The 57,671-nt window shown below is 40.7% G+C and carries 42 protein-coding genes (1 of these 42 running past the window's edge); 20 read left to right on the top strand and 22 right to left on the bottom strand.

All coding sequences use genetic code 11. The features are described from left to right. A protein-coding gene (locus C7Y70_RS16865) for a hypothetical protein (RefSeq protein WP_135476019.1) crosses the window boundary here: on the top strand, positions 1-928 show its final stretch. The gene continues 1,178 nt to the left of window position 1, outside the view; 928 of the gene's 2,106 nt are visible here — the last part of the coding sequence; the start codon falls outside the window, past its left edge; its stop codon occupies positions 926-928. A 405-nt stretch (positions 929-1,333) separates the two neighbouring features. Here the strand turns inward: C7Y70_RS16865 and C7Y70_RS16860 are convergent, their stop codons facing one another. Further along, positions 1,334-1,945: a flavin reductase family protein gene (locus C7Y70_RS16860; protein ID WP_135476017.1), complete on the bottom strand. Its 612-nt coding sequence runs from the start codon at positions 1,943-1,945 to the stop codon at positions 1,334-1,336. A gap of 117 nt (positions 1,946-2,062) precedes the next feature. Between C7Y70_RS16860 and C7Y70_RS16855 the strand changes: the two genes are divergently transcribed. The 6 genes from C7Y70_RS16855 (at position 2,063) to C7Y70_RS16830 (ending at position 6,821) form a co-directional block, all read left to right on the top strand. Next, positions 2,063-3,376 carry a DASH family cryptochrome gene (locus tag C7Y70_RS16855; protein ID WP_135476015.1) on the top strand — a complete coding sequence of 438 codons (1,314 nt, stop codon included), beginning with the start codon at positions 2,063-2,065 and terminating at the stop codon, positions 3,374-3,376. Positions 3,377-3,378: 2 nt separating this feature from the next. Continuing rightward, a complete protein-coding gene (locus tag C7Y70_RS16850; RefSeq protein ID WP_135476013.1) occupies positions 3,379-4,893 on the top strand; it encodes a deoxyribodipyrimidine photo-lyase in 1,515 nt (504 codons plus the stop codon). Next, positions 4,883-5,032: a DUF2256 domain-containing protein gene (locus C7Y70_RS16845; RefSeq protein WP_135476012.1), complete on the top strand. Its 150-nt coding sequence runs from the start codon at positions 4,883-4,885 to the stop codon at positions 5,030-5,032. The genes C7Y70_RS16850 and C7Y70_RS16845 overlap by 11 nt, the downstream gene beginning before the upstream one ends. A 187-nt stretch (positions 5,033-5,219) precedes the next feature. Then, entirely contained in the window at positions 5,220-5,774 is a 555-nt protein-coding gene (locus C7Y70_RS16840) for a zf-TFIIB domain-containing protein (RefSeq protein WP_099296913.1), read from the top strand. A gap of 117 nt (positions 5,775-5,891) precedes the next feature. After that, complete coding sequence (locus C7Y70_RS16835) at positions 5,892-6,029, top strand: DUF2256 domain-containing protein (RefSeq protein WP_099296914.1); 138 nt, start codon at positions 5,892-5,894, stop codon at positions 6,027-6,029. Between the two features lie 120 nt (positions 6,030-6,149). Further along, positions 6,150-6,821: a hypothetical protein gene (locus tag C7Y70_RS16830; RefSeq protein ID WP_099296915.1), complete on the top strand. Its 672-nt coding sequence runs from the start codon at positions 6,150-6,152 to the stop codon at positions 6,819-6,821. A gap of 220 nt (positions 6,822-7,041) precedes the next feature. Here C7Y70_RS16830 and C7Y70_RS16825 read toward each other — a convergent pair whose 3' ends face one another. Beyond that, positions 7,042-7,587, bottom strand: a complete 546-nt coding sequence (locus tag C7Y70_RS16825) for a HAMP domain-containing sensor histidine kinase (protein WP_135476010.1) — start codon at positions 7,585-7,587, stop codon at positions 7,042-7,044. A gap of 259 nt (positions 7,588-7,846) precedes the next feature. Between C7Y70_RS16825 and C7Y70_RS16815 the strand changes: the two genes are divergently transcribed. Then, complete coding sequence (locus C7Y70_RS16815) at positions 7,847-8,275, top strand: OsmC family protein (protein ID WP_135476008.1); 429 nt, start codon at positions 7,847-7,849, stop codon at positions 8,273-8,275. 298 nt (positions 8,276-8,573) lie between these two features. Here C7Y70_RS16815 and C7Y70_RS16810 read toward each other — a convergent pair whose 3' ends face one another. The 7 genes from C7Y70_RS16810 to C7Y70_RS16780 all read right to left on the bottom strand — a co-directional run bounded on the left by C7Y70_RS16810 (position 8,574) and on the right by C7Y70_RS16780 (position 19,745). Then, positions 8,574-9,095, bottom strand: a complete 522-nt coding sequence (locus tag C7Y70_RS16810; protein ID WP_135476006.1) for a hypothetical protein — start codon at positions 9,093-9,095, stop codon at positions 8,574-8,576. A 192-nt stretch (positions 9,096-9,287) separates the two neighbouring features. Beyond that, on the bottom strand, positions 9,288-9,692 hold the full coding sequence (locus tag C7Y70_RS16805; RefSeq protein ID WP_135476004.1) for a hypothetical protein: 405 nt from the start codon (positions 9,690-9,692) through the stop codon (positions 9,288-9,290). Between the two features lie 338 nt (positions 9,693-10,030). Further along, positions 10,031-10,414, bottom strand: coding sequence for a hypothetical protein (locus C7Y70_RS16800; RefSeq protein ID WP_135476002.1), 384 nt, complete (start codon positions 10,412-10,414; stop codon positions 10,031-10,033). Positions 10,415-10,555: 141 nt separating this feature from the next. Next, on the bottom strand, positions 10,556-10,909 hold the full coding sequence (locus C7Y70_RS16795) for a biotin/lipoyl-containing protein (protein ID WP_135476001.1): 354 nt from the start codon (positions 10,907-10,909) through the stop codon (positions 10,556-10,558). 39 nt (positions 10,910-10,948) lie between these two features. Further along, positions 10,949-16,891, bottom strand: a complete 5,943-nt coding sequence (locus C7Y70_RS16790; RefSeq protein WP_245321582.1) for a DNA repair ATPase — start codon at positions 16,889-16,891, stop codon at positions 10,949-10,951. 71 nt (positions 16,892-16,962) lie between these two features. Beyond that, entirely contained in the window at positions 16,963-19,065 is a 2,103-nt protein-coding gene (locus C7Y70_RS16785; RefSeq protein ID WP_099296924.1) for an SPFH domain-containing protein, read from the bottom strand. Between the two features lie 59 nt (positions 19,066-19,124). After that, the gene (locus C7Y70_RS16780) at positions 19,125-19,745 is read right to left on the bottom strand and encodes an OB-fold-containig protein (RefSeq protein ID WP_099296925.1); all 621 of its coding nucleotides are present in this window, start codon (positions 19,743-19,745) and stop codon (positions 19,125-19,127) included. A 291-nt stretch (positions 19,746-20,036) separates the two neighbouring features. On the opposite strand from C7Y70_RS16780, the gene C7Y70_RS16775 reads away from it, so the two are divergent. Beyond that, positions 20,037-20,843 carry a hypothetical protein gene (locus C7Y70_RS16775; protein WP_167850841.1) on the top strand — a complete coding sequence of 269 codons (807 nt, stop codon included), beginning with the start codon at positions 20,037-20,039 and terminating at the stop codon, positions 20,841-20,843. A 97-nt stretch (positions 20,844-20,940) separates the two neighbouring features. Here the strand turns inward: C7Y70_RS16775 and C7Y70_RS16770 are convergent, their stop codons facing one another. Continuing rightward, complete coding sequence (locus C7Y70_RS16770) at positions 20,941-22,431, bottom strand: dipeptidase (RefSeq protein WP_135475997.1); 1,491 nt, start codon at positions 22,429-22,431, stop codon at positions 20,941-20,943. 184 nt (positions 22,432-22,615) lie between these two features. Between C7Y70_RS16770 and C7Y70_RS16765 the strand changes: the two genes are divergently transcribed. The 3 genes from C7Y70_RS16765 (at position 22,616) to C7Y70_RS16755 (ending at position 26,280) form a co-directional block, all read left to right on the top strand. Further along, complete coding sequence (locus C7Y70_RS16765) at positions 22,616-22,765, top strand: DUF2986 domain-containing protein (protein ID WP_135475995.1); 150 nt, start codon at positions 22,616-22,618, stop codon at positions 22,763-22,765. Positions 22,766-22,855: 90 nt separating this feature from the next. Further along, positions 22,856-23,407 carry a hypothetical protein gene (locus C7Y70_RS16760; RefSeq protein WP_135475994.1) on the top strand — a complete coding sequence of 184 codons (552 nt, stop codon included), beginning with the start codon at positions 22,856-22,858 and terminating at the stop codon, positions 23,405-23,407. Continuing rightward, on the top strand, positions 23,407-26,280 hold the full coding sequence (locus tag C7Y70_RS16755) for a prolyl oligopeptidase family serine peptidase (RefSeq protein WP_135475992.1): 2,874 nt from the start codon (positions 23,407-23,409) through the stop codon (positions 26,278-26,280). The genes C7Y70_RS16760 and C7Y70_RS16755 overlap by 1 nt, the downstream gene beginning before the upstream one ends. 186 nt (positions 26,281-26,466) lie before the next feature. Here the strand turns inward: C7Y70_RS16755 and C7Y70_RS16750 are convergent, their stop codons facing one another. Then, positions 26,467-27,258, bottom strand: a complete 792-nt coding sequence (locus C7Y70_RS16750; protein WP_167850840.1) for a DUF1444 family protein — start codon at positions 27,256-27,258, stop codon at positions 26,467-26,469. A 530-nt stretch (positions 27,259-27,788) separates the two neighbouring features. Between C7Y70_RS16750 and C7Y70_RS16745 the strand changes: the two genes are divergently transcribed. Then, the gene (locus tag C7Y70_RS16745; RefSeq protein WP_135475989.1) at positions 27,789-29,183 is read left to right on the top strand and encodes a pre-peptidase C-terminal domain-containing protein; all 1,395 of its coding nucleotides are present in this window, start codon (positions 27,789-27,791) and stop codon (positions 29,181-29,183) included. A 306-nt stretch (positions 29,184-29,489) separates the two neighbouring features. On the opposite strand, the gene C7Y70_RS16740 is transcribed toward C7Y70_RS16745, so the two are convergent. From C7Y70_RS16740 to C7Y70_RS16725, 4 genes are all read right to left on the bottom strand, one after another. Beyond that, positions 29,490-31,664: a TonB-dependent receptor gene (locus tag C7Y70_RS16740; RefSeq protein ID WP_135475987.1), complete on the bottom strand. Its 2,175-nt coding sequence runs from the start codon at positions 31,662-31,664 to the stop codon at positions 29,490-29,492. Positions 31,665-31,800: 136 nt separating this feature from the next. After that, the gene (locus C7Y70_RS16735; RefSeq protein ID WP_135475985.1) at positions 31,801-32,517 is read right to left on the bottom strand and encodes a DUF1499 domain-containing protein; all 717 of its coding nucleotides are present in this window, start codon (positions 32,515-32,517) and stop codon (positions 31,801-31,803) included. An 82-nt stretch (positions 32,518-32,599) separates the two neighbouring features. Continuing rightward, positions 32,600-32,794 (bottom strand): helix-turn-helix transcriptional regulator, encoded by a 195-nt coding sequence (locus tag C7Y70_RS16730; protein ID WP_099296932.1) that lies wholly within the window; start codon positions 32,792-32,794, stop codon positions 32,600-32,602. Continuing rightward, complete coding sequence (locus tag C7Y70_RS16725; protein ID WP_058560003.1) at positions 32,791-33,219, bottom strand: hypothetical protein; 429 nt, start codon at positions 33,217-33,219, stop codon at positions 32,791-32,793. Before C7Y70_RS16725 ends, C7Y70_RS16730 begins: the two co-directional genes overlap by 4 nt. A gap of 228 nt (positions 33,220-33,447) precedes the next feature. On the opposite strand from C7Y70_RS16725, the gene C7Y70_RS16720 reads away from it, so the two are divergent. The 3 genes from C7Y70_RS16720 to C7Y70_RS16710 all read left to right on the top strand — a co-directional run bounded on the left by C7Y70_RS16720 (position 33,448) and on the right by C7Y70_RS16710 (position 38,632). Then, the gene (locus C7Y70_RS16720) at positions 33,448-36,696 is read left to right on the top strand and encodes a winged helix-turn-helix domain-containing protein (RefSeq protein WP_135475983.1); all 3,249 of its coding nucleotides are present in this window, start codon (positions 33,448-33,450) and stop codon (positions 36,694-36,696) included. 23 nt (positions 36,697-36,719) lie between these two features. Next, complete coding sequence (locus tag C7Y70_RS16715; protein ID WP_135475981.1) at positions 36,720-37,097, top strand: DP-EP family protein; 378 nt, start codon at positions 36,720-36,722, stop codon at positions 37,095-37,097. Positions 37,098-37,666: 569 nt separating this feature from the next. Continuing rightward, positions 37,667-38,632, top strand: a complete 966-nt coding sequence (locus tag C7Y70_RS16710) for a diguanylate cyclase (protein ID WP_343256253.1) — start codon at positions 37,667-37,669, stop codon at positions 38,630-38,632. Positions 38,633-39,089: 457 nt separating this feature from the next. On the opposite strand, the gene C7Y70_RS16700 is transcribed toward C7Y70_RS16710, so the two are convergent. The 4 genes from C7Y70_RS16700 to C7Y70_RS16685 form a co-directional block, all read right to left on the bottom strand. After that, a complete protein-coding gene (locus tag C7Y70_RS16700) occupies positions 39,090-40,001 on the bottom strand; it encodes a hypothetical protein (RefSeq protein WP_135475979.1) in 912 nt (303 codons plus the stop codon). A gap of 182 nt (positions 40,002-40,183) precedes the next feature. Continuing rightward, positions 40,184-41,536 carry a magnesium transporter gene (locus C7Y70_RS16695; protein ID WP_135475977.1) on the bottom strand — a complete coding sequence of 451 codons (1,353 nt, stop codon included), beginning with the start codon at positions 41,534-41,536 and terminating at the stop codon, positions 40,184-40,186. Between the two features lie 62 nt (positions 41,537-41,598). Further along, positions 41,599-42,597 (bottom strand): AraC family transcriptional regulator ligand-binding domain-containing protein, encoded by a 999-nt coding sequence (locus C7Y70_RS16690; protein WP_135475976.1) that lies wholly within the window; start codon positions 42,595-42,597, stop codon positions 41,599-41,601. Then, positions 42,581-43,489 carry a GGDEF domain-containing protein gene (locus C7Y70_RS16685; RefSeq protein ID WP_135475974.1) on the bottom strand — a complete coding sequence of 303 codons (909 nt, stop codon included), beginning with the start codon at positions 43,487-43,489 and terminating at the stop codon, positions 42,581-42,583. Before C7Y70_RS16685 ends, C7Y70_RS16690 begins: the two co-directional genes overlap by 17 nt. Before the next feature lie 533 nt (positions 43,490-44,022). Between C7Y70_RS16685 and C7Y70_RS16680 the strand changes: the two genes are divergently transcribed. The 4 genes from C7Y70_RS16680 to C7Y70_RS16665 all read left to right on the top strand — a co-directional run bounded on the left by C7Y70_RS16680 (position 44,023) and on the right by C7Y70_RS16665 (position 51,597). After that, positions 44,023-46,329, top strand: coding sequence for a TonB-dependent receptor (locus C7Y70_RS16680; protein ID WP_135475972.1), 2,307 nt, complete (start codon positions 44,023-44,025; stop codon positions 46,327-46,329). A gap of 64 nt (positions 46,330-46,393) precedes the next feature. After that, on the top strand, positions 46,394-47,368 hold the full coding sequence (locus C7Y70_RS16675) for a metallophosphoesterase (protein ID WP_135475970.1): 975 nt from the start codon (positions 46,394-46,396) through the stop codon (positions 47,366-47,368). Positions 47,369-47,379: 11 nt separating this feature from the next. Further along, positions 47,380-49,332 (top strand): phytase, encoded by a 1,953-nt coding sequence (locus C7Y70_RS16670; RefSeq protein ID WP_135475968.1) that lies wholly within the window; start codon positions 47,380-47,382, stop codon positions 49,330-49,332. 225 nt (positions 49,333-49,557) lie between these two features. Further along, a complete protein-coding gene (locus C7Y70_RS16665; RefSeq protein ID WP_135475966.1) occupies positions 49,558-51,597 on the top strand; it encodes a S9 family peptidase in 2,040 nt (679 codons plus the stop codon). Positions 51,598-51,695: 98 nt separating this feature from the next. Here C7Y70_RS16665 and C7Y70_RS16660 read toward each other — a convergent pair whose 3' ends face one another. Genes C7Y70_RS16660 through C7Y70_RS16650 form a run of 3 tightly spaced genes read right to left on the bottom strand, consistent with a single transcriptional unit; the run spans position 51,696 to position 57,381 of the window. Beyond that, positions 51,696-54,779: an efflux RND transporter permease subunit gene (locus tag C7Y70_RS16660; RefSeq protein ID WP_135475964.1), complete on the bottom strand. Its 3,084-nt coding sequence runs from the start codon at positions 54,777-54,779 to the stop codon at positions 51,696-51,698. Then, complete coding sequence (locus tag C7Y70_RS16655; RefSeq protein ID WP_135475962.1) at positions 54,776-55,975, bottom strand: efflux RND transporter periplasmic adaptor subunit; 1,200 nt, start codon at positions 55,973-55,975, stop codon at positions 54,776-54,778. Before C7Y70_RS16655 ends, C7Y70_RS16660 begins: the two co-directional genes overlap by 4 nt. Then, a complete protein-coding gene (locus C7Y70_RS16650; protein WP_135475960.1) occupies positions 55,972-57,381 on the bottom strand; it encodes a TolC family protein in 1,410 nt (469 codons plus the stop codon). The genes C7Y70_RS16655 and C7Y70_RS16650 overlap by 4 nt, the downstream gene beginning before the upstream one ends. Positions 57,382-57,671: the final 290 nt, after the last annotated feature.

Below are 57,671 nucleotides of genomic sequence, written 5' to 3'. Positions count from 1 at the left end.
AATAGACTTCTTAGATGCGGCACTGGGACACTTAGAGAAGGACGATAGAGGGGTAGTTGATTTAGTCCATTTTCATTTTGGTCTCATATATCAAGAGCAAGGATTAACAACTGACGCAGAAGCAAGCTACCTGAAGTCTCTTGATGCCAATCCATATAACTACCCAGCAGCAAACAACCTAGCAGGACTTTATATGGAAAGTGAACAATGGGAGAAAGCCTGTAAGCTTTTTAGTTCAAGAATCAAGTTGTTGGGTGAATTACCAAATATGTGTTTTGGGTACGGTAAGGCTCTTTACGAACAGCATAAGTATCACGAAGCTTTAGAATACTTTAATAAAGCAAACCCAGATACAGAAGGTCTACAGCAATTAAAGGAAGAGTGCTTTATCAAGATGCCCAAAGGCATGATTGCTACTAGTTTCAAACCTGAAGTTGTCGTTCAAATTACCAGTGATGGTATGCTTGCTGCTCTAAACGAGTTCTCAGCTACAGTATCTTCTCAAAATAGGATGCACTTTTGGCAATCTGATAAGAAAGGAGGTCATAAGTGGAACAAGAACCCAGAAGAAATTGGGAAACAGCTTCTTATTACATTTTTATCAGCAAAGTTTGGACAAAGTAACATACAAATAATACAGGAGCACCGTGCTGGAGCTGGCTTCGTTGACTTATACCTTTTACTTGCTGGCGGCCTAAAGGTAGTTGTGGAGCTTAAAATGTGTGGCCCTTCATACTCAAGTTCTTACGCAATATCAGGAGAAGATCAGATAATTCACTATCAAAATAATACGGGTTCTAATTTAGGGTATTTGGTTGTTTTTGACGGCAGGAAAAGAGATTATGCCAAAGGGCTTAAAAAGCTTCAAGTTATTGAAAATAAAACCATTTACTCTATCGCTATTGATGTTCGAAACACCGTCAAGTAAAGCTCTTATCTGAGCGAAACACGGCTTAATTCGCGACTAGCTTAATTATAAAATGCTACAACTTAAAGTCTCCATTACGATGGTATTGATACCAGTGGACATGCATAACAATGCAGGCAGATTTTTTACTCAGGAAGCCTATTTTTGAAAGGAGTTGGGAGATTCCGTGCATCGATGTTGCGCGGTGTGCCATTAGTAAAAGTAGGGCTATTTTCTGGCGGGATTTACCACCGTTTTGTTGCGCAAACTTGAAAAGGGGCAAAAGTGAGTTAGAGCCGAATGTCCGGAAATGCCACATTTCCGACTGCCAGGTCGCGTCTGTTAATTCAATCTGCCTTTCAACGTTAACACTTCTTCGCTTAACACTTTAAAAAAGCATTACCTCTATTACGTTTAATGGCAGCGCTATAAGCTTGGCCGCTTCAAACTAAAAATATCCGTTGTTTTAGCAAACTCATCTCCGCCCAATTTACCTACGCTCTTTAAAGCAACGGGGTCGATATAACCATCAACCAGTGCTTCATCGTCAATATAAACCCCCGCAACATCAAGTAACATCATTTGCCCACCAGCTGATTGTTCACTAATGGTAATCACCTCGCGAAGGGTGCACTCATAACGAACTTTTGATGACGCGACACTTAAAGGTTTTACTGTTTGGCTTGCTGTGGACTCGATATTTGCAGCGATAAATTCGCTGACTTCAGGTGAGTAGTTTGCACAGCTTTGGTTCATTTGCTCCACTTGCTGTTCACTGACAATATTAACCACACACTCTTTGCTCGCCAACAGATTGTTTAGCGTGTCTTTATTGCGCTTTTCACCGGGGTTAACCTGGGTAACACTCAATACAGGCGGGTTCACACTTGCTACAGTAAAAAATGAATAAGGCGCAATATTTGCCACGCCATCAGCACTAAGCGTACTTACCCACGCAATTGGGCGAGGAGTAATACCGCCTACTAACTGACTATAGATAGTTGGTTTTTCAAGGGGGTGAGTTAAATCTATAAACACGTATCGCTCGCTTTAATGTTAATAAAAATAAAAAAGTCATACGTATTAAACGCGTTCAGTGTTTGTCACGTATTGAAATAAAATGGATTAATAAAACCCTAATGGCAAGTTTATTATATGACACACTCTGTATATTGGTTCACTCACGACCTACGGTTATCAGACAACGCGCTTTTACGGCGTGCATGTGAACAAAGCTCTTCAATCAGCTTTATCTATTGCATTGATCCTGAGTGGTTTAAAAGCAATCGGTTTAATTGCCAAGCTTTGGGAGGGCAACGATGGGCGTTTTTAGTCAAATCACTGCACCAATTAAACAGCCAGCTGAACGCGCGTGGTCAACATTTAGTTGTTTATTTTAAGTCGCCGCTGGAAGTGATTGATCATTATTACTCTCATCATAATACCCGAGTAATTTACTGTAGCGACCAAGTTGGCTTATACGAACGGCAATCACTCAGTGCAATCACTGATAAATACAGCGAGATTACACTTAAACAAAGCAATACATTTACCTTATATGACATACATCAATTACCTTTTGATTTAAGTGAGTTGCCGTCAACATTCAGTAAATTTCGTAAAAAGGTAGAATCATCAAACCTCTCGATAAAATCACCGGTTGAAAGACCTAGCCATTTCCCCCCACCGTTAATTGCGCCGGTACCTTGGCCTAAATCTTTGCCTCAGATTGAACAGGTAAACTGTGAGTTTGATGCGGGTGAAATAGCAGCTAAAAACCATCTTAACCAGTACTTTTCAAGTTCAGCTCCGAGCGAATATAAACTGACTCGTAATGCCCTCGATGGCATGGCAAATTCAACTAAATTTTCGCCTTGGCTTGCCAATGGTAATGTGTCGGTGCGACAAATCATGCACGCACTGCAAGAATATGAGCAACAACACGGCGCGAATGATTCAACTTACTGGATTTACTTTGAGCTACTTTGGCGTGAATATTTTCAGCTTTATAGTGCGCGCTATGACCAGCAATTATTTGCATTTAGCGGCATAAGTTCAAACAAACCACTCACAAGTTTTTATCCTGGACGCTTTAAACAATGGTGCATGGGCACTACCCCCTACCCCATTGTCAACGCCTGTATGAAACAACTTAATAAAACGGGCTACATGTCTAATCGTGGACGACAACTGGTTGCCAGCTGTTTAGTCAACGAGCTCAAATTGGATTGGCGTTTTGGTGCGGCTTACTTTGAACAACAACTCATTGATTACGATGTGGCAGCAAACTGGGGCAACTGGCAATACCTTGCTGGGGTGGGCGCTGATCCTCGCTCTGGCAGGCATTTTAACTTAGTTAAACAAACTCACACTTATGATCCCGAAAATACCTTTATTAAGCGCTGGCGAGGTGATGAGGTTTATAGCATAGACTCTGCTGATGCTGCAGATTGGCCATTAAGCAGTTAATAATGCGCGAAAAGGTTAATTTAGTCTGGTTTAAACGAGATTTACGTTTATCTGATCATCAGCCACTTAAGTACGCGTTTGACAGCCCACTGCCGACCCTGCTTATTTATAATTTTGAGCCGCTGCTGCTTGATGATGCTCACTATAACGAGCGTCATTGGCGTTTTGTTTACCAATCGTTAGTTGAAATGAATAAACAGCTCGCGCGCTTTAATGCCCGCGTTTATCTGTTTAACAGCTCTATGGATGAGCTACTCGATTCATTAAACAACCAGTTTGAAATTGTTAGCTTATTGAGCCATCAAGAAATTGGCTTAAATAACACGTTTGAGCGCGACAAAGCGGTTAAAAAATGGTGTAAACATTATGCAATAAACTGGCTTGAGTTTCCTACCGGTGGGGTTATACGCGGGGCTAAAAGCCGTAAAGGCTGGAACGAACACTGGCATCAAAACATGCATAGCCCTATTGCTATTCCAAACTGGAAAAACGTCAATGCGGTGGCATTAAATGATTACCAAATGCCCACGTTACCCGATAGCTACACAGAGCAACATCCACACTTTCAAATTGGCGGTGCGTTGGCAGCACAGCAAGTTATGCAAAGCTTTTTTGAAAGTAGAGGCAAAGGCTATCAAAAAGGTATTTCAAGCCCCAGTTTAAGCCAAACCCATTGCTCTAGGCTCTCGCCTTACTTAGCGTGGGGCAACATTAGCCTTAGGCAAGTGTACCAAAAGGCAATCGATGCATATGACTCAAAACACCCTGACAAACGAGGCTGGAAGCGCCCACTAGCGGCGTTTGTCTCGCGCTTACATTGGCATTGCCATTTTATGCAAAAGTTTGAAAGTGAATGTTCAATGGAATTTAAAGCGCTTAATCCGGGGTATCATCAATTTCCCTACCGCGATGACGATAAGGTCGCTGAGGATATACAGCGTTGGGCTCAAGGGCAAACAGGCGTGCCGATTATTGACGCCTGCATGCGCTGCTTAAAACACACCGGCTACATTAATTTTAGAATGCGCGCCATGTTGGTCAGCTTTGTGACCCACCACTTAAACATAAGCTGGCAGCAAGCGAGTTTCCCCTTAGCTAATTACTTTTTAGACTTTGAACCGGGCATTCACTATCCGCAAATACAAATGCAAGCCTCAGTGACCGGTATTAACACCATTCGCCACTACAACCCAATTAAGCAGTCTGAAGATCAAGACCCACATGGCGAGTTTATAAAAAAGTGGTGCCCAGAACTTGAAAAGCTGCCCATAGAATACTTACATGAACCATGGCAGCAAACGCCAATGGAAGCGTTATTTAACGACTTTAAAATAGGCGAAGACTACCCCGAACCCATGGTAGATTTAACAAAAGCCTCAAAAGAAGCGCGCGATAGGCTGTGGCAATACCGTGAACGGCGCGATGTACAACGGGCTATCCCAGCGATACTCAAAGCCCATGTAAGCATTACACCGCGACCAAAAAACACTAAAAAGAAGCGTAACAATGGCGCATAAAAAATTACATTTACCGCAAAAAAACTGCCCCGTTTGCAAGCGTGACTTTACTTGGCGCAAAAAATGGCAACGGGACTGGGACAACGTTATTTATTGCTCGCAGCGGTGCAAAAACAAGCAGTTTTTTAAATTCAACTAGTTGACTAAACATAACAAAGCTTTGTTATCACCTCTTAAAATACGGTAACATAAAACTTCTTAGTGCGGCCGTTGTCGCAATCAAACTTGAACGCAAATAAAAACTAAATTATGAGATGCTCTTTAGCGGCTTATAATAATTTTAAGCATATAAGCTCTTCAAGTAACAATATAAATTAAGGGACACTATGAATTGTACAAGTTGTGGTAAAGGGTTACTTAAACCTAGTTTTATTGAAGGTCAATTTCGTTCGCATACATGCACGCACTGTAATGGCCACTGGATACTAATCGAAGACTTTGCAGCTTGGAAAGAGCGTAATCCAAACTTTGCGTTTGCTGAGAACATCTCATTCGAAGCCGACGCTACAGACACTAAAAAAGCATTAATTTGCCCGGTATCAGGTGTCATTATGCGGAAATTTCGTATTTCATCATCAACTGACCACCGTATAGATTACAGCGCACCAGTAGGTGGTATCTGGTTAGATGCGGGTGAGTGGGAATTACTAAAAGAAGAAGGCTTAGCTGGTACACTGAACGCAGTAGTAACACAACAATGGCAAAACCAAATTCGCGAGCAAAGTACCAAGCAAAACTTTAGTGACATATATGCTGATAAATTTAGCAATGACACTTATGCAAAAGTAAAAGAACTTAGGGAATGGTTGAATGCACAGCCGCAAAAAGCCGATTTAAGAGCCTATCTTTTGGCTGAAGATCCATACTCTGCAGAGAAGTAGTATCTTAATTTAGCAAAATTATACTGCCATTATTAAGATAATAATGGCAGTAAAGTTACCTCAAAGCCCATGTAAGCGCTACACCGCGACCAAAAAACATTAAAAAGAAGCGTAACAATGGCGCATAAAAAATTACATTTACCGCAAAAAACCTGCCCCGTTTGCAAGCGTGATTTTACCCGGCGCAAAAAATGGCAACGGGACTGGGACAACGTAATTTATTGCTCAGAGCGGTGTCGGCGTAATTCAAAGTAAAGTGAACAAAAAATCAACCTTGCTTTATTACGCCAAGATGTTACATTTTAGGTACAACCAGTTGAAGCTATATTTCAAAGCAAAAACATGGAGTAACATAATTCTTAACAAGGAGTGATTATGAAGTTACTAAGTCTATTTTTAATCGTTTTTACACTGACCTATTCACTGTCTGCAAATGCTGCGTTTACAAAGTACTTCTTTGAAGACCGTAATAAAAATGAAGTTGAACTATTATTGGTCGGCCATTTTAAAAATCCGAGTGTTGTTGGCTTTATACAAGACTGTTCGTTAAATAACTGTGATGACTCAGAGTCAATTAACAACCAAGTCCATGATTTTGTGGCATCAGTACAACGCAATGAAATTTATACGTATAAAAATACAACCATGATGTATTCAATGCTTACTTGGCTTAACTCCCTATTACCAACAAAAGACTCTTCAACACTCAGTATTCAACGCACTGAGGCGATTACACATTACTTAATGTCTGCTGATTCAAAAAAGCCACCTATTATGATGGTTAGAAAAGAAGCCGACTCGCCTGTGGATGTATGCGCAATAGACAGTACTGGTTGTAAAGTGATTGACGACATTATTTTCACAAAAGCACCTAATGGGGGCGTTTCTGTAGGAATGACTGCAAACCCTTATAAAACAGAAAATACGCTGTTGTATAAGAACCTGTTAGAAACGTTTATGCTTAGCATGCACAATAAGTGGCGCTGTGCCAGTACAGGAACTAACAGTGATAGTGATATAAAGTGGTCTATGGCATGTGACTATTGATGAGAGTCGTCTCTCAATGACCCCTTTTAACACCATTGCTTACACTTGGTGTTAAAAGGGTTTTAAATTTAGCCCTTAATGATAAGCCCGAAACTTCCTCAATTATCACCGCTGATATTGTGATTACTGACAATAACAATATGAACATTCCCCCATAATTAAACGCGCCAGCGATAAACTTAAAAGCACGACTCCTAGATCGCATTTATCGCAACACTCGTTATTGAGTTAACGTGATATGAATTTCAGTCCCTTGGTTATTAACTGTTTTGAATAACCAATTTTGATGCTCACATAATCGCTTAACTATTGATAAACCAAAGCCATAGCCTGTGCTTTGCTCCCCTTTCACAAAGGCGTCTGTTATGTTTGCTGATATGCTTTGTTCAATACCAGGCCCGGTATCTGCAACAATTAATGTCATACCCCGTACTTCAATACTCACCTGTCCTTGTGTTGTATATTGAAATGCATTGCCAATAATATTATCCAGTAACACTTTAACCATACCCGGTTGCGCCATCACGCTAATATCGCAATTATCATGCACTTTAACGTCTATTGGCTTGTTATTAATCAAGTGGCTATGATCAATAACCGCCTGCTCAATTAAGGGTAATAACTTTACGTTGTGTTTATCCGCATCAGTATGCTCTTGCCGTGCTAAGGTTAACAACGTAACCACGGTTTGCTCCATTTGAGTGCATGCTTGCGATATACGACTAATCACTGGATTACTCGCATCGTCATAAATTTTTTGGCGCATAGTAACCTTATTTTTAAACTTACTCTTACACGCTTGGGGTACGCCACTAGCTATAATAAATTGCGCTTTGTTGCGGGGGCAACGGGACTGGGACAACGTAATTTATTGCTCAGAGCGGTGTCGGCGAAACGCAAAATAAACCTTGGTGTCAATATTGCAAACCCTACTTGAGTATCGTGTAAATACCGACTAGCCGGTATAAGCATGAAGAGCTTGCAATGTTATTGCAAACTTTACACAACAAACCCAAGGAGACATTATGACGATTAAAAAATCAGCATCAGCCAATTGGTCTGGGGATATTAAATCAGGTAAAGGATCAATAAGTAGCGAAAGTGGTGCACTTGAGAGCCAGCCATATGGGTTCAACACTCGCTTTGAAGACAAAGCTGGCACTAACCCAGAGGAGCTGGTTGCAGCAGCCCACAGTGCCTGTTACAGCATGGCGCTGTCGCTAGCACTTACTGAAGCGGATTATGTAGCCGATGACATCAAAACCACCGCAACCGTTAGCCTAGATGAGGTAGATGATGGCTTTGAAGTGAGTCACATTGCGCTTAATGTAGAGGCTAAGATTGAGGGTATTTCACAATTAAAGTTTGACGAACTATGCGTACAAACCAAAGAAGGTTGCCCAATATCGAAGCTAATGAATGCTGAGATATCACTGTCAATGCAGTTAAATTAATACATTAGTTAACTATTAATTATATTAAGCCAAGCTATTTTGCTTGGCTTTTTAATGTTTATGGCAAATACGCTACTTATACCAATTCGCTTAATTAATGAGTCAATTTTAAGGTAAAAAACCTCGTAGATAACAAGGCAAAAATTACGTTACTTAATTGTTCTCGGCAATTACTCCTGCATCCATGCAGTCGTAAATCAAAAATTTTTAACGTCGTTAGCGTCATCCCTCAAAATGATTTAGTATCATTACGGGCTGGTATTACTAGCTTAAAATTTTTTGCTACAGTAAGCTTATATTAAAACTTATCCTTACATGCTTGGGATACACCATCAACCATGCTCACTGTTTTTATTAGCGCCCTTTTAAAATCTGCTGCTTGTTCTGACGTGGGTACTATTTCATAAATACTTGCTGAGCAGCGATGTTGGTCGCCAATAATGATTTCATAATCTTTATTTTTATCAAATGTATGCGAAATGAAAGTACCACATTTAAATGTGTAGTGATTTTGAACGGCCATAATGTATTGCGCCTTATTAGCGGGAACTAAAATCTCATGGGCTGCCCCATTAGGGTAATCCCACAAAGGCATACCTAATCGCTTGGAAGATTCAGCCCACGACGCCATTGGCTCACCAATTAACCTTAACCACGTTTTTTTATCATCACACTGTGCATTACTGTATCCATAAACCCATGTGTGGTCGTTGCCAACACGCGTGCCAATTCGAACATTTGCAGTATCGCCAGAGGTTGGAACCTTATACTGTACCGCACACCCAGTTAGTAAAAATAATAAAACTAAACACTTCCACATGATTGATTTTCCATTAAATTATGAGGTTAAGGAAAGGTGATTATATGGTTTTATATAAAGCACCAAAATTTACCGAAAAGAATTGTACACGCTTTTAAATCTAAACATACCTTTTCAAGGTACTTTTATTGATGTGGCACGTTAGCTCTATTAGCTAGCTTATTTTTAAAACACAGCTGCTTAGCCGTAGGGTCAGTTTTGATGTGTTTGTTCGATTTTATTTTTATATTGAACATAAATAACCCTTACCTTATTTCCGATTGTGCCCCAGGCACTTTTATTAACTGGGGTTTTTAGTATTGCCCTTTTGATTACACGGGAATGAATTCTTACAGGGTGTTCAAACAAAACCTTATAATTCGTAATCTGACCTTCACTTGTTACATCGAATTTAACTTCAGATTCTGAGTTTACATACGAGCAAGCAGACGGCAATGAGGCTCTAACTTTTAAATTGTCATCGGCAAAAAGTTGTGGTGTCTTACCTAGATACTCCACTCTAGTTTGGAAGGTATCTAATGCCGTTATAGAAAGATCACTGCAAGCTTTTATCTCGCCGAATTGTATAGCACCTACCATAAGTAAAATACTGAGCATAATTTAAAACCTAATACTGCATTAAGAGACTAAAATTGTGGTTTATCCTAAAGCATAAAGACATTATCTATCTAAAGAGACGTATCACCAATAAGGTCATGCTGTAACATCAAAATCTTCGTTGGCTTTTGATTCCTTGGGTATTTTTCCATTTATAAATTCCCTGAAAACATCAAAGTACCCGTGTAAACACGCTGATTTATTATTATGCATTCAAACTCAAGGTAGACTAAGTGCCCTTAGCGTTACAGGTAATGCTTGGCTAAAATAAAGCGAAAAATAAACGCCGAGCAAACATTTGACGTTATTTTTGATGCATTTTTTATATTTGAAATACTCTATTTTTCAATAATTGGCGGGCTTAAATTAAAACGGAATTTTATTTTCTCTTTAAACTCAATTGGAAAATCAATTGCAATATTATGTGATGTAGCTTTCTGTGAAGAAAAATGTCGTTTTGATGAGTATAAAGCCTCTTTAATTGGCGCTAAAGGCAAAGAAGAAGGCGTCAAACCCAAATTTTTAATTTTAACAACTTTCCCTTTTTCATTAAAAGATATCTTGGCAGTCACCTTTCCTGTCTTCGCGTTAATAACCGTTCCTTCTTCAAAAACTGGATTAGGCACTTCCACGAATACCTCTGCGATATCAATATTCACCGAAGGCATACAAGCAAGGCTTGAGAAGCTAAAAGTTAAAAGCACAATAAAGAGATATTTCATAGTGACCTTTCAAATATACCAATTTTATCAAAGAGTCTTTTCCCCATTTTTACTTGGGAGGAAAACACAAAAACAATAAATACACTCAACCAAAACTGTATCATTGGGTAAAATAGTGGCTTGATCAATTATTCTAAACGACTAACAAGCAGCTGTTAGTTGCTGTTGTGCTAGCAGTTTTTTGAGTCGCTCGTTTTCTTCTCTTAATAAAGCAACTTCCTCTTCCAGCGGTAATTTTTTATCTACGGTGTGCTCGCCGTTGCGCTTTTCGCGTAGGTGCATAATCACTTGTTCTGAGCTTACAATGTCACCTACTTTTGCCTTAAAGTTATGAATAACGCCTGCTTGTGGTGTCACAACCTCTAACACGGCTTTTTCAAGTTCTACATCAAACAGTGCTTGATTAACAATGACTTCTTGACCGTCATTCACATAAATAGCGGCTATCTTTGCCTCGCCCATTGAGTCGTATAATTCTGGTGCGTTGATTTCCATCTCTTTTTCTCCTTTATGTTTAAAAACAACTTATGTTTTTTATAACAACGTTGGCATAGAACCATCTTGCTGATCTTTTTCGCTTACCTGTGTAACCACTTGCCTTGGCTGATTTTTTATTGCACTTATGAGTGTCTCTAAGGCCTGTTTTTGTTCGCTGTGTTGCAAAGCGTTTTGTTGCGTATTATCTACGCTTTGCTGTGCAATAAGCTCAAGCACATCACGATTATTCGCAGCCTTTAACTCACTGAGCAACTGGCTTATTAAGTGTTGAGTTTGCTCGTTGCTGTTGGTGCTTTTTAGCGCTGTTAATATATCAGCTAATTTTTCACTGTGATCCAGTGTAGTCAATGCGCTAAGCAATTGCTCACTCAAGGCGTTTATTTGTACTTCACTACCAGCAAGTAATGCCTGCTGTAATGCTAAAATAGCACTGTTAGGGTTAGTATTGGTTATCGCTTGGGTAAGCTCTGCGAGCTCGGCTTTTGTATTTAATTGCTCGGTTTGGCTATTTAACGCTGCAATAAGCTGTTGCACACCATGTTGCATATTATTATTTTTAATAGAGTCCCTCAGCTGCTCACTTAATGCATCAATATGCGAAGCCGTATTGTTACTCGCTATGGTCTCTATCAAGGTTTGAAGCTGCTCTTTGTTATCTAAAGGGGCTAAATACTCTGCTAACTGTTGCCCCAGCATAGATAATGTTTGATTCGTGTTATTTGCAGCAATGCCTTTCGTTAACGCGGTAATTTCACTCTTATTGTTAATTGAAACAATACTTTCACCTAGCTGTGAGGCTAATGTATTTAACGTGTGATTAGTATTATTTTCAGTTGTTGCTTTAACTAACGCGTTTAGTTGTGCTTGGGTATTATTTTCAGCCGTGTTGTCTGCTAGCTGTTTGAGCACGTCTTTGTAAGGTGTTTGCCCAAAGCCGCTTTCAACAGCTTGCGCAAGTGCTTGTATTGCATGATTGCTGTCTGTCCCTTGCACATTGAGCCCAAGTGTTTGCAATAATTCGCTGTAATCGTGGCTGAGGTTAGTTTTGCTCAACTTACCGGCAATATTTTGCAATGATTCATGCAAATAACTCATTTGTTCAACAGCCATCATTACCGGGCTGCCCGCGCCATCGAGCTTATTGAGCCTTACAAAATCATCTTTGATCTGTGCAAAGCGCTGCTGCTGCTCATCACTGAGTGTACCGCGCAACTCTCCTAGTTTAAGTAAGTTTTCTTCTGAGCCTTTACTGAGAGTTTGCGCCTCGCCGCGATAGTGATCGCGTATTAGATTTTCAAGCTCTTCATCGTTCATGGCAGCGACGACCTTCTCTGCCATTTTGTTCATATTACGGTAGCTACCTTGCAGTTTAAAAGGCGGCTCAGTGCGGTAGTTATTGTCTTGTGCGGCTGAAGCGATGTACTGAGCGTTTACTTTTAGCACCGTGTTACGAATGGTCATTAAGCGGGTTAATACCGCTTTAATTTCGTTTGCCTCGGCTTGAGAATAACCATGTTCAAGCTCATTTAATGAGATATCTTCGCCCTCGCAAATACGCACAAGTTTGTATAAATCTTCCATATTACGATTAGCAAGCGGCGCAAGTACTGAGTTTGAGGTTAATGCATTTTCAATAAAGCTCATGGCAAACTCTTGCTCGCAGCCAGCTAAGGTATCACCTAAGTTATAAATATCAGCACGGTTGGCTAGCATGTCAGGTATTTTAAAGCTCTCGCCAGATTCCGTGTACGGGTTACCCGCCATAACCACGGCAAACTTTTTACCCCGTAAATCGTAGGTTTTACTTTTACCGTTCCACACACCATCAATACGGCGCGAGCCATCACACAATGAAATAAACTTTTGTAAAAACTCAGGGTTAGTGTGCTGTATATCATCCAAATAGAGCATCACGTTATTGCCCATTTCGAAGCTTTGGTTAATTTTAGCAATCTCTTTTTCAGCGGTTGCATTAATCGCTTGCGCCGGGTCAAGTGAGACTTGGTCGTGCCCTATTGATGGGCAGTTTACTTTTACAAAGGTCAGCCCTAGTCGATTTGCCACGTATTCAACGAGCGTTGTTTTACCGTAACCGGGTGGTGATATAAGCAATAACATGCCCATTAAATCACTGCGTTTATTTTTACCCGCAGAGCCAATTTGTTTAGCTAAGTTATCGCCAATAATTGGGAAGTACACTTTGTTAATAAGCTGGTTACGCACAAATGAACTTAAAGGCCGGGCTTTAAACTCATCGAGTTGTAGGCGCTCTTTTTGCTCTGCAAGTATGTCAGTACGCAGGCGGTGATATTGCTCAAATGCAGGCACTTGCTCGGTGATATAGTCCCGTGTACGAGCATAAAATTCAGCGTAATCAAGGTTAAGAACCTGCTCTTTTACCCGCTTATGTTGCCCCATGAGGTTTTCAACTTGCGTTGCAGGGGTTACATCTAGCACTTGGTAAGTTAACCCTGTGCTGGCACTTAAGTGCAAATAATTAGCGGCTTCCGCTTGCTCAACGGCGCTTATCTGTGGGTAATGTAAGCAATACGCGTTTAACCAGCTTAAATACAACAAAGCACGCTCATCGGTGCTGTTCACATTTTTACGCGCGCTCTCTAATTCACTACTAAAGCCTTTTACCTTTGCCTCATTTGTGAATTGTTCGGCAAGCTTTTTAGCCTGTTGCGACACCACAAAGCTAAGCTTATCTGGTGATTTTTGTTGCGCTAGTTGTTGTATCAAATATCCGGCTGTTAAATCACATGAAAAATCAGTGAAGCGTTGGCACAGTAACGCAACTTGCGGTAAGAAATGACTAACTTGCGTGCTTATTTGTTCGGTTAAATTGGTAATAAATTGTGTTGCTGCAAAGTGTTTATCCATCAATATGGCGTTATTTGCCTGATGATAAAAATTACTTAACTGCTCTGTGCTTAATTGCGCACTAAATAATTGCGCAATAATACGGCAACTGGCGGGATAGATAAGTAAGTCTAGAGTACTTTTTTGCGTCAGTAAGGTGCTTAAAATAGCGCATGCATCGTGATCATGTATGCCTTTTTCATAGCCTTCTTGATAACGCGGTTCAGCAAATTTCTGCACTACATTTAATAAGCTGCCATCCGCTTGCGCATCGTGCAGCTGGCTAAATGTAAGCGAGTGCTCGCTATTTTCACACACCAGCAATAGCTGCGCTGCAAGGTATTCACCGCGGTAAACCGTGTCATTTTCAGATACCAGAGCTTGTTGCCATAAATGTTTACTTTGCTCAAGTGTGGCAAGGCTTTGCTCATCTTCAATGGCTTCAAAATAATCAGTGCCTGTTAGGTGCAGCATTAATTGTTCATCGCGCGGCAACAGCGTTAAATCAAGCAGTTGCTTGTTCACACTAAATGCATGCTTACCAATGCTGACCGTGTTACCGCCATCGGTATAAATATCTTGTTTATCACGCAGTGAACGAATGCCCTGATCTTTGCTCGCTTTAAGCTTAGATTGAATATCATCTGCGCGTATTTCATCGCCTAATTCTTTAAGCTCGTCAGTTAATGCGCGTAACTTGCTGATCATCGGATCAGCGGCAAAGTAAGTATTGAGTTTATCAAGCTCTGTAAAGCTTTGAGCGCGGCGATTTACACCTTGTAAAATACGCTCAGCGGCATTGGCTAAATTAAGTGCGCGACGTTGGCGGGCATCAATCAGGCTTTGTTTGTGTGCTTCAAAGCTTTCGTAGACGTCATCACGTTTGGCAATAATTTCGCTGAGGTATTCATCAAACTCACTAAATTGAGACTCAAGCTCCTCCAGCTGGATAAGCAGGCGTGAAAGTTGGTCATCACAGGCTTCAGGGGTTTTTGCATTATTCAGCGCATTGGTAATGCTTTGCGAAAACAGTTTAAAACGCGCTGCAAATTCCGCTTTTGCCTCAACGCTGCCTAAGCTTTTTTGGCGTATTTCAATGCTGGCTTTTGCACGATTAACCAGTGCATAAACGGCGCTGATATCTTCTAATATTTGCGTACGAACGCGACTGTCATCAATGTCCAAATCAAGCATAGTGTGGTTAAGTAAATCAAGTTCTACACTTTGCTCATCCAGGGCTGCAATATAGGTTTTTAGCTCGCTGACACTTTCGCTTTTTGTGCTCAGTGCTTCAAGTTCGCCTAACTTATCATGGTAAGGTTGCAAGGCACTGTCTTGCTGTAAAAATGCCGCTGTAGCTTGGCTTACTTCGCTAAGCTTTTCATCAACGTGTTGTTGTAGCTCGTTAAGGGCATTGAGATCAATGTACTTAATATCTTCAAGGCTGATTATTTGCCCTTTTAATATTTTGAGTGCGTCAATTGCTTGCACAAATTCAGGCGCGGTTTTAAAGCTATCTGGGCGCACTTCACGGGTGACCTCCGTGTACTGCTTATTAATATCAACCAGCGATTGTTTAGCTTTATTTTGAATTTCAGTGACTTTTTCAAACTCGTCAAGCACTTGTTCGGCGGTTTCAAATATACTGTGCAGACTTGTTGCAATCTCTGCAAATTCGCTCTCGTTAAGCCAATGGTAGCGGTCAAAAATATTACGGCTTAACGCTATCATATCTTCATAGTGATTGAGGCTTGGGCTTTGCTCGCTAATGGCTTTACACACACTGTATAAATCAGAGATACCGCGCACTAAATCAGGATTGCCTATTTTGCCAAAAAAGCTGGTAAGTACTGGAGCATTGGCAGCAAATTCACTGGAGACAAACGGGCTTTGCCAAATTTGTATTGGGTGAACGCGCTCCGCTTCGTCTTTGTCTGCTTTAAAGGTCAGTGTTAAACCATCGTTGTAAATAGCGTAGCCGTGGCAGTAGATTGGGTTTTGCAGGTTTTTATCAATAATATTGTAGGCAAACAGCGCATAACGCCCATCACTTGGCTCGTAAAACACGTACAAAACATCTTCACCGTTAGGTGATTTAACATGACGGTGAAACTCTAAATCATCTATTTGCTCTTCAAATGAGCGGGCTTGGCCTGATTGTAAATAATAACCACCGGGAAAAATAATCCCGTGGTCTTCTGGTAAGGTTACACATGCACTGCCAATGGCGTCTTGGCGCATAACCTGTTGTGTGCGGGTGTTATAAATAAAATAACGCCATGTTTTTTCGCGGTATGGCAGTATTTTAAGGAGTATTAAATCACCCACCAGCGCATAATCAACATCACTGTCAGCAAGGGATTGATTTTTATCATCCACCGCTTCTTGGTAAATACCTTCGCCTGTGTCTGTGCTGTTTTCGATTTTAATGGTGAGTGTGCCACCGGTGGTTTCAACAAACAGTTGGTCGGCAATATTTATGTGGGCAAAACGCCCTTCAATGTGATCGTTGCGATCTGTTTTGAGCCATTCAAAATCGTAGTCATGAGCGTGTTGAATATCTCGCTCACCGCGGTTATCAATGTAATTAATGGTGTTATCTGGGTGAATTTCCCAGCGAAACACGCGTACATCCGATAACTTGTCACCAATTTGGAATAACGCAAACAGCTTACCATTTTGCTGGTATAGGTGCTGTAGGCTGGTTTGTTTGTAATAGGTATACAGCTCTTCAAAATCACGAATAAACCGGCTGTCGGTTAAAAATCGGGTGGTATCAGGATAAGGTTCTATTTCGTAATGATCATCTTGTTCAACCAGCTTTTGAACACTGAATACATCACTTATAGCGGTTTCTTTTTTTAAGCCTAACTGTACGTTATAAGCAAAAATAACTTTATCACCCACAATAACAATATCGCGGGGGGTGCAGTTTTGTTCAGTACGAACGCGTACGCGCCCTTTGACTTGTAACTCTGTGCTGCCAAACTCTTCAATACGTTGCTTATTTACTGTGTCTATTTGGGTTTTTAAATCAGTGCCAAAATTAGATAAGCGGCGCTTAATTAAATCGTAAGAGCCTTGCTCTAGCGCTTGTTGAGTTACGTCCGTCATGAAAACCTTTCCTGATATTTAATAAAAGCAAGCCGCAGCATTTGCTGTTGCGGCTATTAGCATTGGCAAAACTAGTCTTTGGGATCTAGTTTAATTTTATCATCTAAGCCGCTACCTAAATTGCCGCCTAACATGCTCAGTAATTGGCTTTTTTCAGCTGCCGTTGTATTACTTAACTGCTTAAGTAATTTACTCATGTTAAAGTTTTTTAGTGTTTCAGCTGAGCCATTTGCCCCTGCTAATACACCTTTTAGGTCTTCTATTAAATTACGGTCGCCGTTTAAGTGGTCTTTAAATACCGTTTGCACTGTTTGGCTTTCATCAACTAAACCATCAATTGATTTACCTAAACTAATTGCACTCATAAACTGGTTAAAGAACTGGCCGTCTCCGCCCATGATATTAATATCAGCGTCACCCAGTGCTTTTGCCATAATATGAGACTGATGCTCTGCAATGTCTTTACTTGCCGAAATCTTAGCAAGCACTAACTCTTTTTGTTGGTTTAGTTGCAGGGTAAAGCTTTCGTAATCACGGGCATCTTGATCCATTGCATTGAGTGCTTGCAGCTTCTCTTCAAGGCCTTTAGCCTCTGCGAGCATCTTACGCTCAAGGTTAATTGCTTCAACTTCGCCTTGTTTCTCGTTTGCATCAGCCATCGCGGTTTGTACTTGGGCTTGAGTTAAGCCTATTTCGCGGTCACCTTGTGCTTGCGCTTCAAGTTTTTGTTGCAGTACGCGCGCATCTGTTTCGCCTTGTATTGCATTTGCTTCTGCCTTCGCTTTTATTACGTCCGCTTCTGCAAGGCCTTTAGCGGCTGTTTCAACTTGCTGTGCCTGGGCTAAAATCTTCTTAGACTCAGCCTGTTGGTTTGCGATTCTCAGCTCAGCATTAGCCATTGTTTCAAGCTCACGGGCTTTGTATTCTGCCGCTTGCTCTTGTGCTTTTGCCGCTTCAATGTCTTTTACCAGCGCTTCTTCAGCCTCTGCCTTGGCACGAATAATTACCGCTTCTTTTTCACGCTCTGCGCCAGCCAATACTTGTACATCTTTAATGCGTTCTTCTTCTTCGGCCACTGATTTTTCAACAATTACACGGTCGCGCACCACATCAGCAATTTCTTTACGCTCAACCTCTAGGGCCTTTTCTTTATTGATGCGTAAAATTTCGGTTTCTCTTTCACGCTCGATCACTTCAATTTCACGCGAGCGCGATACCTTTTCTTCTTCAATTCCGAGCACGCGCAAACGGTTTTGCTCTGCTATATCAAGCTCACGTTGTTTGTTTTGTTCGGCGATACCAATTGCTTCATCAGCTTGTAAGCGTGCTTGCTCTGATTTAAGGCGCTCCTCTTGGCGGACTTTTTCAGCTTCTGCAAATTCACGGGCTTTTACAGTCTCAATTTCGCGCACTTGGCGTGACATAGCATCTTGCTTTTGGCGTTCAATCTCGAGTGTTTTCTCGGTTGCCTCTTGGTTTTGAATCTCAATTTTAGCGCGCTCATCACACTTTAATTGGTTGGTCGATACATTTTGCAAAGCCGTCATTTCTGTAATGCGACGAATACCTTCTGCATCTAAAATATTTTGTGAATCTAATTTATCTATTGAGGTTTGTTCAAGATAATCAATCGCGACATCTTCAAGGGTATAACCTGATAAATCTTGACCTATCACTTCTTTAATGTTGTCACGAAACTCGTTACGATGAGTAAATAGCTCAACGAAGTCCATCCGTTTACCAACGGTTTTAAGGGCTTCAGAGAATTTTGCTTCAAAGAGTTCTTGTAGCGTGTCGTGCTCTGATGCACGTGCGCACCCTACATGTTTTGCAACACGCAAAATATCTTCTTTGTTTTCATTAACACGTATATAAAAAGTAATCGCTATATCGGCACGGATATTGTCTTTACAAATTAAGCCACCTTTGTCTTTTCGCTCAAGAACCATGCGCTTAGTCGAAATATCCATTACTTCCATTTTATGGATCACCGGATAAACAATACCGCCCGTTGTAGTGACATCAGGCTCGTTTTTCATTTTGTTGATGATTAAAGCTTGGCCTTGCTCAACCTTGCGGTAAAACTTACCAACGATAAGCAAGATAGCAAAAATGATCGCTATTGCTATACCTACAAACGTGAGTATAGGGATGAGGTTATCTAAAAATTCCATGTTATGTCCTAACTTGATTGTCGATTTTTATATGCTACAGGTACAATTACGTAAGCCATTTACCATGGTTTACGGGTTATGGTGTAACAGTGTTGTTCTTTGAGGTGTTCAAGTAACACGGCTGTGTCACCTGATGAAAACGGTTCATTGTCGTTACTTCGCACTTGAATGAGTTGCTCAGTACCTTGAAACTGCACGCGAGCCTGACCAAAAGTGCTGGTCACTTTCCCTGTAACGATAATGCATTCTAACCCAAGTAAGTCAGTGCTTTTTGAGGTCTCTGCGCTGGTAAAAAAGCGCTGTAAAGGTTTAGTTGCAATAGCAGCAAGAGGAAGCGCTACAAGTAAGCTCGCTAACAGCATTAGCATGCCAAACAGATAAAATAAAATGCCATCACCTAATAGGTGAGCAAATAATTTATGTGTATAAATACTGATTAACCAGCTGGTCATCACAATGAGGCTAAGTGAAACTGTAATTGGCACCCCACCAAATCCCAGGTTAAACCATGATGACACGCTTGAAGTTTGTGCCGCATCGGCATCAATATCGAGATCTGATTCAAACATATCTATATCAGCAAAACCTACAAGGGTTATCAGCCAAAACAGAATGACAACTAACAGTAGTGTCGTAAAAACAGCTGTGGGGAAAGAAAATGCTAAATTCAAAAAATCCATAGTAACTGCTACCCAGCTTTATATTTATTATCCTTATAGAAACTTTTTACCATTTTAAGGCACGATTGTTAAGAAATTTATAACAAAAACAATTTATTTTGCTGTTGTTCGCTTTAGCAGTTATGCCTAAGTTGAATTTCAACAATTAACTTTTTATTAAGCGAAATACACTAAATTTAATTTATACTCTTACTCTAGCGGGTTGTTTTTTATCTTGTCGATTGTTTTACAAATTAGGCAAATGAACATTTAACGGGTTTTGTTTTTAGAATTAATAAATTCGAGGGAATGATGAACAAACATTTAATTATTTATGTATTAACGCTTGCGCTAAGTGCATGCGGTGGAAGTGGCTCAACAAAAACACCAGAAGACTCAAGCAAAGTGGCGAGCTCGCCTGACCAACCTGCCAAATCAGCGGATAATTTAGCAATTCCCAACAACCAAGAGTCAGATCCATATAACATTTTAATATTAGGTAACAGCCATGTCGCAGGCATTGAGGTTTTACTGACTAACATATTTACTCATGCCAAAGCCGATAAAACTATTAATATTGAAACTCGTGGAGGCATGTTTCTCGACACTATTATCAACAACGATAGCATTGTTGAAGCATTACAAAATAACCAATGGACACATGTTATTTTACAAGGGCAAAAATACTCTCAAAGTCATTCAGTTTTATACCCTATAGATGCGACTGTTACTTGGATTCAACGTGCTAAAGCGATAGGAGCCACGCCAATTATTTTTCCAGAACACCCGCTGAAAAATAGGCCTGAAGATGCCGTTTACGTACACGGTATACACACAAATATTGCACAGAAACAATACAGTTGTGTTGCACCTATTGGATTAACATGGAATAAAGCGTTAATGCTGTCCCCCGGGTTAGACCTTCATAGCTCAGATGGAAACCATGCGAAACAGTTAGGTAAACTCCTCACTTCGCTTGTTTTATATGAAACAATAACAGGCGAAACTGCTGACTTATTAACGTTTGTCGATACGCTACCAGGTGATGCCTCTGTTCAAGCCTTATTTGGCCAAGTCAGTTCGCAAACGATAATTGAAAATCCACCTTGTGACTTTTGAAATAAGATAGTATCCATGCTTTTATCACAACGCCATGGATACTATCATGGGTCAAACCGTTAATTTTAAACGCCTTTATGTAAGCAAAATTAACGTGTTACATATTACCCAGTTTGATCATCATTGCAGTATACATTTTAAGGTTTAACTTAAGCTGCTCAACGGTAATAAACTCATGCTCTGAATGCCCTGTGTATTTTTTGCCAGGCATGGATGGACCAAACGATACCGCATTTTCAAATAACTTAGCGTTCGTGCCGCCACCAATTGATACAAAACCTGCGTCCTCGTCTCCGGTGAAATGCTTAAATATATCAAGCAATGCTTGAGCATGCGGCGCGCTATCAAGCAACATTGGTGTACCTATCACAATATCAATGTTCTTTAATTGCACTTGATTACTCGCTTGCCAGTTTGCCAGAGCTGTATCTATTTGCTGTTGCAATTTCGCTTCATCTTTACCAACAGGACGGCGCATATTTACAGATAACGTAATATCATTACCATCGCGTTTTAATAGTGTTGGTGAGACCGTCATCGGGCCCATAAAGTCATGGCTATACGCTATTTCGCCAAAGTTATTACCATGTAAATCAAGGCCAATAAGCTGGTTGATAAACTCTATGGCTTGACCGTCGCTGTTGTTCTCAAGCTCGATACCTTTAAATACCTCTGCTAAGTGAGCAATGGCATTAAACCCCGCCTCTGGCTCAGATGAATGCGCTGACGTGCCTTTTACTGATACTTTGATGCCTTGATTAACCTCAGTAACCGCCACTTTAACATCCTTAAGTGTGGCAATATTAGTATTAAGCGTTTCAATATCCGCATCGGTTGCGTTATGTAGCACAGCGCTGGCATCCTCTGGAATTTGGCTAACAAATGCGCCACCTTCTAGCTCACTTACATACACACCTGTTTGTGGTGATGTGCCTGTAAAAGTTGGCGCAACTAGACTCCAGCCTTTTTCTGCTACAACAACGGGGTACGACGCATCAATGGTGACTGCGTATTTAGGTTGCTCATACGTTTTCATAAGCTCTTTAAGCGGTGCCCAATCAGATTCTTCGGCTAAATAGACCATTAACTCTATGCGGTTCTCAAGCGTTATACCTTGATCTTTAATAGCTTTCATCGCATAAAGTGCAGTCGCTATAGCGCCTTTATCGTCTTCAGTTCCGCGAGCGATTAATTTACCTGGCTCTGAGGTACTGTCTATTTTAAATGGGCTTTGCTGCCATTTGCTCGCATCTGCTGGTTGTACATCGCCGTGAGTTACAATCGTCACTTTTTGCGACTGTTCCCCCATACCAATCAACACTGTGTGCCCTAAATCTTGATAGTCAAAACCAAGTGCTGCTGCTTTCATTTTTAATAACGCTTTAAAACCAATGAAATCAGGATTTGTAAGTGTTGAAATCCCTTCTTTATTAACCGTTGGATAAGAAACTAAATTAGCCAACGTGTGAATTTGCGTGTTCTGGTAAGTGTCTACCGCGTATTTTGCAGCATCTTGACTAATTTGGTCGATATTCGCATGACTACTTGCGGCCACGATTGCGAGGCCCGCTAAAACTAACTTTTTCAAAGCAAATTCCTATTAAACGAAAGGGAAAAAAGACTCTCTAATTGTAACGCTGTAAAGACACGTTACGCCAGCTTTGTACAAAGTATCTTGTTGTAATTAAATGTTGGATATTTAAATAGCTAAACATAGCTTATACGCTGTATACTACGCCACCAATTTTAAGCATATGTGTATAGGGCTTGGCATGAACCGTAGAAAGAAAATCGTCACTAAATTTCAAAAGAAAGATAAACGCGCTAACGCGAAATTACATAAAAGTAATAAGCCTGCCTATGTGTCAAAAGCAGATCGTGAAAAGTTAGCGCTTGAAGCTGAACAACAGTCTGAAAGTTAAATTATTGTTATAAACAGTATGTTAAACACTTAACAAATCGCCTTATTTTGAGTATCTTAGTTAGAAATAACAAAAATAAGGTACGAGTAAATGAAACGGATTTTACTATTCTGTGGGATGTTATTGCTAACTGCATGTGCATCTAAAATAGACAATATAAAAGCAGATAAAGACACACTCAGCAAAGTCGATGAAGGCTACTTACTTATTGGTATTGAAACCAATAGAGACTTAAAAGCAATTTATGTCGACGGGCCTAAGTCATTCATACTAACCGCACAAGATATTCGCAGCGGTAGCAACTACATTTTAGCCAATCTCCCGCTTGGGGAATATACGATTTCTCGCATCAATTTAAATAACTATTCCTACCTTGACCTTGATGATGAAAAAGAACAATGGCAATTTACCCTTGCCGCCAACAAAATCAATTATGTGGGCCACTTAAATATCACGACCCGTGGTTTTTGGTATACCGCTTCACAGATTGTCTTAGAAAATAAAAGCTCACAAGCCATTGAGTTTGTTGAAAGCAATTATCCCATAATATTAGCTGGGCGGTCGTTAAACTATGGCGGGCCAGGCGAAGACTTATTTTTCCCTTTTATCGAGCAAACACTAGCAAAGCAGGAGGTTAAGTAATGAAAAAAATACTCATTTTACTTTTCATTATTTGCCCTCTCCATGCTGAAATATTTTCCAGTGAAAATTTAATGTACTCGCCTAATAAAAGCCAAGTTTCCTTATCGCCCAATGGGCGCTGGATCAGCTTTATTGAGTTACAAACAGATAAAACGACCAACCTGAACATTATCGATACACACACGTTGAAAGTGCATAGCATGTTACAACTAGACGAAAAGTCTCGATTTTATAATTACGAATGGCTTGATAACAATCATGTATTGCTGAGAATTAATAACCATAAGAAAAAAGACTTCAACCTTATCGCTAACATCACTGAAGGCGAAGGTGACACTAAGCCACCCCTTATTCAAAAAAAAGTAGAAGCAAAAGGTTATTTAGTTAGCCGACTTATAAATGACACGAAACACATTCTATTTGCTAAAGAAACCAAGGGGAAAACATCACTCTATAAAGTACCCATTGAAAGCCTTTATAGTAATGACTTTGCAACATACTCCCCAGTAGAAGCAGGTTTAAAAGGGGCTGACACTTACTTTTACGATGATCACAAACAACAACTGTTTACTGTAAAACTGAATTTAGAAACCGAAAGCTTAGCGTTTTTTTATAAAACACTAGGTACCGAAAAGTGGCTTCCTTTCTTTACAATTACTGATGCTGACTACCAATTTTTACCAATCGGGTTTATCAATCAACACTCCGTTGCGGTGATCACGAATAAAAACTCAGATAAAAGCCAAGTAAGCATATTTGATATACGCACCCAAACTATCACGGGCATACTCTATGCCCACCCCAAATACGATATCCAATCAGCTGAACTCAATAGTAATGGTAAACTGGTTTCAGCATCGTATATACAGCATGGCAAATATACCACCCACTACTTTGAAGATGAATATTCAAACTTACATAACAGTATTGCAAATGCACTGGAAGGTGAGCAGTTTTTTTGGGTGAGTAGCTCATTAGATGGCACCCTAAACCTACTGTTTAATCATTCTGCAACTGAGCCTGGCAAGTATTATTTGTATAATGCCCAAAACAATAAACTCGAACTGCTGTTTTCAATCTCTAAGATGGAAAATGTTCAATACGCTAAAACGACATTTTTTAACTTCGAAGCCAATGACGGCACCTCGCTTGAAGGGTACTTAACGACACCGAATCACGATGATAAAAAAGTCTTGTTAGTCATGCCCCATGGTGGACCAATCGGTGTGCGAGAAAGTGATGAATTTAACCCTGAGGTGCAATACTTAGCATCCCGTGGTTTTTCAATTTTACAGGTTAACTTTCGTGGTTCAGCAGGCTTTGGTAAAGACTTCTTAGAAAGCGGTGTCGGTCAATTTGGCAACCTTATAGAACAAGATATCTCAGCGGCTGTTGCACATGTCCGTAGCCAAAATGACTATGAACATACCTGTTCTATAGGTTCGAGTTATGGTGGCTACTCTGCCGTTATGCTTGCTATTAAGCACCCTGATATTTATGAGTGCGTAATAGCCAGTTTTGGTATTTATGATCTACCCCTTCTTTACAATGCAAGTAATTACGCGCTCACAGAAGACTACCGTGAATTTGTTACCCGTACTGTGGGTGAATACAGCCAAGACCTGCAAAATATTTCTCCGGTATACCAAGCTAAGTCATTAAAAGCGCCTATCCTCATCATCGCGGGTAAACAAGATGACACTTCTGGCTTTGAACAAAGCAACCGCTTTTACTATGTCTTAGATAAATTAGGTCATGATGTTGAAAAAGCCTTTTTTAAATACTCAGGCCACGGCCATAACAACTGGTACTATGATCAAGTAGAAATCGCGCTTGTTTCTGATTTTTTACAGCGAAAACTCAAGCTCAAAAAAGTCGTACAAAGCAACACTGAGTCAGAAAGAGAAGCCTTAAAGCACGATCACATTTTGCTTGCTGATACCTTTAACAGTAGTCGTGTAGATACATCATTAAAAGATAAAAGCTTTAACTATTATAAACTTGCTGCCGATTTTAACCATGACCGCGCAACATTTAACGTGGGGAGTTATTATCATCGAGGTCAAAATACAGTAATCGACATAAATAAAGCCATTGACTATTACACCCGCTCTGCAAATTTAGGCTATATCAATGCACAAGAACGTTTAGGGTTTATCTATGGCGTTAGCCAACTTGTTACGCCTGATTATGCAAAAGCTGCCAAACACTTTAAAGCGGTGTTTGATGAAGAACAAAGTGTTATTAATGCGTTTAAATTAGCCATGATTCATTGTATTGCTAACGATAAAACCAAAGACATTAATGAATGTTTTTCTTTATTAAACACTTACGGCGATAAAGTTGACACTAATACACGTGAAGGTATACGTGAGCTACTCGCAATTATGATGCTTGAGGGGGAATATTCTGATACTGAGCTACTCACACTGCAAACAACCTTAAAAACGGTGTTTGGCCTCGATTTCGATACAACTGAAATTAACATTGAAAGGTCTGGTTTATTCCAACTCGTTTTATCAGATAAATACAATGGCCGCTCTGAAGTTGAACAGTTATCAAAACTCGATAACTTTGCTTATAAACTGGATAGTAAACAACGCTTTGGTGTTGAGTTTACGCTTGATAGAAAGGGACTCGATTCAAGAAAAGATGGGTTAGTGGTCTTCACTAAATGGCACTTCACCCCTGATGACCCAAACCAGAACGAGTACGTTTATTACCAAACACTTTGGGGTAATCCATTTTCAGAATGGTCAACGGTGCGCACATTGGATGAAACATCCGTACCGGGAAAATGGCAGTTAACTATTATGGGATCAAACCAAGCCATATTGCATGAAAAAACGTTTACTGTATCTGCAGTCAATTAACTTTATTAATGCTTAGCACTCACTAAAGCGCGTTTTAAAGCTCATATATAAAAGGCACGATAAATGATTATCGTGCCTTTTGTTTAGAACACGTAACTCATCCTAATATTCACAGACAAATATGAATCACAAAAGGCGAGAAAATAAGCCCTGTGTTCGGTGATGAAATGCACAAACAAGCAATTCCTAAAGCTCAATTTGCTGCCAGTTTCCGTCATTAAGAGTATAAATAAAAGGCGAAATAGCATAAGCAAGCTCAGGGAATTGGCTGTAAGTAATTCCAGCGACAGCCCTTACTGCTCGACTGTCATTTTTACTAGCGATAAGTAAAATATTGCGACTTGGCATACCAATAACAACTTCACCAGGTATTTCCTGTTTAAGTAAATCTTTAAAATATGGTGTAAGAATAGCTGTTGCTTCATAGTTTTCATCCGCAACTAACATGTACAACTGACCATTGTTCTCTATATCTAATTTTTCTATTTTGATATTAATATCATTTAAGTAACTATCTAAATTAGCAATGGCTTTGTCTCTTATATTACTACTAGATAAAGCAAGATTTTGAAGGTCTTGCTGAGTAAGAAAACGCAAACTATCCGGTGAATCTATCGCATAAAAAATTAATAGCTCCCCCGTTAACTTCTCAAAATAAGGTAAGTGTACGTTACTAGCTCCTGCCGCAATTAACTGACCTTTCACATTTTCTAGGTAACTTTTTGATTTTATAACTGGCCGCAATTGACTAATACTGATGGCATCTGCTTCACCTAAATTTTGATATTCAATTTGACTGGCAATTATGTCTTTTAGCACTTCATCAATAGTTGCTTGCCCAGAAGAATAACGGGTATAGCTATTAGCAAGATTAGTTTTTACATGTAAGCCATTTTTAAACTCAATCTCAATTGCTAATTCTTCTACCTTATCAAACGCTGCTTGTTCGAGTGATAATTTCGCACGTTCAATATACATCCGTGAAAATTCTTGTTTTGTTATGTCATTAGCGAATGCGGATACGCTAAACATACTCAATAACAAAAACAAAAGAGGGGAAAACTTCATAGCCTAGTTCCTTTAACTATTTATTTTTTGATATGTGCTAATAGTAAGTTTTAACAGTAACTTCCACAATAAAAACATGTAACAAAACATCAAGATAAAGCCTCTCAAATAAACTGCTTAAAAAAACCCACCACCCAAACTGTAAATAAAAAGTTAAAACAAAGTTGCCACAGCGCAAATCCTGTGCAATATTGAGTATTCAGCAATTATGCTGAAACACGTCAATAATCACTAAGGAGGCGTTTATGAATAACTTATTTATCGCTGCCCCTAGTGCTCCTCAAGAATGCTCTGTTAACTATCACCTAAGTGAATGGTTCGACGAGTAAACCTTAAATTTTATAAATAAAACACTCAGCCTCGTTGTCCGTAGGCTTTGCTGAAACTTCTGTTGCCGATAAAAATGTTGGTGATAGCTCTATAAGATTTAGGTAATTATAATGAAAAATAAATTCTCAATTCTGACAGGAACACTAGCTGCATGCCTGCTTTTCTCAGGTACAAGTCATGCATGTTTAACCAGCGAAAACGAATCAAATAATACAGAAAGTAATGCCAACTCAGGCCTTTGTAGTAATACTACATTGGCTGGGTCATTGAGGCGAAACGATACTGACTGGTTTTCATTTCAAGTAACAGAACCCGGCAATATTGATATCTCTGTTGCGCATAACAACAATGATGACTTTGACTGGCACTTATACCAATCAAGTGGTGGTGCAATTGCACAAGGCACTACTGGCTCACAGCCTGAGTCAGGCAGTTACTACGCATCAAGCACAGGTACTTATTTTATTAAATTAACACGTTACTCTGGCACTGGCTGGTACGATTTAGACGTAAGCTTTCCTGATGGAGGCTCATCTAACCCTGGAGGCAATGATTGTGGCTATGGAAATAAACCAAATAAACCCAGTTCGCTCACCTCGTATATAACTGGTTCAGACGGTGATAGCTGCAACTCATTAACAACAAGTAATGGCGCGGTGCTATTAATGGGTGGCGGCAGCGATGTTGACCAAGCATTTAGCAACCGCGTTGCAAATCACACAGGAAGTGGCGCTGACGTTGTAGTACTTAGAACATCAGGCAGTGATGGTTATAATGATTACCTGCTGGGGCTAATGAGTGCTGACTCTGTAGAAACCCTTATTGTTGATACCACAACGAAAGCCAATAGTGACTATGTTGATTGGGCTATTCGCAGTGCCGAGTTTGTCTGGGTTGCTGGTGGTGATCAGTCTGATTATTTAAATCAATGGCAAGGCACCAAGGTGCAAGCAGCTGTTCAACATGTATTTGATAGAGGCGGTGTTATTGGAGGGACTTCAGCGGGCATGGCTTTGATGGCAAACAGCATTTATGACCCTGATGGAGTTGCCGGCGCCGTATCTGATGAAGTTGTTACTGATTTTTGCCACGAAACACTTAACTTTAGTAACCGCTTTGTTGATGTGCCATTTTTAGATAACAGCTTAACTGATACTCACTTTCAAGAGCGTGACAGAATGGGCCGGGCAATTGTGTCGCTTGGCCACCATAGTAGTCAGCATTTTTCAATTGCAGCGAGTGAAGCAACATCACTGTTTATTAATACAAATGGCGATGCCGTTGTTGATGGAAGCGCTGAGATCTATATATTTAAAGAAACAACACGAACAAACCGAGCAACACTGCAATGTGGCAGCGCCGTAAATTATCAAAATGTAAGTCGTGTGAAGCTACTGCCTGGCGATAGCTATAATGTAAATACTCATAGCTATAACGGTACACAACTCGATGTGAGCGTTAATGGTAATAACAGTAACTATTACTCACCAATTAACCCTTATTAATCTCCCAAATTAGGAGCCCTCGGGCTCCTAATATATACCCAAGCTACCTCAAGATGCAGAATTCAGCGTTTCACAGGGGCTTAATATCAAAGCGTTACTTTGCAACAATGGCCATCCCTTTTAAGAAGGAACAACACTGAGAGTAAGTCCCTGTGAAATGCCCAACGGGTTGGTTTAAACGCGATTTATACTGCGTTATTGATTTTAACAATAGAATCACTATTACTTGCAATCAATGCCTGGCCTAGATCGCTTTTAATTCCAACTGAAACTTGCACCTTGAGGTGGCTTGGGTATACAACACATTTAAAACGCGTAACTCATTCCAATATTCACAGAGCGGCCCTGCCCTGCTAACTGATTAAAACCTTTGCTCATGTCGCCTTTAAATTCTGCAATACTCACTCCGCCTAGTGGCTGTTGATAGTACTCATCAAGTAAGTTAGTAATCGCAAACTTAGCCGTTAAGTTATCCCACGTTGCCTTTGTTTCTATGTTAAGCAAATGGTAACTATCGGTTTGGTTTTCTAATCGGCGTGGATCTATGCGAGTTTTACTGTCGACCCATTGCCACGTGAGTGAGTTTTGCCATTTACCTATGGTTTGCGCTAACGCAAATTTACTGTGTAATGGCATAATTTGATAAAGTGGCTCATTGGATTTATCTCTCTCACCCCGTGTGGCTGTAATAGCGCCTGTTAAGTCCCATGTGCCTGCATGCTTAGTGTCGCTTATGCGCATAGCGCCTTCAAGCTTCGCGCCATAGAGCGTGGCATCGATGTTGGTAAATTGCAGTTTATTGCGCTCAGTGGACGCCATTTTCATACGCTGTGTCGTGCCTTCAACGGTTACATCAATATAATCATTTACTTGGGTATACCATGCATTTGCACTAACTTGCCACGTGTCGTCATGCGCTGATTTAGTATAACGCGCACTGATAGTATGTACAGTTTCTGCGTCAAGATCTGGGTTGCCAATATAACCATTGCCATCACCAAACCAGCCTATCATGCTTGCGGCCATGGTACTTACACCCCAGCTATAACGCTCATATAAATTAGGCGCCCGATTTTTACGCGCAAGACCCAGTTGTAATTCATCATTATCACTGTACTGATAGCGCAATAATAAGCTAGCATCAACAAGTGTGTCACTGCGCGCTCTGTCCATGGCATTAAAGGTTTTCGCGGCCTCTTGGTTAGGATCTGCCATGTTCATGCCATGCATTCCCCCCATATCTGACATATCGCTCATGCCTGACATGGTATCCATGTCGTCGTTCATACTCATTTTAGTGTATGGCTGAACCTCACCTGCGTTTGTTTTTACGTATTCAATACGTGTTCCTGCTGACACCCACCACTTTTTATTAAGTTGATGTTGCAGCTCTACGAATCCAGTGAAGCGGTCACGCTCGCCATCATTAATATTTACATACTCGTTTGGCCCCATCATCATAGAGCCTTCAACCGCAGGCCACCAATCATCAATACGGTACCCATAATATTCTTGACCCAGTAACAATGTGCTGTCGGCATTAAGGTCCAAGCGCCAATTAAGTTGGTAACTCATATCTTGCGCATCGGTATTCATTGGCATCATGCCGGTTTTTTCATCGGTGAAAAAACCCATCTCATGCTGCACATCGTTAAAATTCACCTGTGCTTGAAAATCCCCACTATCAATGGTGCGTTTATATTGGGCAATAACGCCGTAACTGGTGTTATCGGTCATATCCATATATTGATTGGGGAAACCTTGAAACGGTATTTTTTGATGTGTTAGTTTTACAACAATCTGTTGTTTTTTATCACGTAGTGCGGCTGTGAGTGCATGGTTTTGCACTCTATAAAGCGTATCTAGTACCAAATCGCCGTTACCATCTTCATAGCTTTTGGCATCTTCAAAAGCACCTTGATAGTTTAAACTAAAGGTATTACTGGCTAATCGCGCGCCAAGTCCAACCGCTTTCGCGTTGTTACTACTGCGATATTGTGCTGAAGCATACCCTGAATGCCAGTGAATTTCTTCGCTATCACTATATTGGGGAGCAATAGAGTTAACCTGAATAACACCAGCAATATTATCACCACCCGCACTTACGGGTGATACACCTGCGACCACTTGGTAAGACGTGATCTGATTAGCCGAAATATAAGATAATGGCGGGTTCATTTGATTACCACACGCAGCAGTTAAATCTGCACCGTCCACTAACACTTTGACTCTATCTCCCATCATTCCATTTAAAATGGGTAAGTTAGACACACCACCAGCAGCTGAAAAATCGACACCTAAGTCATTTAAAAGCTGATCCGCATTGCCTAAGTTGGCGTGTGAATTTAAGTGTTGGCCCTGCACTTCAATGTGCTCAATTGAATCATCAGCAAAAGCAGAAGGAGTTAGTAAACTTGCGATACACAATGCTAAAGGAGTAAACACGAAGTGAGAGTTAGAAAGTGATAATTTGCTGCTCATTTTATTCTTTAATTACAACAGGTTTAAGATGTTCAAATTATATAGCGTGTTTATTAATGTGAACACGCGACAAATTGTCGCACCCTTTTTGTAATTAGGGCGCATGCTACCGAGGGCAGCATGCAAATGAGTATATCTACTTAGCAGTAAGCTCTTTATTCAATAGTGCAATAAATTGATTAATGCGCTCAGCATTTTTACCTAAATCGCTTTTTCCTACGCGTGACTTACTGCGAATATCTAATGCACTTGAGTCACCATGAGCAACGACTCTGATCACCACATCATCTTTAAAGCCAAACCACGTTGTTGTATCCGTGGCTTCAATCACACCTTGCTCAACGTCAGCATTAACAAGCTCCCAGCCTAAACTTTTTACAGTATCGATAGAAACACGAATCACATGCTTGGTGTTTTCTTTATAATTAAGCGTGGCAAGCTCAGGGTAGGCTTTTAACTGTTGTGCTGCTGTTTCTGCACCTGCATATTCAACAGGGTTTGGTGCATCAGCGCGTAACGGTGCAATAGCAATAAATTCCGGCGGCGTTATTACATCGGTAGAAATATCATGTATTGGTGGTACACTTTTCGCTTTATTCATAATGCTTAGAGGCATAGCAATTGCCACTGCCGCAAACACACAGCTTACACCAAACACAGCCCAATTTGTTTGCTTACGAAAAAAGCCTGCTTGAATCACAAGTAGCACAGCCCCTGCCATTGCAGCAAACACACCATAGCGGATCCCGGTAAATGCAGTCCCTAACTCAATTAACTGCCATTTATACAAAGGCCCAGGCAACACCACTAATAAAGTGGCTAACAGACACACCACGCTACTTAACTTCTTCATCTAACTGCTCCGTACTATTCGATAAATATACACAATCACAACAATACCTTAATTATGCTAGTTAGGATCAACTAAGTGTCGTTTATTCTTCATCTTGAAAGATGTCTTCAATTGTTAAATTAAATAAACGAGCGGCTTTGAATGCCAACGGCAAGCTAGGATCAAACTTACCTTTCTCTATTGCATTAATCGTTTGGCGCGACACATCTAATAATTCAGCGAGTTTCGCTTGAGTGAAGTTATGCTCTGCTCGCAACACTTTCAAGCGGTTTTTCATTCTTCATCTCCATCATTTAATTGCTTATTCATCACAAGTACACTGATCAAATAAGTCAGCCCCATAAACAATACTAAATGTGAAATATCTTCCTTAAATTGCAGCAACCCACTCGATTGCACCACAGAATAAGCCAAACCAAAAACTAAGCTTGCGCCTAACGTAATCGCCATGGCATTTAAGTGTAACCGCTGTTGCAGCTCGTCCATTCCTTTAATTTGGCGCTTATTTGCCATGATCATCATTATTCCTACAACCACATTAATAGCAATCGCGACCACGCTAAAAAGCGCATCTTCTTGCCATAAAATGTGTGGGCCAAATGAAGCAATCGCGAGTGTAATTACCCACGCCGACGTCCATTTAGCAAGGTTAAGGTTATTTTTTTTATTGCGCTGTTCAAATGTAAGTGCTGACTTTTTCATGTTTTCACCTTAGAAGTAAAGTTTACTTGACTTAATAATAGAGACCCCAAACAAAAAGTCAAGTTTGCTTTACTTAAAGATTATAAAACATGACTTTTTACTATTTTTTTTAGTTGCAATATCAGCCGTTCACTTGCTGTTAATCTCATAGTATTGTATTAATCAAAAGACTCGGCGCATGATAGAATTATCAACGCTAACAGTGTTTATAATAAAAATGAGTGATACATGAGTTCCCCTATTTTTTTTGTTGGTGACTGGCAAGTTACCCCAGCTACAAATAGCCTTCGTTTAGGCGAAAAGGTCAAGCAACTAGAGCCCAAAGCGATGGACGTTCTATTGTTGCTCTGTGAAAAACAAGGTGAGTTACTTAGTAGTGATGAAATTATTAGCCACTGTTGGCAAAACGTAGACGTAGGCGATAACCCGCTGCATAAAATTATCACCCAATTACGTAAAGCCTTTGATGATAAAGCAAGCAGCCCTCAGTTTATTGAAACCATTCGTAAACGAGGTTATCGCATTATAGCTCCTATTCGCTTTGTGCTTGATGACGAACAAAAAGCAAGTAACATCCCTTGGCAAGGTGACTCGCCCTTTGTTGGTTTAAGTGCTTTTTCGCCTGAGCAAGCCACTGTATTTTTTGGTCGTACTAAACAAATCGCCACATTACTACAGCGTACGTCTGCGCAAATAAGTTATGGCCGTGCATTTTGTTTATTGCTTGGTTCAAGTGGCTCTGGCAAGTCATCATTAGTCAACGCTGGTGTTTTACCAGCATTAATGAATAGCGCAGGCTACGATGGTTTTAGGGTTGAATCTTACTGTCAGCTCGATTTTGCCGATATTAATAAAGGCCGACTTCTGCTCGATTTAGCTTCGACTTTGCTAGATTTAGAGGTTAACGATGCCCCTGTGCTCGCTGATATTAGTGCAGATGCACTGTGTGAATTATTAATAACGTCACCAGAGCAAGTTATTGAGCAATGTAAACACGCATTAAAACAAAAAACAAACCACTTAAAACCGTACTTATTTTTGTTTATTGACCGCCTTGAAGTCTTACTCTCATCAGCGTTATTTAGCGAGCAAGAGCGCAGTCAGTTTCTTAGCCTTATAGAATTGTTTGCTAGCAGCGATTGCATGGTTATATTTAGTGCCTGTCGTAATGACTTCTATCCACATATTGTCAGCCAACCCAGCTTAATGGCGGGCAAAGCCAACGGTGCTCATTTTGATTTACTTGCACCAACGCGCGCTGAACTCAAACAGATGATACGCCTTCCCGCTTTAGCTGCTGGCCTTAAATGGCAGCTTGATCCTGAGCACCAAACACCACTGGATGAAATACTCTGTAACGACACCGCCAATAACCCCGATGCCCTGCCAATGTTGCAATACACCTTGCAGCAATTATATTTACAACGCAGTGAAAATGATGAGTTATTGGTTTCACACTACCAAGCATTAGGCGGTATTGAAGGCGCTATTGGTCAAAAAGCCGAACAAGTATTTACGCAATTACCCAAACCACAACAAGCTGAGCTGGGTTTAATACTATCAAGATTAATTACCTTAAACGCAGATGGTGAAACCCTCACCAGCCGCGCAGCACGTTGGGATGAGCTAAGCAACCCAGCGCAAAACCAATTAGTACAGGCGATGGTCGATAGCCGCTTATTTGTATCACACCTTAAAAATGAGCAAGCCTGCTTTAGCTTAGCCCACGAAGCATTACTGCGTCATTGGCAGCGCGCCATTGATTGGATAAGTGAACACCAAGAAAGCCTTGCGATAAAAAGCCGATTGCAACACGCTGCTGAGCGCTGGCTAAACGAGCAAAAACACCCTGACTTTTTATTAGCTCAAGGTAAACCACTGCAAGAAGCGCATAGTATTGCTAACAGTCCACTATTTAAAATATCAAACTCTGAAGCCGCACTGCTTAAAGCCTCAAACAAAAAAACAAAACGTAATAAACGCTTACTACAATTAACCACTGGGGTGTTTTTTGTTATCAGTGTCATTGCCATTACAATGAGTGTGCGCAGCTACCACGCTGAGCAAGTAGCCCAGCAAAAACGCTTAGAAGCAGAGAGTTTACTCGGCTTTATGGTGGGTGAATTTGCTGACAAACTACGTAGCGTAAAACGTATGGACTTACTCGATGGTATAAGTAATAAAGCGCTGGAATATTTTACTAACCAACAGCATAACGACTCGTTATTTAATTTCACCGATAACCAAGCTGACTTTAACAACCGCTTTCAATATGCACAAACCCTTGAGGCCATGGGAGAAGTGGCCTATTCCCGCGGCAAAACAGACGAAGCCTTTACCGCCTTTGAAAACGCCCGCACTCGTCTTGAGGCATTATTAAAAACCCAACCAAACAACATAGAGCTACTCACGCTTGCAGGGGCTAATGCCTTTTGGTTGGGTCAACTTAATTATGATAACAGTGACTACGCCGCCACTGAGCCATTATTTAAAAAATACCATGCTTATAGTGAAACCATGTACTCGTTAGCACCGAATGACTTTAACTCCATTATGGAGCTGTCGTACTCACATAATTCACTGGGGTCATTGTATTTAAAGCAATTTAACTATACTGCCGCGAAGCAACGGTTTACAAAGTCACTCGCTCTTAAAAACAAAGCCCTTGAACTAAAGCCAAACAATAAAAACTTATTGCGCGATAAAGCCGACACCATCAGCTGGCTTGCAAAAACAGAAGAGAGATTGGGTAACTTTAATGCAGCAGTAGATATGCTGGAAAATGCAGTTAGCGTGTTCAAAAAAATGGCTAATCACTACCCCAATGACGCAAGCCTTTTTTATATGTCAGCAAATATACACATGCAACAAAGTTATCTTTTAAGTTATTTATCTAACAAGCAACCAGCATATAAAAAAGCGCAGCAAGCCACAAACGCAATTAATAACGCACGATTACAAGATCCAAAAAATAAAGAGTTTCAACTCGCTTATTATGAATTTTTAGCCCACCAATTAATACTTTCAACAGAAAAAAATGTTGAAAGACACGTACTTGAAATCAATAAGTTCCAAAAAAATCAGAACTTTAGTAAAGAGCCAACAATCAACACACAATTAAGTCTCATACAACACTTTATTGATAGGCAGTTACCACTCAAAGCTCAAGAACTATTAATAGCTCTTGAAAATGATAAAGACTATCAACAGTATATAGACAATAAAGCGAAGAGTGGTGATAATTTAAAGTTTACTAATTTAACTCTATATAAAGCTAAATTAGCTGAAAATACCGTTCAGCAAGAGCAATTTTGCTTAAATGCGCTTAGAGCTATTACTCAAACAGTAAAAATTAACCAAAGCATTCATGTAACGCATCCACTAGTGCAGGCGTACACCTGCTTAAACCGAGCAAACGAAATACCAGCAATAAAAGCAAATCTAGTTAAATTAGGCATTACTAATTTTAAGCTATAAGCATAAATACAAAAGGAAATAATATGAATACCACCCAAGAACAAATCAACTTTACTGTCAATATTGAACTAGACAGTAACGACAAGGCCAATTTTACATACTTTAAAGATAACAAAGAAGTCACTGGCGGCGGAGTTGTAAGAACTGAAACAGCAGGTATTTATAGCTTAAATGAAGCAACACTTGCTAAAGGTTTTGTATTCACAGGAGCAACTATCACCGATAAAGAAGGCAACTGTGCCAGCGACTTTACAACAAAAGTCAATAATAATGGTCAAACAATCACCATCATAGACACCGATGAAAACCCAGGCACTGCCTGTTTAGTATTTAACGTTGAGTGTAATGGCAAAGCCTATGAAAGCGCCGACCCACAAGTTATAAATAGAGACAAAAACTAATTAACAACGCTTAATTATTGATTTTTAAATTGCATGGGGCTGATTTATTCCTGTGCAATCTTTATAAGCCAAACACCTTAACACTAACACATACCAAGCAGCATTATTAATAACCATCCTTTAATAACTACTCTATAATAAAAACCAAAACTTCCGAATGCTTAATGATTTAATATACGAAAAAATCTAATAGTAAATTGATCTATATATTAGAAAGCCCCTCATAAGCTGATGCCTGTTCGCTGCCTTTAACATACTGGCGATGTTAGCAGTCTAACAGCAATTTTCGCCAGCTTAGTCAGCTTAAAACAAGCATGCTTTGACCTGTTTAAGTTAGGCTTATGCCATAATCCAAGAATAGTTAACAAAGGAAAAATGATTTACATCGGCGTACCGCATTAAATCAACCCTGCGAAAAATGAAAACAAACTTTTAAATTCAACAACTTAAAACCAGAAGGTTACCAGAAGGTATATTTGCTGTTTTTTTCATAAATTAGTAGACACCAAAAACGTATAGCAAAGCGTAAAGGAATTAACGTGTCTAACCAAACTAATAATAACAGCCAACTGTTGGCTACACATGTACAAACAGATCAAGTCGGTAGTAGCCTTTGTTCTTCACTTTCTCATCTGCAATTTGGTGCCTTAATTGAATTATTTAATGGCACTGCCGAAGGCATTTTTGTGATTGATCAGCATGGTAGTTTTGAGTTTGTTAACCCGGTAGCTGCTCAGTTATTGGGGGATTCACAACAAGCGTTAATTGGTAAAAGTATACTGGACTTTTTATATAATACTGATCGCGATAAATACATGTATACATTATTAAACTGGTTAGACATAAAAGACACGCGACTTAACTTTGGCCCTAACGAAGTAAAAATAAATAAAACCGACGGCAGTATTATTGAAGCAGACTTATCATTATCAAGCATGCCAACAAGTATATCTAGTGCACAGAAATTATATGTTTGTGTATTACACGATCTTAGTTCACATAAGGCGATGTATAATAAATTGAAAATACAAGCTTCCACCGATCATTTAACAGGCTTAGCGAATAGATTAACGCTCGATGAGTCATTAAAAAAATATTGGGCTGACAGCATTCAAAGTAAACAAGCTTTGAGCTGTATACTCATCGATGTAGACCACTTTAAAAAGTTTAACGACACTTATGGCCATATTAAAGGCGATAAATGCCTGCAAAAAATAGCCAAGGTTATATCAAACTGTACGCCTTCTCGAGATTGTTTAGCAGCGCGATACGGCGGTGAAGAGTTTGCTATTATATTACCTCGTTGCAACCGCGAAAGTGCTAACGTGGTTGCTAAAAGTATTCAGCAACAAATAAATGCAATGACATTTAATGATATTGGCCTACCACCAGGTGTAAAAATTAGTGTGAGCCAAGGTATTGCGTGCGAGTTTAATAATCAATACCGCACCAGTGAAGCATTAGTCTGCGCCGCAGACACCGCACTTTACAGAGCAAAAACAGACGGTAGAAATAAAGTCATTACCAGTGCCTGATACGGTTTTTACCATTTATAAAAAGCGCAAATACCTTGAACTACATCGTTTAATGAGTTGATAAAAACACCTATTACGCTATCAGATATAAGTGTAATGAGGTGTTTTTTTTATTATTTTAAAAAAGTGTAGTGGGCTTTTTAGTTAGGGTCTGATGACCTTTACAGATTAAAATTCGTTCAAACTAGGGGCGGTTTAATCGCGGCGTGAGATTTGTAACCTAGTGGGCTAAGTCAAAACCGAGCAAAGCTACCGCGTCCTGCTAACGCCCCTTACCTACATCCATGTAGGTAACAAAGAGTAAATCGCCCCTAGGCAGAACCCGAAGGGCAGCGCCTGTTTGGCATTGATGCTGCGTTATCACCTATTTATGGGGAATAACCACACTACATAGGCGCGGCCTTGCCTAAACACCAAACAGACTACTGCAAATTTAACCTTGAAAGGTCAACAGACCCTAGTTTAAGTCTTTTTTTAGTTTCATGTAGAGATTCAAGTGCCCTTGTTTTAGTTGCGTTTTATCTACCTCATTCAACATAGCCGCCGCTTTATCGCGGCGTTTACTTTGCCAATGCGCCTCAGCACTTCTTAATGTATAAACCGCATGAGTACCTGTGTTTTTAGGGTATTGCATGTAAGCAAACGAGTCAGCATAGTATTTTATTGCTAAATCATAATTCGCTAGTAATTGGTGAGTACGGGCAACATTGCCAATTGCCAACGTTATTTTACTTTTATGATCGGTATTAATAATTGCGTCCAGTGCTAGTAAGCGAAACTTAAGTGCTTTTTCTAAATTCCCCCAGCTATGGAATACGTTCGCTTTATTTGCATTTAGCTCAAAATGAAAAATAGGGTCTCTACTTTTTGCGAACCTGCTTCCAATATTCAAAAGCAAATTATACGAGCGTTCTTTATCACCAAACGAATAATGTAAATTTGCCAGCTCGAGCAATCTAAAAGGATTTTCAAACGCACTATACATATTTTCGAGCTTCGCAATGGCCTTGTTAGCATAAATGATGGCTTGATCTTTATCTGTGCGCGAAATTGCTTTGGCGTAATAAAAATACAATTGTGTTTTGAATACCGTGGGAGTCGACTCTAAATCAATTAATGGCTCAACTTGAACGATAATTTCATCAAAATTTAAGGTGTCGTATAGGTAATCAATTTGAAGCGATTTAAGCTTATACCATGATTTAGTATATTGCGGCTCATGTTCTAACCCAGCTTCAATGTGCTCTATACAATTGTCGGTAGATAAGGTTAAGCAGTACTGTTCATGATCGCTAAAGTGCTCAGAAGCAAATGCAACTTTACATATAATTAAATAAAATAACGGTAAAGAAAAGAGTACTTTAGTCATTACATTTTGTGCCCGTGAATACTTAGCTCTACCATAACATAAATTAATGGTGTGTTAATAAAGCTTCTGAGTAAAAGCTAAAACAACAATAAAAATCATAATTTCGATGTAAATGGCTGCTTTATCCAACCATTTACGCTCATCTTATTTTCACATGCCTTGAGTTTATTCACTTTGATACATTAAAGTAACAGCAAACTACCTAAACCTAAGAAGGTAACAAATCCCACAATATCAGTAACCGTAGTTAAAATAACCGACCCCGATAACGCAGGATCTATTTTCATTTTGTCTAGAATTGATGGAATAATAACCCCAGACAATGATGCTGCCACTAAATTTAACAGTATCGCTACGGTAATTGTAATACTGAGCATAACATCATTAAACCAGAGGTTAGTCAGTACACCTATCACGATGGCCCATACACAACCATTAACTGCTCCTACCCGTAATTCTTTTTTCAGTAAGGCTTTACGGTTTGAATCGGTTACTTGGCCAAGCGCTAAACCACGCACTATTACGGTAAGCGTTTGACTACCGGCAATACCGCCCATTGAGGCAACCACTGGCATTAACACCGCAAGGGCCACTACTTGCTCAATAGTGGCTCCAAACAAGCCAATAAACCACGAGGCTAAAAAGGCCGTGGCCAAGTTAATACCTAACCAAATGCCACGGTTTTTTGCTGACTTTGCAACACTTGAGAACAAATCTTCATCCTCGCGTAAACCACCGGCTTTAGCGGCGGCTTCGTCAGTCATTTCTTGGCGTAATTCGTAAGCCGATGAGACTTTTAATCGGCCAAGCAGTTTATTATCGGCATTAACCACAGGCATGGCCATTTTTTCACTGTGGATCACCACTTCAGCCGCTTCGTATAAGTCATCATCTGCGTGCAGCGAAGCTACATCTAAGTTGGCATAATCTAATAATGAATCTGTGTCATCCGCTTTAAATAAAGCGTTTACGGTCACTTCACCTATTAAACTGCCTTTACGACTGACTAAATAAATGACCTCGGTAAATTGCGGTAATCCTTTATGTAAAATCTTTTGTGCGCCACCTACGGTGAGCTTTTCTGATACTTTTAAAGCATCAAAATCAAGCCAGTGACCCAATTGCTCAGGATCAAATTGTTGTGCTAATTCATACTGCTTAGTTTGCACTTCATCGAGTTGCTGGCGAGCGTATGCAACAAACCGTTCAGGAATAAACTCTTCCAGCTCAAGTAACTCTGCAACGCTTACTTCGTCTAATAATGTAAAACCTTGGGTTTCATCTAAGGTTTGTAATAGCCAACGACAACTACCACCCCCTAGATTTATAAATATTTCGTGTTGGGTGTCTTCATCTAGTAATTCCCACACTTCCAAGCGCTGCTCTTTTGGCAAGGCTTCAAATAATAGCGATAAATGCTCGGTGGAGAGTTTTTCTTTAGCATCCGCTAATAATTTGTTTTTTCGTGTTGTGGTGTCGCACTGTAACAGTTCATCAATAAGCTGAGGAAGTTGATCAACAGGATACTCAATCATATTAATACTCGATAAAAGATTGTAATAACATGAGTCTAACTTAGGGTGACTAAAATTGGCTATTATATTTTTAACTGACTCGGCGTAATGCCGGTCCAACGCTTAAATGCTCGGCGAAAGTTAGGAATATCATAAAATGCAAGCCGATCAGCCACTCGTTCATTACCTTGCTGGCACACCCCCAGTAAATGCAGAGCTTTGAGTTTATTTTGCTCATCTTGTAATTGCGAATAACTGACACCATGTTGTTTTAACTTACGTTTAAACGTAGCAGAGCTCATGGCAAAATGCTCAGCACTGTTAGCAAGGCTGTTGTTTTTATCACGGTAAATGCGCAGGCACACAGCCTCAACAAAAGACTGTGATACATTCTTGTGTAACTCACTTTGCGCTATGCACTGCTGCCATCTAAGCTGACTAGCCTCTGGGTTTGGGCACTTAAGTAGTTGTTTATTAAAGTGCCAACGGGTATAGGGTTGTTCAAACCGTATTCGTAAACCTAAGTGCTGCTCATATTCTTGGATATGCCGAGGGCGTTTACAGGTAAAGTCAAAATAACAATGTGGATACACATTACATACTCGTTTTAGTAAGCTCATTAACGCAGCGCTGTATATTTCAAAACAATAATTTTTTAATGACTCGTCCATACCGATACTCGGTTGCAAGTACAGATATAAATCGTCTTTAAATATATGCCTACGAGTAAATAATAAAGGGGCAATAACGGTACTAATTTGTTGTAATTGCTTCAAAGCCATACCTAAACTGGGGCTTAAACGCACACTTTGCACTGCTGGGCTAACGTCATTAACCAATTGATGACCCAGTAAAAAGCCACTATCATTACTCTTCATTAAGGCTTTAAACTGGCTAATTAAAACCAATAATTGCGATAAACTAAAGCGCTGTGATAGATCATATAAATCTTGCTCAAAAATACCCGTACCACGCAGCAATTTATGCAGCGGGATCCCTCGTCCTTGAGCAAGCTCCACCAGCGCAGTGATCATTCCCTCCGCGCTGAGGTATTTATCATCTAGACTAATATACTGCTGCACCTACAAGCGCCTTTTCTTGTTGTAATTGTTGATGTAACAGGCTGGTTTGCTGCACTGGATCTTGCGCTAAATCCATTGCCATGGTGGCGGTTAAAATATGCTGAAACTGTGCGCCTTTGCTTTTTGCGACTTTAAACGCACAATGGTTAAGCGCCGCTTTCATTTGCGCTAGTAATTCTTTGGCTTGGCTTTGGCTGGTATTCGGCATAAGCACAATAAAGCAATCTCCGGCATAGCGACAAAGCACATCATTTAACCGGCAATTCATTACTAATAAATCACTAATTTCTCTTAGTAACCTATCACCTTCACTAAAACCAAACTGCGCATTAAACTTTGCAAAATCACGAATATCAATAACACCTAAAGTGCCGCCTTGTTGCTCTGTTTGTCGTTGCTGCATGAGTGAATGTAAGTAGTTAACTCGGTATAACCCTGTTACAGGACAGACTTTTTCATGTTCGCGAAGATGCGCTTCACGACGACGTAATTGACGATTTAAAACAAATTGCTCTTGATGCCAATAATAAAGCCCTGCGCTGGTAAGCGACATACCAAACGGCGCTGGCAGTGACTCAAACCAGGTGAGCCATAATTGTGAAGGTTGCTTTAACCACTCATCGAGTAAATCGAGTGTGGCTGAGAACATAAACAAACCTAAACCTAACACTAATAAGGTAGTTACTTTGCCTGGCGGTCGTGAAATAAGTAACGCAACTATCCAGCTGAGTGTCATCAACACAATACCGCCCTCACCAACAATATCGAGCCACGCAATGTCTTGCCATTGCTTAAGTTCGCCAAAGTAAGCGCATATTGCTACAGCAATAACCAATAATAAAATGATGGTGTTGGTTAATTTTGCATGGCTGGTAAATGGGTTATATCGCATTGTTTAAGTCTTCTAAGATTTACACTATTACGTATGCTTATACCCAAACCACCTCAAGATGCGAGTTTCAGTTGGAATTAAAAGCGATTTAGGCAGGGCATTGATTGCAAGTAATAGTGGTTCTATTGTTAAAATCAATAACGCAGTATAAATCGCTTTTAAACCAACCCCTTGGGCGCTTCACAGGCACTTACTCTCATCGTTGTTCCTTCTTAAAAGGGAATGCCATTCTTGCAAAATAACGCCTTGATATTAAGCCCCTGTGAAACGCTGAATTCTGTATCTTGAGGTGGTTTGGGTATACCGACAGAGTCATTTTGGCTCATTGATATGACATTGAGATTAAAATTTTTAGGTATTTAACCTAGTAATAACCATTTTTAGTGCGCTGGAGCCGTGTTTAAACAGCTCAAATGTCTGTTTGAAAATTACTAAGTTGGCGTTTTGTCAGGAATTAACTGTAAAACTGTCACATTAGCGTCATTAACTTTTTTTAGTTTGCTCACCAAACCAAGGACAACCGGAGCAAATCAATGAAACAATTTAAGTTAAATGCTGTTGTGGCGGCATTAGCACTGAGCCAATTTAGTGTTAGCGTGAATGCACAAGAACAAACATCACCAAGAGAACCTGAAGTAAAGGTTTCTGAAGAGCTTGTGGTCTATGGCGAGATTGGTTATCGCAACCGCTCGCAAGAACTAGCACCCACGCTGGAATACTCACAAGAATACTTTCAACGCTTTGAACCACTCACCGCCGGTGATGCACTAAAGCGTGTTCCTAGTGTGACTTTTTTATCTGACGTACTTGAATCAGACGGCGCTCGTATGCGCGGCTTAAGCCCTGCTTACACAAAAGTACTTATTAATGGCGAAGAAGTTCCGGGCGCCGGTGCTGACCGTTCATTTTTTGTCGACCGTATTCCAGCAGAATTAATTGAGCGTGTAGAAATTATTCGTTCATCAAGTGCCAACCGCTCTGCCGATGCCATAGCTGGCACACTTAATATTGTACTACGCGATGGCTATAGCTTAGACGGCGGTTATATTCGCGCTGGTGGCTTACGTTACGATGACGGTGAACTAAAAGAAAGCTTTGCGGGCGTTTACGGTACTGAGTTTGCAGGTGGCCGTTTACTCGTAGGTGCCAATTTACAAGGTCGTTATAACCCAAAACAAAAATCAAGCAGACGTTATGGCGATAGCCCTGAAAATAATCCTAATTATGCAACAGACGATTTTGATAATCGTGAAGATCAATCTGATACTCGTGATGGCGATGATACCTCTTTAAATGCCAGCTTTGAAAAGGTGTTTGATAACGGTGGCAAATTTGATATTAGCGCCATGTGGGTTGATACCGACCGTACCGAAGATGAGCGCTCTTTTGAATACGACGACGCATCTGCAACCTCAGGCTCTGTCGTTGAGGGTGGTAATTTAATCTCAGATAACGCAAACGTTTCGTTTATTGATCAAACCAACTACAACATTAATTCTGGCTATGAATTACCACTACTGGGCGGTACCAGCAAATTTAAAGTAGGCTATGCCAGCTTTGAAGAGTCTGTTTACGAACAAGAAGTTGAGCTTGATACATCAGAGCTCCCCATGGTGTTTGAGGAAGCTGAAGAAACCGTTGATATCGATGATAAAGAATGGTCATTACAATGGCAGCACAGCTTACTGGTAGGTGACTCGAAAGAAGTTCAGTTTGGTGCGTTTGTGCAAGGCAAAGAGCGCGATACCTCAATTTTTGTCGCTGAAGATGAAAGTGAGCAAACACTTACTGGCTGGGATCAGTTTAACCAAACGCCAATGTCATTAGCACAATTTAACAACGAATTTGAAGCAGTAGACGGCGGTGTTAATACACTTGAAGAAGACCGTTTTGACTTATTTGCGCTAATCAAGCATGAAGCGGATGTGTTCTCATGGGAGATGGGGGTGCGCTGGGAGTCAACTGACTCAAGTATTACCGATACCAATGAAGGCGTTACTGCCGAAAATGATTATGACTTTTTCTTACCGTCGGCTCACTTTCGTTACAGCGTCAGTGATAACGGACGAGTCAGCGCTTCTGTTGCTCGCAGCTTACGTCGCCCTGACTTTGACTACATGACACCCGCCCTACTTGAAGAAGAGCTCGCTGATAATGACTTTTTAGGCAACCCAAGCCTTAAACCAGAATCATCTTGGGGTATCGATTTAGGTTACGAATACCGTTTAGGTAAAAGTGGCGTTGTAGGTGTAAACGTATTTTACCGTGACGTTAGCGACCTTATTGAAATTGCCAGTACCGGTGTTGAAGGCTCAGAAGGCGAAGGCACATTTGTACTGCAACCACAAAATACTGGTGATGGCACAGTTCAAGGTATTGAGTTTGATTTATCAACCCCACTGAGCGCCTTAAACATGCCTAACACAGGTATCTTCTTAAATTACTCTTGGCTCGACAGTGAAGTTGAAGACAGTTTTGGTAAGCGCAAATTTAATGACCAATCGGATTATGTTTATAACGTTGGCTTTATCCAAGATTTACCAACACTACGCGCATCATTTGGGGCAACGTACCGTAACCAAGGTGATGCATACGGACGCTTTGTGGGTGAAGAAGTAACAACCTCTTACGGAGCTGATTTAGAGCTTTTCGTTGAAAAGCGCTGGGATGACATCACTCTACGGCTTGTAGGTTCAAACTTACTGGATGCCAGCAAAGACGAAGTTTTCAATAAGTTTGACTCGCTTGATGATCAAAACAATCGTGCCTTTGATGAGTACGAGCTTGAATCGGAAGAAGCAGGCCCAGTGATTCAAGTAATGCTGCGTTACGCATTCTAATCACACGTATTGTCATTTTAAGCACGTAATGGCAAACCATCGCGTGCTTTTTTGGAGTTAGAACATGTTTAAATTGTCTTTCATAATGGCCGCGCTACTGAGCTCATCAGCGCTTAGTGCAGACGAGCCTGTTGTTTATAAAGATGCGCTATACCAACAACAAAAAATAGCTAAGTTAACTACGTTGCCTAATAGCCTTAACTTTATGGTTATTGGTGATTGGGGACACAACGGCCACTTTTATCAAAAAGAGGTGGCTCATCAGCTAGAAATTGCTATGTATCAAACCGATGCCGATTTTATTGTCTCGACCGGCGATAACTTTTACCCAAATGGCGTGGCAAGTGTGAACGATCCTCTTTGGCAATCAGCCTTTGAGAACATATACCATGGCCCGCACACATTTGAAGATTGGTATGTTGTTTTAGGAAATCACGATTACTTAGGTAATGCCCAAGCACAAATTGACTATACAAACAAAAGCCAGCGCTGGCAGTTACCTGCAAGGTACTACAGTAAAACATTTGCGCTTGAAAACAACGAGCAAGTGTTAATGGTATTTTTAGATACCAACCCGATTCAACCTGAATATAAAGACCGTGATAAATACCGTTCAACCCAAGGACAAGACTATAAAACCCAACTTACTTGGCTTGAAACCCAACTTGCTGGCAGTAAAGCAAAATGGAAAATTGTGGTAGGTCATCACCCGCTTTATTCAAGTGGTAAACGCTTTGGCCGCAACCAAGGGCTTCGCGACATTCTAGAACCTATTTTGGAGCGTCATAATGTGCACGCTTATATCGCAGGGCACGAGCACGACTTGCAATACAACCAACCAAAAAATAGCAAGGTGGCTCACTTTGTCTCTGGTGGTGGCAGCGAAGCGCGGTTTGTAAAACAACGTGAATTTACCCGCTACGCAGAAGCAACACCGGGTTTTTTAAGTATCTCTATCAATGGCGAAACTCTCAGTGTAAGCGCGATTAATCACCTTGGTGAAGTACGTTTTAACACTGAAAAGCACATAGATAAGTAAAGGATAAAATAATGAACTTTAAACTAAATACAATTTCAGCGGTGCTATCAAGTGCTGTGCTTGTAACTGCGCTTGGCGGTTGTACAAGTAATGACGATACGCAAAACACGACAGAAATAGCAAAGCCGGCTGTTGAGGCTAAGTTATTTGGCCCACAACAAAACATGCAAGGCTCACAAGCAGCAGCGCTAGGTAATAATCAATGGCTAATGGCGAGCGAAAGCCAGGGCTTATTACTTGCCGATAACGAGAAAAGCAGTGTGCTGTTAGCCGGTAACTTTGAGTCAATTTCACTAAAACAATTATCAGCGCAGCAATTTATATTAGCCAGTCTTGATAAGAGCCAAGACAACGTAGCTATTTTTAAGCTTATGAAAAATGGGCAAACTTGGCAGCTAAATGAACTCACTCGTATTAGTCCGCCTCAAGCCCAGCCAGATGCTGTGTGTTTATTTAAAAACAGCAATACCGAGACTGTATCAGCGTTTGTGCCGGATGTTCGCGGCTTGATCAGCGAAACGGTTATATATGATTTAGCAACTAACCAAGCTAAAAATATCGCAGTACGTGAATTTCCTGCGGTCACTGAGGCTTCAGGTTGTGCAGTAAATGACGACACAAAAACCCTGTATGTGGGTGAGGCAGAGCTCGGGGTGTGGGCCATTAATGCTGATGCAGAATCAGATGCCAATAAGCAACCTGTGGCTTTAGTACAGCCATACGGCGAATTAAAAACTGAAATCGGAGCTTTATCAGTATCACAAGACGGTACTTTATGGCTCAGCGCCACTGACGATAGTATGGTTTATGCTTACCAAGCTCAAACAGACACGCTTAGCCAATGGTCACTGTCAGGTGAGCACACTATTGAGTCTGTTGCAGCAAGCTTTATTAATGACAATCAAGCGCAGCTAGTTTTGATTGATGATGAAACCGGCGCTTACATTCAAGCAAACGTTAACTACGCAGCGCAAACTTCTGTCTCAAATAGCAAAGTTGCTATGACTCACCTTCATGCCAGCGCACAAACCACACCGGTTGCAGCGTTTGGTGATGCAGCAGATGACCCAGCAATTTGGATAAATGAGCAAGACGCTAAAAACAGCTTAATTTTAGGCACAGATAAACGCCGTGGTTTGATGGTTTATGACCTTGCTGGCAACAAAGTACAATCGCTTAATGTTGGCCGTTTAAATAACGTTGATGTGCGCCAACATCAAGGTATAAACAACGAAACCCATACGTGGATCACTGCCAGCAACCGTACGCTTAACAGTATTAGCGTATTTACTGTTGATGGAGAAAACAAAGTAAACCATGTAACAGAAATAGCCACTAACCTACCTGAGATTTACGGTATGTGTATGTATTCGTCTGATTCTGGCCATTACGTGTTTGTTAATGATAAATCAGGTTTATTCCAGCAGTATAAACTCACTGGTGATCAAGATAACCTAAGCGGTGAACTGGTTAGAAAGTTTACCCTACCAAGCCAACCTGAAGGCTGTAGTGCTGATGATAAACTAGGCCAATTATTTGCAGGTGAAGAAGATGCAGGTATTTGGTATATCGGTGCAGAGCCTACCGCTGGTAACAAAGCAGTAAAGCTACAAAGTGTTAATGAGCAACTGGTGGCAGATGTAGAAGGTATGGAAATTTATCATGCTAATGATGGGCGCTATTTAGTAGTCTCAAGCCAAGGCGATAATAGCTATGTGCTTTACAACATATCAGATGACACACAGCCGAGTCTAAGCTTTGCAGGTAAATTTAATGTAATTGCTAACCTAGATAAAGGCATTGATGGCGTAGGTGAAACGGACGGCTTAACCGTTACAGCAAAAGCTTTACCAGGTTATCCTGAAGGCATGCTTATAGTGCAAGACGGCTACAACCGTATGCCACTGCAACCACAAAACTTTAAAATTATTGACTGGCGCGAAGTGAAAAAAGCCATCAAATAATCAAACTCGAAAAAGTTTATTGATAAAAATGCCGCGATTAAGCGGCATTTTTTCGCCCTGTCATGATTAGCCTAATTTAAGTAAACACTTGCCACTCTTCACTAAAAAATGTTGCCATAAGCGCATTGCCATTTAACTTAATGGCGTGCTGATTAATCTCAATTTTCTTGTCCAAAAAATTGGGGCGTCATAGGATGGTGTTTTATTATACAAAAATGAAAAACTATGAAATTAAATGCATTACTAACGTTAAGCTCGGCACTGCTGTGTGCATCCTACAGCGTAAACCTCTACGCAAATAACACATTGATGGCCGAAGACATTTTTCAGCTAGAGTATGTTAACAACCCTCAAATAAGCCCTGATGGTAAGAAAATCATTTACCTAAGAAGTGGTTATGACATCATGAAAGATTCTGCAAAACGCAGTATTTGGCTATACGATGTAAAACAAAATCAGCATTACCCACTACTCGCTGACGAACATAGTTACGGGCAACCGACTTGGTCACCAGATTCTAAAAAAATCGCGTTTACTTCTAACCGAAGCGGCAGTAATCAACTTTATGTTTATTGGTTAGAACAAGACAAATTAGCGTTATTAACACAGCTCCCTAAGTCAATTCGTAGTTTAAGCTGGTCTAATAATGCTAACAACATCGCCTTTACCATGAATGTATCTGCCGGTAAAACAGACTTTGTGAAGTCAGTTAAGTTACCTAAAAAGCCAAAAGGAGCCAGTTGGTCAAAACCCGTAAAGGTTTTTGAAAAAGCGCGCTATCAAGCGGATGGTTCAGGCTTTTTAGAGCCAGCTTATCGTCATGTTTTTGTTGTACCCGCTAATGGTGGCACAGCTAGGCAGTTAACAACGGGAAATTTTCAGCATTATGGGCCACTTGCATGGTCTCCTAATGATAGCAACATTGCTTTTTCATCTGATCAGCATGCTGATTGGGAGTACCGTACCACTGAATCTGATTTATATGAAGTTGATATAAACCAGGGTACTTATACCCAGTTAACTCAATTACCTGGCCGAGAGTCTAGCCCTACTTACTCAGCAAAGGGCAAAAAAATTGCTTTTATTGCCCGTGATAATGCACCTGTTCCTTATATAAATTCCACACTCAATGTCATCACTAAAAGTAGTAAAAAAATTGCCAATGTCAGTAATGACTTTGACCGCTCCGTTGCTGATTACAAATGGTCAGGTAAAGGTGACTTTGTTATTCAATATGACGACTTTGGTAAGCGTAAGCTGGCAAAGTTATCTTCAAAAGGCAAAGTAACCGACCTCGTTGATTCACTATCAGGCACTTCTATCGGTCGTCCATATATCAGTGGAAGTTTCAGTCTCGCTAACAATGGCGCTATTGCTTATACCCAAGGCAGTAGTCAACGCCCAGCTGATTTAGCGTACTTATACAAAGGAAAAAGCAAAACCTTAACTGCTTTAAATGAAGACTTACTCGGGCACAAACAATTGGGCGAGGTTCATGAGTTAAACGTTAAGTCATCATTTGATAATGAAAATATTCAAGGCTGGTATATTACCCCGCCTAATTTCGACAAAACCAAAAAGTATCCTTTATTGCTTGAAATTCACGGCGGCCCACACCTTGCCTACGGACCTAGCTTTACAGCAGAGCTACAACGATATGCCAGTGAAGGTTATGTAGTGGTGTATGTGAATTACCGAGGCTCAACCAGTTACGGGAAAGACTTTGCCTTATTACTCGATGGAAAATATAGCTCAAAAGAAGATTTTGCCGACCATAATTCAGCGATTGATGCCATGATAGCCAAAGGATTTATTGATGAAGAAAACTTATTTATTGCAGGTGGCTCTGCAGGTGGTATTGCCGCAGCTTACGCCATTGGCTTAACCGACCGTTTTAACGCGGCGGCAATCACCAAACCGGTAATTAACTGGCTGAGTAAAACCTTAACGGCTGACAGTTATTTAGGCCAAATCCGCAATCAATTCCCAGGTATGCCGTGGGATAATGTTGAGCATTATTGGCAGCGTTCACCCTTATCATTAGTCGGCAATGTGACAACACCCGCTTTACTGATGACGGGTGAAGAAGACCGCCGCACGCCGATTTCAGAATCTGAGCAGTTTTATCAAGCGCTGAAGTTACAAAAAGTAGACACGGTGCTTATCCGCGTACCAGGTTCTCCCCATGGTATTGCAGGACGCCCATCTCGCATGATCTCTAAAGTAGAGCACACGCTGGCATGGTTTGAGCGATACAAAAAATAACGCTATCTCTGTAACCCAGTAATAGCTTGTTTATAAAAAATGCCGCTACATTGCGGCATTTTTTTTATCGATTTTAAGAGGTAATATTTTTAGGTTAACTACTTAAACCAACCTTGAAAACGCTCTAGCAGCATATAGTTAACAGGCACGAGCAACAACGTGATAAACGTCGCAAAGATAATACCAAAGCCAAGGCTTACTGCCATCGGTATTAAAAATTGTGCTTGTGTGGCTTTTTCAAACAGTAACGGCATTAAGCCGATAAACGTCGTCAAACTGGTTAACATGACAGGACGAAAGCGTGCAACACCGGCTGTTTTCACAGCGTCCATTAACTCAAGCCCTTCATTACGTTTTTTATTAATGAAATCGACCAATACTAAGGAGTCATTCACCACAACACCAATTAATGCCAGCATACCGAGTAGGCTCATAATGGTGAGCTCCATTCCCATGATCCAATGCCCGATGACAGCGCCAATCATGCCAAATGGGATGATGCTCATGACGACTAATGGTTGTAAGTAAGACTTAAATGGGATCGCAAGCAAGCCATAAATAACAAAAAATACAAATACCATGCCCCACAGTAACGAACCAAACGATTCGCGCTGCTCTTTGGCTTCGCCCTCTAACGAGTGGCTGATACCTGGGTATTGCTGTACTAGCTCGTCTAAATAGGTTTTTAGATCCGCTTGTAGTACTGTCATGTTAGTATCGGTTTTTTCTACATCCGCTGAGACATTGAGCGTGCGATAACGGTCAATTCGACTGATTGTTGATGGGCTTTGACCCGGCACTAAAGTCGCGACATGCGATAACGGCACTCGCCCGCCACTTGGGGTTTGAATTAGTATATCTTTTAAGTCTGCCACTGAGCGCCTTTCATCAATCGGTAAACGCACCATTACACGGACGTCGTCACGTCCACGTTGAATGCGCTGTACTTGGACACCAAAAAATGAGTTGCGCACTTGTCTTGATACATCAACCCTATTTAACCCCAGTGCCAAACCTTGCTCAGTTAACTCTATTTGCAGCTCCTCTTTACCATCCGACATACTATCTGCGATATCAAACACACTTGGGTACGTTGCCAACCGCTGCTTTATTTGCTCTGCCACCGTTTGCAACGTTGCGATAGAATTACCCGATAATTGAATATCGATTGGGCTTGAGCTCCTGCCTATTTCAGCTCTAAACGTAAGGCTTTCGGCACCTGGGATCACCCCAATGAGTTGCCGCCACTCTTTTACTAACTCTCGTGAGCCAATATCTGACTCTCGCTTTTCAGCAGGAGTGATTTCAAAACGAACACTGCCTGAGTTAGCTGCGCCGCCTCTGCCACCTGTGCTGGCTAAAATATTAAGAATAATACTTTCACCGGTTTCGTCATCTCGGTATTTACTTTGCAGCTCGCGGGCTTTGTCTGACATATCAATAATGTATTTATTGGTTACTTCAAACGGTGTACCCGCTGGGAAGGTTAAATTAACCCGCACAGTTTCGCTAGGAATACGCGGGAAGAAAATAAACTTAGTCCACCCGCTGGTGATCATGGTTAGGATGATTAAGAAAACCCCCATAAACAAGCTGACTGTTGCCAGTTTATTTCGCAGCGCTAGGCCAAGTACAGGCTGGTAATACTTTAAAATAGCGTGCTCAAACCCATCAGCAAATCGCTGTTGTAATCGCTCTAACTTAGAGCCTTCACCTTTTTGATGACGCAATTTAATGTATTTCAAATGTGCGGGTAACACGAATTTAGACTCGATAAGAGAAAATAATAAAACAGGAATAACCACTACAGGTATTTGGGCGAAAATAGCTCCTCGCGCTCCTTCAATAAAGCCCAGAGGTAAAAATGCAGCAACCGTCGTCAACACACCAAATGTCACTGGCGTTGCCACTTCTTGAGTCCCTTTAATGGCCGCTTCTTCTCCTGATTTAGCTGTTTTTAAATGAGTATAGACGTTCTCCCCGGTGACAATGGCGTCGTCCACCACAATCCCCAGCACTAAAATAAAGCCAAATAAACTGATTACATTAATAGTGACGCCAAATGCAGCCATCGCCATAAATGCGCCCATAAACGATACTGGAATACCAATAAACACCCAAAATGCAATCGCGGGTCTTAAAAATAAAGTCAGTAAGCCCAGCACCAAAATACCGCCCTGCAAGGCATTACTCGTTAAGGTTGCGATACGGCTTTTAACAACTTCGGAATCATCATCCCAGTAGCTTAAATAAAACCCTTGCGGTAAATTAGCTTGCTCGCTGGTAATGTAATTTTTAACCGCATCGGCTACTTCTATCGCGCTTTGTGGGCCAATACGATACACATCAATAAACGCAGCCTGCTTACCATTAAAACGTGTTCGTACAGGGGTTTCTTCAAAATCATCGTTGACAGTTGCAATATCGCTTAGACGAATAATCGTACCATCTGCTTGGTTTTTGATGGCAATATTAGCAAATTCATCTTTACGATAAGCCTGCCCTTTTGAACGAATGAGTACATCTCCCCCCTCAGTTTTTAAATTACCAGCGGAGATATCAGAGCTGGAGTTGGCAATGGCATTAGAGATTTGTGCCAATGTTAAATCATATTGGCGCAGTGTATCTTGGCTTACTTCAATGGCGAGTTCGTAATTGCGTACACCGCTTAATTCAACCTGTGTAATGGCGGGTATACGCAAAAGTTCGTCGCGCACTTGCTCGGCATATTCTAATGTTTCTTTTTCGTTGTAATCACTTGAAACGGTCACTGCGATGACTTCGCGTTTTCGCTGTATTAAACCAATTACTGGCTTTTCAGCATCCGCTGGAAAGGTATTGATTGCATCTACACGACTTTTAATATCCGCTAATATTTCGCGCTCGTCATAGCCGGTATCAACCTCAACACTCACTTGAGATGAGCCTTCAGACGAACGACTCGATATTTGTTTAATCCCTTCGAGATCCTGAAGTGCCTCTTCTATGCGTATCGTGACACCTTTTTCAGCATCTTCTGGGGTTGAGCCACGTAAGCTCACACTGATATTAATTCGATCAGAAACAAATGAAGGGAATACCTCCAGCGGTAACTTGGACGATATGCTAAATAATCCACCCAGCACAATACTTATCAGTAATAAGTTGGCAGCCACATGGTTACGAGTAAACCAAGCTATCATGGCTGCTCTCCTCGTTTTTGAGCTTTCTTCGTCTGCTCACCAATGATTTGCACAGGCGTACCTGAACTTACCTGACCCAGCGGCGTAAGAACAAGTTGATTACCTGCTTTAAGCCCTTTACTAACAATACCTTGCTGTGCATTTTGCCATGCTAAAGCAATGTCTTTACGTTGTAGCACACCATTTTCAACAACATACACATAAGTACCTTGGTAGATAGCGCTGTTTGGAATGACCAAGACTTGCTCGGCAACTTTGCCATCAATTTTAGCTTTTACGTACTGCCCAATTTTTACCGGGTATTGATTGTTACTGGTTGATTTGTAAGGGTCGTTAATCTTAGCCACAACATAAAGCTGCTGTGCGCTTTCATCGATTGCGCCTTCAGTGCGAATAAGCTGACCTTGCCACTTTTGCTCGCCAATTAAATTAGAGGTAAAGTTAACGGCTGAACCACGTGCGTTAGTCGACCCATCAGTGTATTGCTCTGGTAGATTAATAAAAGGAAGATCTTTATTTTTTAATGGCAAGCGGATTTCAACACTGTCAGTCGCAAATATAGTGGCTAACTGCATGTTATTAGATACGACTTGTCCAATATCGACAGTTCTGCTTAAAACTCGTCCCGCATATGGTGCCTTTATTTTTGTTCGCTCAAGGTTAAGCTCCGCTTTTTCTACCTGTGCTTGTGCAGAAAGTACCTGGGCTTGAGCGGCTGCTAGTTGAGGCTTTCGAAGCACTAAAACACTTGGCTCAGATTCATTCCCTAAACGCTGCCAGTCAGTCAGGGCTTGACGCCCTCTTGCTTGCTCTTCAAACAAGTTTTGCTCTGCATTAAGAAGGTTTGCTTGAGCCGATTTAACTTCCGCTTTTAAATCGCGGTCATCTAACTGCAATAGCACATCACCTTCACTAAAGAATCCCCCGTCACGAAACTGCTCATTGATAGCAGTTATTTGACCCGCTACCTGAGCCACTAACATACTTTGTGTTCGTGGCTTTACAGTGCCAAAACTATCGATTTGTACCGTATAATCAATTGGTTTTAGCTGTTCTACTGCAACATTAATTTTGGCTTTCGGCGGCGCAGAAAAGCGAGATGCTTTAGGTGGATTACCTTTGATAAACATAATTAAAAATACAGTCGCAATAATAATGACGGCTGGAATAATTACTTTTTGTTTATTGATTTTCATAATGCTTGCTCATCCTGTGCGGATCTTGATTTTGCAAAATCGCCACCTAGGGCAACATGTAAATTGATTCGATTGGTTAATAACTGGTTTTTTAAGTCGATGAGTGAGCTTTGAGCATCTAACGAACGTGCTTGCGCGTCTAATACTGTGGTGTAACTCACTAAGCCACTTTGATATTGCTCAAATGATAATTGCTCTGCTGCCAGTGCATTTTCTTGAGCTTGTAACGTACTTTGATAACGTGCTTGTAAAGACTGTTGCTGTGCAATGGCATTTTCAACGCCGCCGAAAGCATCATATAAAGCATTAAGGTAGGCTTGCTCTTGCTTTTGCGTGTTTAACCTTGCTATTTCTTCGTTAGCTTCTAATCGACCGCCTGCAAAAATAGGCGCTGAAATGCCGCCGATTAATGACCATGCAAGGCTAGATGGCGAAAATAAATCACTTACCCTGTCTGTGCTGTCACTCACACCTGCCGATAAATTTAAGCTTGGAAAGCGCTGCTTATGGGCATAAGCCAATGAGGCATCAGCAGCTAACAATTGATACCAACTGGCCCGTAATGCTGGCTTACGAGTGATTAGTTCGGAAGGTATACCTAAAGGGACATTCTCTTTGATAACAGGCAACTGTTGATTTGCTTCAAGCGCTCCGCGCGGGTAATCGCCAAGCAAGCGCTCGAGTGTACGCGCAGCTTTAGTTAAATTCGCCTGTTGAGTAGCAATACGTGAACGCTCATTATTTAGCTCATTTCGCGCCAAGTACACGTCCAATGCTTGGTTTAAGCCTTGACGATAACCGGACTCAATAATTTCTAAATTCTGTTGCGTGTTAGCTTCTCTACGTTTAAATAGCTCAAGTAGTTGCTCAGCACTTATAAGATTGAACCAGCTGATTACAACGTCAGCAACTAATTGTTGTTTCTGCTGCTCATAGCGTGCTTGCTGAGCTAAGTAAGTGAGGTTATCCCTGCGTTTTGCGTCAGAAAGTTTACCCCATAAATCAATCTCATACCCAAGCTCCAAAGTGAGTGAGCTTGAATTATTGTAACTAACAGGACGGTTCCCTTTACTACGACCAACGCGAGAGGATATATCCAAACTCGGCCATAATGCAGATCCTGAAACAATGAGTTGTTGTTTTTGTATTTCTACATCATAACGACTTTGGATGAGTTGCTGGTTATTTTTAAGCGCACTGAAAACCAGTTGCTCAACAGCAGGCGTTGCTAAATCATCAAACCATGCATGATCCACTGTAGTAACTGACTCAAGGGCCTTTTGTTGCCACTGAACTGGGATTTCATTGGGAACTTGCTTTCGTTCTTGCGGGTTCAAAGTACTTGCACAGCCACTAAGCAGCACAATACTTATCGCCAATAAAGATGGCTTATGTTGCCAAATCATATTTAAACCTGATTAATGCTATTTATGAGCGTTATTCAAACAGCTTATTGAGCATCGCTCAATTCACTTTACATAACATTACATATTTAGCGATATAATTATAAGTTGTATCAATACGTCAAAAATTAACATGTTGATCACAAAATAATTTACATACATCTACCAACTCAATAAATACGAAAAACCCTGATGTTTATTCGAACATTTGAATTTCAATAATCAGAATAGGTGCTTGGAAGTTTGGGGGAATTGAAGAGCTCAGAGGATTTAAAATGTCCCGTCCTGAAATA

Origin of the sequence: Pseudoalteromonas sp. KS88 (genome assembly GCF_004766475.1) — a bacterium.
Lineage (GTDB): Bacteria > Pseudomonadota > Gammaproteobacteria > Enterobacterales > Alteromonadaceae > Pseudoalteromonas.
This window is presented reverse-complemented; position numbering and strand designations above follow the sequence as displayed.

Coding starts and splice junctions, on each gene's coding strand:
- C7Y70_RS16855 (WP_135476015.1), top strand. CDS start 2,063: ATGACACACTCTGTATATTGGTTCACTCACGACCTACGGTTATCAGAC.
- C7Y70_RS16850 (WP_135476013.1), top strand. CDS start 3,379: ATGCGCGAAAAGGTTAATTTAGTCTGGTTTAAACGAGATTTACGTTTA.
- C7Y70_RS16845 (WP_135476012.1), top strand. CDS start 4,883: ATGGCGCATAAAAAATTACATTTACCGCAAAAAAACTGCCCCGTTTGC.
- C7Y70_RS16840 (WP_099296913.1), top strand. CDS start 5,220: ATGAATTGTACAAGTTGTGGTAAAGGGTTACTTAAACCTAGTTTTATT.
- C7Y70_RS16835 (WP_099296914.1), top strand. CDS start 5,892: ATGGCGCATAAAAAATTACATTTACCGCAAAAAACCTGCCCCGTTTGC.
- C7Y70_RS16830 (WP_099296915.1), top strand. CDS start 6,150: ATGAAGTTACTAAGTCTATTTTTAATCGTTTTTACACTGACCTATTCA.
- C7Y70_RS16825 (WP_135476010.1), bottom strand. CDS start 7,587: ATGCGCCAAAAAATTTATGACGATGCGAGTAATCCAGTGATTAGTCGT.
- C7Y70_RS16815 (WP_135476008.1), top strand. CDS start 7,847: ATGACGATTAAAAAATCAGCATCAGCCAATTGGTCTGGGGATATTAAA.
- C7Y70_RS16810 (WP_135476006.1), bottom strand. CDS start 9,095: ATGTGGAAGTGTTTAGTTTTATTATTTTTACTAACTGGGTGTGCGGTA.
- C7Y70_RS16805 (WP_135476004.1), bottom strand. CDS start 9,692: ATGCTCAGTATTTTACTTATGGTAGGTGCTATACAATTCGGCGAGATA.
- C7Y70_RS16800 (WP_135476002.1), bottom strand. CDS start 10,414: ATGAAATATCTCTTTATTGTGCTTTTAACTTTTAGCTTCTCAAGCCTT.
- C7Y70_RS16795 (WP_135476001.1), bottom strand. CDS start 10,909: ATGGAAATCAACGCACCAGAATTATACGACTCAATGGGCGAGGCAAAG.
- C7Y70_RS16790 (WP_245321582.1), bottom strand. CDS start 16,891: ATGACGGACGTAACTCAACAAGCGCTAGAGCAAGGCTCTTACGATTTA.
- C7Y70_RS16785 (WP_099296924.1), bottom strand. CDS start 19,065: ATGGAATTTTTAGATAACCTCATCCCTATACTCACGTTTGTAGGTATA.
- C7Y70_RS16780 (WP_099296925.1), bottom strand. CDS start 19,745: ATGGATTTTTTGAATTTAGCATTTTCTTTCCCCACAGCTGTTTTTACG.
- C7Y70_RS16775 (WP_167850841.1), top strand. CDS start 20,037: ATGAACAAACATTTAATTATTTATGTATTAACGCTTGCGCTAAGTGCA.
- C7Y70_RS16765 (WP_135475995.1), top strand. CDS start 22,616: ATGAACCGTAGAAAGAAAATCGTCACTAAATTTCAAAAGAAAGATAAA.
- C7Y70_RS16760 (WP_135475994.1), top strand. CDS start 22,856: ATGAAACGGATTTTACTATTCTGTGGGATGTTATTGCTAACTGCATGT.
- C7Y70_RS16755 (WP_135475992.1), top strand. CDS start 23,407: ATGAAAAAAATACTCATTTTACTTTTCATTATTTGCCCTCTCCATGCT.
- C7Y70_RS16750 (WP_167850840.1), bottom strand. CDS start 27,258: ATGTATATTGAACGTGCGAAATTATCACTCGAACAAGCAGCGTTTGAT.
- C7Y70_RS16745 (WP_135475989.1), top strand. CDS start 27,789: ATGAAAAATAAATTCTCAATTCTGACAGGAACACTAGCTGCATGCCTG.
- C7Y70_RS16740 (WP_135475987.1), bottom strand. CDS start 31,664: ATGAGCAGCAAATTATCACTTTCTAACTCTCACTTCGTGTTTACTCCT.
- C7Y70_RS16735 (WP_135475985.1), bottom strand. CDS start 32,517: ATGAAGAAGTTAAGTAGCGTGGTGTGTCTGTTAGCCACTTTATTAGTG.
- C7Y70_RS16730 (WP_099296932.1), bottom strand. CDS start 32,794: ATGAAAAACCGCTTGAAAGTGTTGCGAGCAGAGCATAACTTCACTCAA.
- C7Y70_RS16725 (WP_058560003.1), bottom strand. CDS start 33,219: ATGAAAAAGTCAGCACTTACATTTGAACAGCGCAATAAAAAAAATAAC.
- C7Y70_RS16720 (WP_135475983.1), top strand. CDS start 33,448: ATGAGTTCCCCTATTTTTTTTGTTGGTGACTGGCAAGTTACCCCAGCT.
- C7Y70_RS16715 (WP_135475981.1), top strand. CDS start 36,720: ATGAATACCACCCAAGAACAAATCAACTTTACTGTCAATATTGAACTA.
- C7Y70_RS16700 (WP_135475979.1), bottom strand. CDS start 40,001: ATGACTAAAGTACTCTTTTCTTTACCGTTATTTTATTTAATTATATGT.
- C7Y70_RS16695 (WP_135475977.1), bottom strand. CDS start 41,536: ATGATTGAGTATCCTGTTGATCAACTTCCTCAGCTTATTGATGAACTG.
- C7Y70_RS16685 (WP_135475974.1), bottom strand. CDS start 43,489: ATGCGATATAACCCATTTACCAGCCATGCAAAATTAACCAACACCATC.
- C7Y70_RS16680 (WP_135475972.1), top strand. CDS start 44,023: ATGAAACAATTTAAGTTAAATGCTGTTGTGGCGGCATTAGCACTGAGC.
- C7Y70_RS16675 (WP_135475970.1), top strand. CDS start 46,394: ATGTTTAAATTGTCTTTCATAATGGCCGCGCTACTGAGCTCATCAGCG.
- C7Y70_RS16670 (WP_135475968.1), top strand. CDS start 47,380: ATGAACTTTAAACTAAATACAATTTCAGCGGTGCTATCAAGTGCTGTG.
- C7Y70_RS16665 (WP_135475966.1), top strand. CDS start 49,558: ATGAAATTAAATGCATTACTAACGTTAAGCTCGGCACTGCTGTGTGCA.
- C7Y70_RS16660 (WP_135475964.1), bottom strand. CDS start 54,779: ATGATAGCTTGGTTTACTCGTAACCATGTGGCTGCCAACTTATTACTG.
- C7Y70_RS16655 (WP_135475962.1), bottom strand. CDS start 55,975: ATGAAAATCAATAAACAAAAAGTAATTATTCCAGCCGTCATTATTATT.
- C7Y70_RS16650 (WP_135475960.1), bottom strand. CDS start 57,381: ATGATTTGGCAACATAAGCCATCTTTATTGGCGATAAGTATTGTGCTG.